The sequence below is a fragment of the Winogradskya humida genome, from assembly GCF_016862215.1.
GTDB lineage: Bacteria > Actinomycetota > Actinomycetes > Mycobacteriales > Micromonosporaceae > Actinoplanes > Actinoplanes humidus.
This window is the reverse complement of record NZ_BOMN01000040.1, coordinates 112,883-170,553: the sequence shown is the minus strand read 5'-3', so window position 1 is coordinate 170,553 and position 57,671 is coordinate 112,883. Positions and strand designations below refer to the sequence as shown.

At 66.8% G+C, this 57,671-nt stretch carries 48 protein-coding genes (2 of these 48 running past the window's edge); 32 read left to right on the top strand and 16 right to left on the bottom strand.

Annotation, left to right across the window (positions count from 1 at the left end; translation table 11 throughout):
• Both Ahu01nite_RS16975 and Ahu01nite_RS16970 read left to right on the top strand, forming a co-directional pair.
• A protein-coding gene (locus tag Ahu01nite_RS16975) for a Pvc16 family protein (RefSeq protein ID WP_203837492.1) crosses the window boundary here: on the top strand, positions 1 to 206 show its 3' portion. It extends 379 nt beyond the left edge of the window; 206 of the gene's 585 nt are visible here — the last part of the coding sequence; its start codon lies beyond the left edge, outside the window; it ends in the stop codon at positions 204 to 206.
• Positions 203 to 2,005: an ATP-binding protein gene (locus Ahu01nite_RS16970; protein WP_203837491.1), complete on the top strand. Its 1,803-nt coding sequence runs from the start codon at positions 203 to 205 to the stop codon at positions 2,003 to 2,005. The genes Ahu01nite_RS16975 and Ahu01nite_RS16970 overlap by 4 nt, the downstream gene beginning before the upstream one ends.
• 15 nt (positions 2,006 to 2,020) lie before the next feature.
• On the opposite strand, the gene Ahu01nite_RS16965 is transcribed toward Ahu01nite_RS16970, so the two are convergent.
• From Ahu01nite_RS16965 to Ahu01nite_RS16955, 3 genes are read right to left on the bottom strand one after another with little or no spacing between them, the layout of a single operon-like run.
• Positions 2,021 to 3,331 (bottom strand): TraB/GumN family protein, encoded by a 1,311-nt coding sequence (locus tag Ahu01nite_RS16965; RefSeq protein WP_203837490.1) that lies wholly within the window; start codon positions 3,329 to 3,331, stop codon positions 2,021 to 2,023.
• Positions 3,332 to 3,346: 15 nt separating this feature from the next.
• Positions 3,347 to 4,747 carry an eCIS core domain-containing protein gene (locus Ahu01nite_RS16960; protein WP_203837489.1) on the bottom strand — a complete coding sequence of 467 codons (1,401 nt, stop codon included), beginning with the start codon at positions 4,745 to 4,747 and terminating at the stop codon, positions 3,347 to 3,349.
• Between the two features lie 10 nt (positions 4,748 to 4,757).
• Positions 4,758 to 5,522 carry a COG1470 family protein gene (locus tag Ahu01nite_RS16955; RefSeq protein ID WP_203837488.1) on the bottom strand — a complete coding sequence of 255 codons (765 nt, stop codon included), beginning with the start codon at positions 5,520 to 5,522 and terminating at the stop codon, positions 4,758 to 4,760.
• Positions 5,523 to 5,700: 178 nt separating this feature from the next.
• Between Ahu01nite_RS16955 and Ahu01nite_RS16950 the strand changes: the two genes are divergently transcribed.
• The 12 genes from Ahu01nite_RS16950 to Ahu01nite_RS16895 all read left to right on the top strand — a co-directional run bounded on the left by Ahu01nite_RS16950 (position 5,701) and on the right by Ahu01nite_RS16895 (position 21,061).
• Positions 5,701 to 7,251, top strand: coding sequence for a phage tail sheath subtilisin-like domain-containing protein (locus Ahu01nite_RS16950; RefSeq protein WP_203837487.1), 1,551 nt, complete (start codon positions 5,701 to 5,703; stop codon positions 7,249 to 7,251).
• Between the two features lie 15 nt (positions 7,252 to 7,266).
• Positions 7,267 to 7,710 carry a phage tail protein gene (locus Ahu01nite_RS16945; protein ID WP_203837486.1) on the top strand — a complete coding sequence of 148 codons (444 nt, stop codon included), beginning with the start codon at positions 7,267 to 7,269 and terminating at the stop codon, positions 7,708 to 7,710.
• Positions 7,710 to 8,093, top strand: a complete 384-nt coding sequence (locus tag Ahu01nite_RS16940) for a hypothetical protein (protein ID WP_203837485.1) — start codon at positions 7,710 to 7,712, stop codon at positions 8,091 to 8,093. The genes Ahu01nite_RS16945 and Ahu01nite_RS16940 overlap by 1 nt, the downstream gene beginning before the upstream one ends.
• On the top strand, positions 8,030 to 8,242 hold the full coding sequence (locus Ahu01nite_RS51820; RefSeq protein ID WP_369076634.1) for a DUF6760 family protein: 213 nt from the start codon (positions 8,030 to 8,032) through the stop codon (positions 8,240 to 8,242). The genes Ahu01nite_RS16940 and Ahu01nite_RS51820 overlap by 64 nt, the downstream gene beginning before the upstream one ends.
• Positions 8,243 to 11,449: 3,207 nt before the next feature.
• Positions 11,450 to 11,887 carry a phage tail protein gene (locus Ahu01nite_RS16930; protein WP_203837483.1) on the top strand — a complete coding sequence of 146 codons (438 nt, stop codon included), beginning with the start codon at positions 11,450 to 11,452 and terminating at the stop codon, positions 11,885 to 11,887.
• Positions 11,887 to 12,591, top strand: a complete 705-nt coding sequence (locus Ahu01nite_RS16925) for a CIS tube protein (protein ID WP_203837482.1) — start codon at positions 11,887 to 11,889, stop codon at positions 12,589 to 12,591. Before Ahu01nite_RS16930 ends, Ahu01nite_RS16925 begins: the two co-directional genes overlap by 1 nt.
• A complete protein-coding gene (locus Ahu01nite_RS16920) occupies positions 12,588 to 14,450 on the top strand; it encodes a VgrG-related protein (RefSeq protein ID WP_203837481.1) in 1,863 nt (620 codons plus the stop codon). Before Ahu01nite_RS16925 ends, Ahu01nite_RS16920 begins: the two co-directional genes overlap by 4 nt.
• A complete protein-coding gene (locus Ahu01nite_RS16915) occupies positions 14,450 to 14,857 on the top strand; it encodes a GPW/gp25 family protein (RefSeq protein ID WP_203837480.1) in 408 nt (135 codons plus the stop codon). The genes Ahu01nite_RS16920 and Ahu01nite_RS16915 overlap by 1 nt, the downstream gene beginning before the upstream one ends.
• On the top strand, positions 14,857 to 16,809 hold the full coding sequence (locus Ahu01nite_RS16910; protein ID WP_203837479.1) for a putative baseplate assembly protein: 1,953 nt from the start codon (positions 14,857 to 14,859) through the stop codon (positions 16,807 to 16,809). Before Ahu01nite_RS16915 ends, Ahu01nite_RS16910 begins: the two co-directional genes overlap by 1 nt.
• Positions 16,809 to 17,354, top strand: coding sequence for a phage tail protein (locus Ahu01nite_RS16905; protein WP_203837478.1), 546 nt, complete (start codon positions 16,809 to 16,811; stop codon positions 17,352 to 17,354). Before Ahu01nite_RS16910 ends, Ahu01nite_RS16905 begins: the two co-directional genes overlap by 1 nt.
• Positions 17,351 to 18,205, top strand: coding sequence for a zinc ribbon domain-containing protein (locus Ahu01nite_RS16900; protein ID WP_203837477.1), 855 nt, complete (start codon positions 17,351 to 17,353; stop codon positions 18,203 to 18,205). The genes Ahu01nite_RS16905 and Ahu01nite_RS16900 overlap by 4 nt, the downstream gene beginning before the upstream one ends.
• 60 nt (positions 18,206 to 18,265) lie before the next feature.
• Positions 18,266 to 21,061 (top strand): AfsR/SARP family transcriptional regulator, encoded by a 2,796-nt coding sequence (locus Ahu01nite_RS16895; RefSeq protein ID WP_203837476.1) that lies wholly within the window; start codon positions 18,266 to 18,268, stop codon positions 21,059 to 21,061.
• Here the strand turns inward: Ahu01nite_RS16895 and Ahu01nite_RS16890 are convergent.
• The 3 genes from Ahu01nite_RS16890 to Ahu01nite_RS16880 are packed head-to-tail and all read right to left on the bottom strand — an operon-like array spanning position 20,964 to position 24,882.
• Positions 20,964 to 21,887 carry an AfsR/SARP family transcriptional regulator gene (locus tag Ahu01nite_RS16890; RefSeq protein ID WP_203837475.1) on the bottom strand — a complete coding sequence of 308 codons (924 nt, stop codon included), beginning with the start codon at positions 21,885 to 21,887 and terminating at the stop codon, positions 20,964 to 20,966. The genes Ahu01nite_RS16895 and Ahu01nite_RS16890 overlap by 98 nt on opposite strands.
• Before the next feature lie 55 nt (positions 21,888 to 21,942).
• A complete protein-coding gene (locus Ahu01nite_RS16885; RefSeq protein ID WP_203837474.1) occupies positions 21,943 to 24,657 on the bottom strand; it encodes an AfsR/SARP family transcriptional regulator in 2,715 nt (904 codons plus the stop codon).
• A gap of 42 nt (positions 24,658 to 24,699) precedes the next feature.
• Positions 24,700 to 24,882 carry a hypothetical protein gene (locus tag Ahu01nite_RS16880; protein ID WP_203837473.1) on the bottom strand — a complete coding sequence of 61 codons (183 nt, stop codon included), beginning with the start codon at positions 24,880 to 24,882 and terminating at the stop codon, positions 24,700 to 24,702.
• Positions 24,883 to 25,137: 255 nt separating this feature from the next.
• On the opposite strand from Ahu01nite_RS16880, the gene Ahu01nite_RS16875 reads away from it, so the two are divergent.
• The 4 genes from Ahu01nite_RS16875 to Ahu01nite_RS16860 all read left to right on the top strand — a co-directional run bounded on the left by Ahu01nite_RS16875 (position 25,138) and on the right by Ahu01nite_RS16860 (position 28,983).
• Positions 25,138 to 26,391: a ThuA domain-containing protein gene (locus Ahu01nite_RS16875; RefSeq protein ID WP_203837472.1), complete on the top strand. Its 1,254-nt coding sequence runs from the start codon at positions 25,138 to 25,140 to the stop codon at positions 26,389 to 26,391.
• A 130-nt stretch (positions 26,392 to 26,521) separates the two neighbouring features.
• A complete protein-coding gene (locus Ahu01nite_RS16870) occupies positions 26,522 to 26,935 on the top strand; it encodes an ester cyclase (protein ID WP_203837471.1) in 414 nt (137 codons plus the stop codon).
• Positions 26,932 to 27,954, top strand: coding sequence for a medium chain dehydrogenase/reductase family protein (locus Ahu01nite_RS16865; RefSeq protein ID WP_203837470.1), 1,023 nt, complete (start codon positions 26,932 to 26,934; stop codon positions 27,952 to 27,954). The genes Ahu01nite_RS16870 and Ahu01nite_RS16865 overlap by 4 nt, the downstream gene beginning before the upstream one ends.
• A gap of 63 nt (positions 27,955 to 28,017) precedes the next feature.
• Positions 28,018 to 28,983, top strand: coding sequence for an epimerase (locus tag Ahu01nite_RS16860; RefSeq protein ID WP_203837469.1), 966 nt, complete (start codon positions 28,018 to 28,020; stop codon positions 28,981 to 28,983).
• A 76-nt stretch (positions 28,984 to 29,059) separates the two neighbouring features.
• Here the strand turns inward: Ahu01nite_RS16860 and Ahu01nite_RS16855 are convergent, their stop codons facing one another.
• Complete coding sequence (locus Ahu01nite_RS16855; RefSeq protein ID WP_203837468.1) at positions 29,060 to 29,632, bottom strand: hypothetical protein; 573 nt, start codon at positions 29,630 to 29,632, stop codon at positions 29,060 to 29,062.
• A gap of 1,103 nt (positions 29,633 to 30,735) precedes the next feature.
• On the opposite strand from Ahu01nite_RS16855, the gene Ahu01nite_RS16850 reads away from it, so the two are divergent.
• Positions 30,736 to 31,347, top strand: a complete 612-nt coding sequence (locus tag Ahu01nite_RS16850) for a Pycsar system effector family protein (protein ID WP_203837467.1) — start codon at positions 30,736 to 30,738, stop codon at positions 31,345 to 31,347.
• A 281-nt stretch (positions 31,348 to 31,628) separates the two neighbouring features.
• Here the strand turns inward: Ahu01nite_RS16850 and Ahu01nite_RS16845 are convergent, their stop codons facing one another.
• The 3 genes from Ahu01nite_RS16845 to Ahu01nite_RS16835 form a co-directional block, all read right to left on the bottom strand.
• A complete protein-coding gene (locus tag Ahu01nite_RS16845; protein WP_203837466.1) occupies positions 31,629 to 31,775 on the bottom strand; it encodes a hypothetical protein in 147 nt (48 codons plus the stop codon).
• A 217-nt stretch (positions 31,776 to 31,992) separates the two neighbouring features.
• Entirely contained in the window at positions 31,993 to 32,421 is a 429-nt protein-coding gene (locus Ahu01nite_RS16840; RefSeq protein ID WP_203837465.1) for a helix-turn-helix domain-containing protein, read from the bottom strand.
• Entirely contained in the window at positions 32,411 to 33,214 is an 804-nt protein-coding gene (locus Ahu01nite_RS16835; protein WP_203837464.1) for an ImmA/IrrE family metallo-endopeptidase, read from the bottom strand. The genes Ahu01nite_RS16840 and Ahu01nite_RS16835 overlap by 11 nt, the downstream gene beginning before the upstream one ends.
• A gap of 204 nt (positions 33,215 to 33,418) precedes the next feature.
• Here Ahu01nite_RS16835 and mblB point away from each other — a divergent pair, with 204 nt between their 5' ends.
• Genes mblB through Ahu01nite_RS16820 form a run of 3 tightly spaced genes read left to right on the top strand, consistent with a single transcriptional unit; the run spans position 33,419 to position 38,449 of the window.
• The gene (gene mblB, locus Ahu01nite_RS16830) at positions 33,419 to 34,741 is read left to right on the top strand and encodes an anti-phage 6A-MBL system MBL-fold protein (RefSeq protein WP_203837463.1); all 1,323 of its coding nucleotides are present in this window, start codon (positions 33,419 to 33,421) and stop codon (positions 34,739 to 34,741) included.
• Positions 34,731 to 37,355, top strand: coding sequence for an anti-phage 6A-MBL system cap2_3 protein (cap2-3, locus tag Ahu01nite_RS16825; RefSeq protein ID WP_203837462.1), 2,625 nt, complete (start codon positions 34,731 to 34,733; stop codon positions 37,353 to 37,355). The genes mblB and cap2-3 overlap by 11 nt, the downstream gene beginning before the upstream one ends.
• Positions 37,352 to 38,449, top strand: a complete 1,098-nt coding sequence (locus Ahu01nite_RS16820; protein WP_203837461.1) for a patatin-like phospholipase family protein — start codon at positions 37,352 to 37,354, stop codon at positions 38,447 to 38,449. Before cap2-3 ends, Ahu01nite_RS16820 begins: the two co-directional genes overlap by 4 nt.
• A gap of 156 nt (positions 38,450 to 38,605) precedes the next feature.
• Here the strand turns inward: Ahu01nite_RS16820 and Ahu01nite_RS16815 are convergent, their stop codons facing one another.
• A complete protein-coding gene (locus Ahu01nite_RS16815; RefSeq protein ID WP_203837460.1) occupies positions 38,606 to 39,532 on the bottom strand; it encodes a hypothetical protein in 927 nt (308 codons plus the stop codon).
• 144 nt (positions 39,533 to 39,676) lie between these two features.
• On the opposite strand from Ahu01nite_RS16815, the gene Ahu01nite_RS16810 reads away from it, so the two are divergent.
• Positions 39,677 to 41,137, top strand: coding sequence for a hypothetical protein (locus Ahu01nite_RS16810; protein WP_203837459.1), 1,461 nt, complete (start codon positions 39,677 to 39,679; stop codon positions 41,135 to 41,137).
• Positions 41,138 to 41,199: 62 nt separating this feature from the next.
• On the opposite strand, the gene Ahu01nite_RS16805 is transcribed toward Ahu01nite_RS16810, so the two are convergent.
• From Ahu01nite_RS16805 to Ahu01nite_RS16795, 3 genes are all read right to left on the bottom strand, one after another.
• A complete protein-coding gene (locus Ahu01nite_RS16805; protein ID WP_203837458.1) occupies positions 41,200 to 43,386 on the bottom strand; it encodes a GmrSD restriction endonuclease domain-containing protein in 2,187 nt (728 codons plus the stop codon).
• Positions 43,387 to 43,440: 54 nt separating this feature from the next.
• On the bottom strand, positions 43,441 to 44,124 hold the full coding sequence (locus Ahu01nite_RS16800) for a hypothetical protein (RefSeq protein ID WP_203837457.1): 684 nt from the start codon (positions 44,122 to 44,124) through the stop codon (positions 43,441 to 43,443).
• A gap of 373 nt (positions 44,125 to 44,497) precedes the next feature.
• Positions 44,498 to 45,316, bottom strand: a complete 819-nt coding sequence (locus tag Ahu01nite_RS16795) for a sugar phosphate nucleotidyltransferase (protein WP_203837456.1) — start codon at positions 45,314 to 45,316, stop codon at positions 44,498 to 44,500.
• A 53-nt stretch (positions 45,317 to 45,369) separates the two neighbouring features.
• On the opposite strand from Ahu01nite_RS16795, the gene Ahu01nite_RS16790 reads away from it, so the two are divergent.
• Positions 45,370 to 45,798, top strand: coding sequence for an NUDIX domain-containing protein (locus tag Ahu01nite_RS16790; protein WP_203837561.1), 429 nt, complete (start codon positions 45,370 to 45,372; stop codon positions 45,796 to 45,798).
• On the opposite strand, the gene Ahu01nite_RS16785 is transcribed toward Ahu01nite_RS16790, so the two are convergent.
• The gene (locus Ahu01nite_RS16785; protein WP_203837455.1) at positions 45,763 to 47,505 is read right to left on the bottom strand and encodes an SUMF1/EgtB/PvdO family nonheme iron enzyme; all 1,743 of its coding nucleotides are present in this window, start codon (positions 47,503 to 47,505) and stop codon (positions 45,763 to 45,765) included. The two genes, Ahu01nite_RS16790 and Ahu01nite_RS16785, sit on opposite strands and share 36 nt — an antisense overlap.
• 179 nt (positions 47,506 to 47,684) lie before the next feature.
• Between Ahu01nite_RS16785 and Ahu01nite_RS16780 the strand changes: the two genes are divergently transcribed.
• The 5 genes from Ahu01nite_RS16780 to Ahu01nite_RS16760 all read left to right on the top strand — a co-directional run bounded on the left by Ahu01nite_RS16780 (position 47,685) and on the right by Ahu01nite_RS16760 (position 53,509).
• On the top strand, positions 47,685 to 49,064 hold the full coding sequence (locus Ahu01nite_RS16780) for an NsdA family TPR-like regulatory protein (RefSeq protein ID WP_203837454.1): 1,380 nt from the start codon (positions 47,685 to 47,687) through the stop codon (positions 49,062 to 49,064).
• Between the two features lie 9 nt (positions 49,065 to 49,073).
• Complete coding sequence (locus tag Ahu01nite_RS16775; protein WP_203837453.1) at positions 49,074 to 49,562, top strand: NUDIX domain-containing protein; 489 nt, start codon at positions 49,074 to 49,076, stop codon at positions 49,560 to 49,562.
• 1,788 nt (positions 49,563 to 51,350) lie between these two features.
• A complete protein-coding gene (locus Ahu01nite_RS16770) occupies positions 51,351 to 51,848 on the top strand; it encodes a DUF4231 domain-containing protein (protein WP_203837452.1) in 498 nt (165 codons plus the stop codon).
• Positions 51,845 to 52,456: a GTP cyclohydrolase II gene (locus Ahu01nite_RS16765; protein ID WP_203837451.1), complete on the top strand. Its 612-nt coding sequence runs from the start codon at positions 51,845 to 51,847 to the stop codon at positions 52,454 to 52,456. The genes Ahu01nite_RS16770 and Ahu01nite_RS16765 overlap by 4 nt, the downstream gene beginning before the upstream one ends.
• Before the next feature lie 372 nt (positions 52,457 to 52,828).
• Positions 52,829 to 53,509: a helix-turn-helix domain-containing protein gene (locus Ahu01nite_RS16760; protein ID WP_203837450.1), complete on the top strand. Its 681-nt coding sequence runs from the start codon at positions 52,829 to 52,831 to the stop codon at positions 53,507 to 53,509.
• Positions 53,510 to 53,851: 342 nt separating this feature from the next.
• Here Ahu01nite_RS16760 and Ahu01nite_RS16755 read toward each other — a convergent pair whose 3' ends face one another.
• Complete coding sequence (locus Ahu01nite_RS16755; protein WP_203837449.1) at positions 53,852 to 54,964, bottom strand: PDDEXK-like family protein; 1,113 nt, start codon at positions 54,962 to 54,964, stop codon at positions 53,852 to 53,854.
• 303 nt (positions 54,965 to 55,267) lie between these two features.
• Here Ahu01nite_RS16755 and Ahu01nite_RS16750 point away from each other — a divergent pair, with 303 nt between their 5' ends.
• The 3 genes from Ahu01nite_RS16750 to Ahu01nite_RS16740 form a co-directional block, all read left to right on the top strand.
• Positions 55,268 to 56,302 (top strand): CBASS cGAMP-activated phospholipase, encoded by a 1,035-nt coding sequence (locus Ahu01nite_RS16750; protein WP_203837448.1) that lies wholly within the window; start codon positions 55,268 to 55,270, stop codon positions 56,300 to 56,302.
• Positions 56,302 to 57,306, top strand: a complete 1,005-nt coding sequence (locus Ahu01nite_RS16745) for an SMODS domain-containing nucleotidyltransferase (protein ID WP_239158901.1) — start codon at positions 56,302 to 56,304, stop codon at positions 57,304 to 57,306. The genes Ahu01nite_RS16750 and Ahu01nite_RS16745 overlap by 1 nt, the downstream gene beginning before the upstream one ends.
• 173 nt (positions 57,307 to 57,479) lie before the next feature.
• On the top strand, positions 57,480 to 57,671 hold the start of the coding sequence (locus tag Ahu01nite_RS16740) for a ThiF family adenylyltransferase (RefSeq protein ID WP_239158900.1). Its footprint extends 1,434 nt past the window's final position; only the first 192 of its 1,626 coding nucleotides appear in the window; the start codon lies at positions 57,480 to 57,482; its stop codon lies beyond the right edge, outside the window.

The following is a 57,671-nucleotide window of genomic DNA, read 5'->3' as shown; positions in this document are numbered from 1 at the left end:
ATGCCACGATGCCGATCGCGGTTGCCGTCCCGCCTGCGGAGAGCCGGTCGATCGCGGACATCTGGTCGGCGCTGGGCGGTGAGCTGAAACCGTCGCTGGACGTGGTGGTCACGCTGCCGTTCCCGGTGGTTCCTGAATACCCTGCCGGTCCGCCCGTGCTCGAACCGACCGTCGCGGTCGTGCGTGACCTGTCCGAGAACCCATGACCGTCGTCGACGTACTGATCGCGCTCCGGTCGCGGGTGGCCGAGCTCGTGCGCAGCCGTAGCGCCACGGATCCGACGGCGGGAGATCCGCTGCGGGGGTTGCTGCTCTCCGCCGAGGCCGCCGGTTTCCTGGCCACCCGCACGTCGCTGACCAGCCGGTACGCCCTCCCGACGGCATCCGCAGGCGACCGGATGACCACGCTCGTCAAGGAGTTCGGGCTGGCCGAACTCGACGTCCATCTGCTCATGATCGCGCTGGCGCCCGACGTCGACCGGAGCTTCGAGCCGCTGTACGGGTATCTCAACGACGACGTCAGCCGGCGCCGCGCCACCGTCGCCCTGGCCCTGGAGCTGGCCGGGCTGGCACCGAATGACCCCGCGGCCCGGGGACGTTTCCACGTCGCGGCGCCGCTGGTCGCGGGTGCTCTGCTGGAGGTGGAGGAGCCCGAACGGCCGTTGCCGGGGCGGGCTCTGCGCGTACCGGAGAGGATTGTGGGATTTCTGCTTGGGGCTGACTCCATCGACGAGTCCCTGAACCGCGCCGCGTGGTTGGTCCCGCATGTCGCGGCGACCGCCTTCGCGGCGGAGGTCTTCCAGCAGAACCCCACAACCAGGCTTCATGTACGCGGTGAGCTCGCACCCGCAACCAATCTCGGCCGCCCGACGCTGCGGTTCGACCCGGCCATGGCACCCGCCGGCGTGGTGCCGGCGCTGATCCGCGAGGCCCGGTTACGCGGCGCGGGGCTGATCGTCGGGCCGCTACCCGAACAGCCCGCTGACTTGATCCGGGCGCTGTCCGGTGCCGAGGTTCCCCTCGTGACTTTTGGCGCGGCGTGGGACAGCCGGTGGTCGACGGCCGTACATCCTGTGCGGGTCGACGCGATGCCACTGCCGGCAGGGGACCTTTTCGCGCATGCGAGCGCGCTGGCCGCGTACGAAAAGAAGGCTCTGAGCGAGACCCACCACCTGGCCGCCGCCCGGCAACGCTCCGACTCGCAGTTGCACCGCCATGCCCGTCGCGTGGTGCCCGCCGTGGGCTGGGCCGACCTGGTGCTGCCCGAGGAACCCACCGAGCTGCTGCGCGAGCTTGCCGTACGCGCCCGGCAGCGGGAAAAGGTGCTCGGCGATTGGCAGCTGCTGCGCGGTGGCGGGCGCGGGCGCGGTGTGGTCGGGCTCTTCGCGGGTGATTCCGGCACCGGCAAAACGCTCGCGGCCGAGGTCCTCGCGGCGTCGCTGGGCGTCGAGCTGTACGTGGTGGATCTCGCAGCGATCGTCGACAAATACATCGGCGAGACCGAGAAGAACCTGGAAAGGGTCTTCACCGAAGCAGACCGGACCGACGCCGTCCTGCTATTCGACGAGGCCGACGCCATCTTCGGCAAACGCTCCGAGGTCCGTGACGCCCGCGACCGGTACGCGAACCTGGAAAGTGCCTACCTGCTGCAACGCCTCGAAACGTTCACCGGCGTGGCGATTCTGACGACGAACCTGCGCGCCAACATCGACGACGCCTTCACCCGCCGCCTCGACCTGGTCATCGACTTCCCGTTCCCCGGGCCGCCCGAGCGCGCCCTGCTCTGGCGCCGTGTCCTGGCCGGCGCACCGCAGTCCCCCGACCTGGACGCGGCCCTCGACGGCATCGCGGAACGCTTCGAACTGGGCGGCGGCTCGATCCGCGCCGCCGCGGTGACCGCCGCCTACCGGGCCACGGCCTCCTCCGCCGCGGTCATCACCGCGGCGGACGTCGAGGCGGGCGCGCGGCGCGAGTACGCCAAACGCGGCCACCTCGTCGTCGACTGAACCGTCACTGAACCATCACTGCAGCTCACGCATGGTCTGCGGACCGCCGGGTGCCGTGAAGAGCTCGACCGCGGGGATGTCGAGCAGTTCGTTGACTCCCGGGAACTGCGCCGGCAGCGTGGACCCGGCTACCTGCGGCGGCTGCTGCGGGTTCGAGGCGTGGTGCGTCCGACCGTGCGCGGCGCCGATCTCCATCAGATATTTGCCGGGATCGGTCTGCCCTGCCCGGTCATGCTCGACGACTTCCGCGGCATATGTGTTCATCAGGGTGGCCCGGGCGTGCTGAGCATCATCCCCGCGCAGCCCCTGCGGCCGGGCAGGGCGGCTGTCGATGCCTTTGACCCGGATCCCTTCCCGTTGCGCGGCGATGAGGAACCGGCGCAGCCCCGAGCCGACCTGGGCGAAGTTCGCCTGGTAGTTCGTCAGAAACGTGTCGAGCACGGGATTCATCCGGCCTGAGCGCAGGAATTCGTCCACGGCCCGCTGGGTCGAATCCTCCTTGATGCTCTCCAGGTAGACGGTCCGCACCCCTTGCGCGCGCAACGCCGCCAGGTTGTCCACCAGGAAATCCCAGACCTGGGTTGTCGCGTGCGCGCCCCCGATCGCGATGCCGTTCTCCGTGTTCAGCAACTGCGTGGCGCCGGCGAGGGCGGTATTCGTGGCGGCCAGAGTGTTCTGGGTCTGAGTTTGCTTGGCCGCCGCCGCAGCCGCGCCCCCGTTCGCCTGGAATTGCCCGGAGCGGTCAACCGAGTGAGCGGCGAGGGTCTCGACTCGTTCGTCCTGCCGCTGCCAGTACGGAAGAGTCGTGGCATCACGGCGACCGAGAAACTCGAAGTCGTCGGCGCGTGATTGGCCATAGGTCCCCTGCGGACGAGGTGCGATCCGGCTCTGGGCGCCGCCCACCGTATAGACCAGGGGCATGCCACGGGGATTCCGGTGGTTCTCCCGAAGCTCGTCCGGGGAGTCGTTGATGGCCAATCGCTGTCGCCGGTCCGGCAGTATCCGCTTGAACCAGGGCCTCTGGTAGGTATGGCGATGCGTGGCGCGCAGTTCCCGCCAGAGCTCCGGGTCCTGGACCTGGTTCTTGTCGGCACCGGTCGCCGGTATCGCGGCCCGGGGACCGTGCAGGACCAGGCTCGGGCCGTCGGGATGCCGGTGGAGCTCGTCGTGGGTGAGCACGCGCTGCACCGGGGTGCCGCGTTTCCGGCTCGCCTGCACGGCAGCGCGGTTTCCGGCCTGCTGCCGTAGGTGCGGGCTGGTGTGCTGGCCGGACCGTGCCGGACTCACCGCCGGGGCCGGGGCCGGGCGGTGCTGGTGGGCGTGCATCGCTGCTCCTCGGCTTCAGACGTCATAAATGAAGACATGTCCCGGCGCGACGAAACTGTTGCCGGACACATAGGTCACCCGGAGCCGGTGGTGGTACTTCGGCGCTTTCCCGGCGTCGAAGAGCGTCCTTCCGTCGACCGCGTCCTCCATCCTGGCGGTCAGATCAGCAGGGGTAAGCCCACCAGGGGGCACTGTCGTCGGGGTGAACGGCCAGGGATTGCCTGGATTGTCGATCTCGACGGCCACGATCCGCTGCCCGAACGCCGTGAAATAGGCCGGATCGGAAACGCGCTTGTCGCTCTGGGCGCGTGCCTCCCTGATCAGCTTGTCGGTCTCGGTCTGCACCGCGGATGCTGTCCGCTTCGACTCGACGGACGTGGCTGAGAACGGCACCAGGCCTTGGCCCGTGATCGCGGGGAACGAGTACGAGTCGGGATCGTTCTTGTCGCTGACCCCGAACTGGTAGCTCATCACACCCCCGCCCCCGAACAGAGCGACCGTCTGGCGCATCTCCGCGTAATAGCGTTCGGCCCCTTCGGTGGCGCTCTTGGTCCACTCCAGCAGGCCCTTGGCAACGCTCTTCGCACGGGTCTTCTCCGGATCGTGCCGCACCGTCGGGTGGGGGAAGACCGAGATGGGGTTTGACGGGTACAGGTAGCCGTTTGCCATCACCGGGGGCTGTTGCAGAAGTTGCGGCGCGTACCCGGGGTTCTTGCTCCGCCCGTTGCTCTTGCGGTGCTGGGCCAGCGTCGGCAGGAACTCCGTGAAGAGGCGGTTCTCCACGTTTGTGGTCGACGTCTTGAACTTCCCCCATCGGGCCTGGACGTCGTCGGTCGACGCCGTCAGCTCGCCGGGAACGTAGGCGCCGTTCACAAGCTTGCGCTGAACGTTCCCGCCCGCCGCAGGAGCATGGTCATGAACGGGGCCGGGATGTGCAGAAGCAGGGCCGGACATAGTGCGGGCGGCGTTCGCCTCGGCCGCCCGTTCGAAGCGGTCGCCGGGGTCGCTGATGCTCAGGCCGTCGCCGCTGTCGGTGCCGGCCACCGGGCCGTGGCGCTGCTGGATGACGTGGGTGAGCTCGTGAGCCAGCAGATGCTTACCGGTGGCCGACCCGCTGAACGCGCCGGCCCCGAAGACGATGTGCGACCCCGAGGTGAACGCCTGCGCCTGGACCTCGGCCGCCGCCGCGTGGGCGCTCGGCCCGGTGTGCACGCGTACGTCACCGAAGCCCGCGCCGAGGCGGCCCTCCATCTCGGTGCGCAGATCGTCCGGCAGGGGCGCGCCGCCGGACCGCAGGCTCGCCTGCACCATGGCGTGGTTGCCCGCCAACCGCTGCAGAGTCACCGGCAGGCTGCGGGCCGGACCGGGCTTCGGTGACGCCTCGGACTTCGGGGAACCATGGTCGTGAGCATGCATTGCGGCCTCCTCAGCCGTTCGTGTTCAAGCCCGCGCCGTAGTAGACGCCCGCGCCGAGCCCCACCAGCACGACCAGCAACACCAGGGCGAACAACAGGAATCGGGGCATCACCGGGCGGCGGACGAAGGTCCCGCGGGTCTCGAGGCGATCGGGCAGTCCGGTCGCGCCGGCCACGGAGGGGACGACCGTGGCCGCGTACGTGTGCCTGCTGTCGCCACGCAGCAGCCTGATGCCGCGCGGGCTGATCTTCACCTCGCTGGTCGCGGTGCCGCCCGGCGGAACCTGCAGGACCTGCGGCCACGGCCGGAAGGTGAGCACATCCTCGTCGTCACGCGCCTGCACGACCGCGGTCAGCGGGGCGTTGCTCAGGTTGCGCACGGTGAGACCCGGACGTCCGGCGAGCCTGCCCTTGACCGTGAGCGGGAACAGCTCCGCGCGCACGTCACCGAAGGCCGACACCGTCACAGACCCCTCGGCCACGTCGAACACCGCCGGGTTCTGCCTGCTCCGGACACTTATTCCGTACGCGGTGAGCCCCGCCAACGCTTCCGGGGCACGCGGGGGGCGGAAGGTCACCTCGGCCTGTCCCCGAGTGCCGGGGAAGAGCCGCACGACCGCGGGCTCGATCCGGGCCCACGCCGCCGGCGCCCCCACCACCGCGAGTTGGTACTCCTCGACGGTGTCCCCGTCGTTGCGCAGCCGCAGCGTCGCCGTGCCCGACGAGCCGGGATCCACCGCGATCGACGCGGGCTCGAGCAACGTCCACAAACTCATGAGCCGGACTCTAGGTTCGCGCGGGCGTCGGGACAGGAGTCAAGCGGGCACGCTCACGGGCGGGGGCCTGCCCTTCCGGTCACCGCGCATGCCCCCGGCGCGAGTCGGTGGTCCGTGTGCGCGGCGTTCCCGACGGGCGAGGCTGGAGTTCCAACCAGAACTTCCAGGAGGAGCCACCATGCCGACGTATCTGTCGCCCGGCGTCTACGTCGAGGAGGTCGCCGGCGGGTCCCGGCCCATCGAGGGGGTGGGCACCTCGGTCGCCGCGTTCGTGGGCCTCGCCCCCACCGGACCGCTCAACGAGCCGACGCTGGTCACCAACTGGTCGCAGTACGTCGCGGCGTTCGGCGAGTTCACCGAGGAGTACTACCTCGCGCACTCCGTCTACGGGTTCTTCAACAACGGAGGCTCTGCGGCGTACGTCGTGCGGGTCGGTGGTGGGCCGACTGCTGCGCGTACGTCCGCGCCTCGCGCGCTTCCGGACGGAGAGCCCACTCAGCTCGGGACGTTCCGGGTCGCGGCGCTCGGCAACGGCGGTGCACGCAACGGCGGCCTCACCGTCGAGGTCGGCGACCCGACCGGCGAAGGCCCCGACGACCGCTTCACCCTGATCGTCAAGGACGGCGACACCGTCGCGGAGTCGTTCGACGTGTCAGCGCGCAAGGGCGGACGCAACTACGTGGTGGCCCAGGTCCGGCAGCGTTCCAAACTCATCACCGTCGACGAGGCCGCGCCGGCTGCACAGCTCGCCCGCCCCGCCAACCAGTCGCTCTCCCTTCCGTCGCCGCCTGCGCCCGTACTGACCGCCGTAGCACCGCTTTCCAGCGGCCAGTTCCTGGGTGACTCCGCCGAGCGGACCGGCTTCGGCGGGCTCGAAGCGATCGACGAGATCAGCATGGTCGCGGTGCCGGACCTGATGGCAGCGTACGAGCGCGGCGCGATCGACCTCGACGGCGTCAAAGCCGTCCAGCTCGGCATGATCGCGCACTGCGAGCAGATGGGCGATCGGATGGCGCTGCTCGACCCGCCGCCCGGGCTCAACGTCAAGCAGGTACGCCAATGGCGGCAGGAGACGGCGGGCTACGACACCCCGTACGGCGCGGTCTACTACCCGTGGCTGAAGGTCTTCGACCCGGCCGGTGGCCAGCAGCGCATCGTGCCGCCGAGCGGCCACCTCGCCGGCATCTGGGCACGCAACGACAGCGAACGCGGCGTACACAAAGCACCCGCCAACGAGGTCGTCCGCGGCGCCGTCGACCTCGAACTTCAGCTCACCCGCAATGAGCAGGACCTGCTCAACCCGGTCGGTGTCAACTGCATCAGGGCCTTCGCCGGACGCGGCATCCGGGTGTGGGGAGCCCGCACGGTCGCCTCGGACCCGGCCTGGCGCTACCTGAACGTGCGCCGCTACTTCAACTACGTCGAGGAATCCATACTCATCGGCACCCAGTGGGTCGTCTTCGAACCCAACGACGAGGCGCTGTGGGCACGGATCCGTCGCAACATCTCGGCTTTCCTGGTCAACGAGTGGCGGGCCGGTGCGCTCTTCGGCAGCCGGCCCGAGGACGCCTTCTACGTCAAATGCGACGCCGAGACCAACACCCCCGAATCCGTCGACGCCGGCCGGGTCGTCTGCGAGGTCGGCATCGCGCCGGTCAAGCCCGCCGAGTTCGTCGTCTTCCGCCTGGCCCAGTTCTCCGGCGGCGCCGGCGAACTGACCTCCCTGTAGAAAGGTGCGTTTCCCATGACTCTCCAGCCCGGTGATGCCCTCGCCGCCCACAACTTCGGCCTGCAGATCGACGGCGTGATGGTCGAATACCTCCAGGAGGTCGGCGGCCTCTCGATGGAACAGGACGTCATCGAATACCAGCAGGTGTCCGCCGCCGGCAAGCCGATCACCAAGAAGATGCCCGGAGTGAAGAAGGCCGGCGAGTGCACGGTGACCCGCGGCATGACCGAATCCGCGGCCTTCACCCAGTGGATCAACGAGTCGGTCGCCGGCAACATGAGCAGCGCCCGCAAGAACGCCACGATCATGCTGATGGACTATCAGGGTACGGCGGTCAAGCGCTACAACCTCCGCAACGCCTGGTGCAGCAAGGTCGAGACCAGCGGCGTCAAGGCCGGCGACGCGACAGCGCTCACCGAGCAGGTGACCATCGTCTTCGAGGAACTGGTCATCGAATAATGTCCCGCACCGCTCTGCGCACGGAATTCGCGTTCGAGCTCCCCCGCGGCTACGTCGACGAAGCGGGCAAGATCCACCGCACGGGCACGATGCGCCTGGCCACAGCCCGCGACGAACTGGTGCCACTGCGAGACCTCCGCGTCCAGGAGAACCCGGCGTACCTCTCGGTGGTCCTGCTCGCCCGGGTGATCGTCACCCTCGGCACCCTCCCGCTGATCAGCGACACCGTGGTGGAAAGCCTCTTCGCCACCGACCTGGCCTTCCTGCAGGACTTCTACCGCCAGATCAACGCGGACGGCCACACCCGCGCCTCGGTCACCTGCCCGCACTGCACCGAACCGTTCGAGATCGACCTCGGCGGGAGCCGCCTGGGGGAACCCTGACGTACGCCTCCGGCGCCCTGCACGCCGAGATCGCGTACGTAGCCCACCACCTGCACTGGTCCCTCGACACCATCCTCGACCTGGAGCACCCCGACCGCCGCCGCTTCCACCGGGAGGCGGCGGCCCTGGCCGCGAACGGAGGCAGCTGACCATGGGTTTCTTCACCCGTCGCAAGCCCGCGACACCACCACCGGCCCCGGCGTGGCCTTCCGCATCCCCGGTCCAGCGCGCGGCTGCACCATCGGCACCGGCCACTCTGGACACAGGCTTCCAGAAAACCCTGGCCGCGCACCGAAGTCCCAGCTTCGTGGGCGGAACGCTGGGATCAATTCACCGGGGTACGCCCATCGGAGCCCTCCACCAGGATCTGCCCTCGATGCCGCCGGCACCGGTACCCCCTGCACCGATCACCGTCCAGCAACCGGTTCCCCCTGCACCGATCACCATCCAGCAACCGGCTCGCCCGTCCGTTCGGGCCTCGGCAGCCCCTGAGATGCCGATGCCCGTTGTCCGAAGCGGCCCACCACCCGAGATTCGGCTGCCAAAGGTAACTTCGGGCCTGGCCGCCCCCCGAGTGCGGCCAGGCCCGACGACCAACCCCGCACCAACTCGACACCTCTCGGCAGCAAACGTCTCTCGCCGTGCAGGTCTGGGCACGCCGGTGCCGGCACCATCAGCCGCGCCCCCGGTTCCTACTCCGCAGACGCGGCCTTTGCAGTCAGCGCCGGGTAATGGTCCGCGGGCTGTGGGCCTCGGCGCACCTCAGCCGGCGACACCAGGCAACCGCCGAATCCTGCGCACACCCGCCAGCCAGGTACATCCGACCGACGCCGCCGGCCAGGCGACCGCACTCCAGCGTTCCAAGAGCCACCCCGATCCATCGGAACCCGCCGCCCCTGGCCCGACCGTTCCCCCGCCGAACAACGCCGGCCCTAACCCGGCAACTCCCCTCCCTGTGACAAGCGATCCCAGCTCAATCGCCAGCCCACCCCGGCACCCCACCGACCTGGCGCCCGTCAGCACACCGCACTCGCCCGCCGCACCTCGCCCAGCTGCCACACCCCACCCGCCCGCAGCATCTCAGCCGGCTACCGCACTCCACCCGACGGCATCGACCAAGCCGATCGCAGTGTCACGATCCGCCGCTGCGTTGCGGCCGGTCGCCGGTCTTCAGGCAAGCCCAAGGCCGGACACGGGCACCGGACCGAGCGCAGGCACTGGGCAAATCGCGGGCACTGGGCCGAGTGCAGGCAGCGGGCCGAGTGCAGGTAGCGGGCCGAACGCAGGTGCCGGGCCGAGTGCAGGCAGCGGGCCAATCGCGGGTACCGGGCCGAGTGCAGGTGCCGGGCCGAGTGCAGGCAGCGGGCCGAGCGCAGGTGTCAGGCCCGTGACGGGTTCAGGGCCGCGTTCATCTTCAGGGTCAGTTCCGAGCGCGGGTTTCTCAACGAGTTCGTCCTCGACCGCTGCCCGGCCCTCGTCTGCCACTTCATTCACGCCGATCCGTCCGAGTTCACAAGACATCGCGTCATTGCCGCAAGGTGGACCTCCGAAGTCGACCGACGCAGACCCTGTGCAGCGAAACGCAGACCGGGTGCACCATGCCCCGACCTCCAGGCAACAGACCACGCGACCAATGCAACAGACCACGAGATCGGTGCAACAGAGCGCGAATCCAGCGCAACAAACCACGAACGCATCGCCACAGAACACGGACGCGACGCAACATGCCACGGGGCCGGCTGAGTACACGGCGCCGCGGCCCAGCCACGCCACCGACCGTTCACAGCAGCACAGCAAACCGGCGCAGCACGCCGCGCAGCGTGCGGGAAGCGCCTTGAAACCGGCGGGGTCTGCCACCGGACCGGCGCCACATGCCACAGGGCCAGCGCAACATGCCACTGGGCCGGCGCAACATGTCACAGGTCTAGTGCAACGGGATGTAGCCGCAGCCGCCGTGCAGCGAACCGCTCCGCCCGTGCAGCGAAGCGCGGGTCCGGTGCACCTGAGTAAGCCGGTCGCGCGGGTTGATGCAGCCGATGCTTCGTCGTCAGGAAAACCGGGATTTGCGCTGTTCGCCGGTCAGGAGGGCTCGCCAGTGCTTCGACCAGCGGTGCCCTCGACTGCCGTTCGTCCGGTTGGTGGCGCGGCCGCCCCGGTTGGTGGCGCGGCCGCTCCGGTTGCTGAGGTGCGGAGCAGCGCGCCACGACAGCCCGTTGCACAGGCGCGGGGTGGGGTAGGACGACAGCCCGTTGCACAGGCGCGGGGTGGGGCAGGACAACAGCCCATTGCGCAGGCGCGGGGTGGGGCGGGACCGCTACCTGTTGCCAGGCGTCTGAATCACGCGACGTATGTGCCGGGCAGCGGCCGACCGGGCGGGCGAACGCCTGACGCGGCAGGGCATTCACTGCGGTACAGCGTTCCTGTTTCCAGTACGCATCCAGACTCGGCGGGTCGCGGTATGGCTCTTCCCCCGGGAGCCGCCACGTCCGTCGGGCGGTTCGCCGGGATCGGTGAGGCGGTCCCGGCGATTCAACCGTCCACAGCTTCGGCTGATCCGACACCGATAGCCCGATTGGCGACGCCAACCCAGGCAACGCAAGCCCACGCGACGCGAGGCCAGGCGCCACAAGGCCAGGCGCCACGAGCCCAGGTGACACGAGGCCAGACAGGTCAAGGCCGAGCAGCGCAGCCCCAGGCAGCGCAGCCCCAGGCAGCGCAAGGCCAGGCAGCACAAGGCCTAGCGGCGCAACACCGGGCAGTACAGCGCAAAGCGGCGCAAGACCAGGCAGCACAGGGTCGGGCGTGGCCGGCCGGGGGTGCGTCACGCGGAGAACGAGTGGGTCGGGTTCCGTTGGTGCGGCCGGTGATCGGTGCTTCGGGGCCGGTTGCCGAACGATGGCCAGAGGTGGCAAGCCGACCTCGGACAACGGGTCACAGCGCCGCTGGTGGTCCGGATGTTCAACGGTCCGCCCAGGGGCTTGCGACTCGCCCCACCGCGGGTGTGATCAACCGGCCACCCACCGATCGGAACCCGGCGGACAAACCGGCCACACCATCGGCAGGGGGACCGGTCACAACATCGGCGCGCGGACCGGCCACCCCATCGGCAGGGGGGCCGGTCACAACATCGGCGCTCGGGCCGGCTCCGGCGGGGCAGGCCGGTGGCAGGTCGGTGGCCGCTGGGGTCCGGGCTGAGCCCGTAGCGACGCAGAGGGCGGAAACAGGCGGCAGCGACGCGGATGTGGATGCGTTGGCCCGTCGGCTGATTGATCCGGTTACGCGGCTTCTTCGGGCTGAGTTGCGGGCGGATCGGGAGCGGCTTGGGCTGTTGAGGGACCGAGGGTGAGGGGTTACTGATGGCCGGTGCGTTGGATCCGGGATCCACTGTGTTTTTCCGGTTGGCTGTTGATGGCCGGGACCTGGGACTTTTTCATGGCTGTGACGGTCTCTCCTCCGAGGTTGAGGTCGAGCAGCGGCAGGAGGGTGGCAACAACGGTTTCGTATGGCAGCTGCCGACCCGGGTGACCTTTTCCACGATCCGGCTGACCCGTCCACTCACCCCGGACACCACGAAGGTCGCCGCGTGGATCTCCTCGGTGACCACGGGTGTGCAGCGGCCCACCGCGCAGATCGCTGCGTTGCGGGCGGACGGTTCGACGGTGGCTCAGTGGGGGCTGGTCGAGGTTCTTCCGGTCCGGTGGCAGGGGCCGACGCTCGATCCCGGCAGCCCGGGGGTGGCGACGGAGACACTGGAGATCGCGCATCACGGGTTCACCGATGCGCGGGGTGTCTGATGCCTCCCACGAGTTCAAATCTGGCCCGGGCGACGCTCACCGTGCACAAACCACCGGCGGGGACGGGTGGGCGCAAAGGTGAGCTGCGTTTCCAATTCAATCCGAACCAGCTTCAGTTGAGCCGGTCGGCGAGCTGGAATTCACGCAAGGCCGTCGCCTTCGAGCGGGGGCCGATTCCCGAGTTCGCCGGTTCGGCGCCCGCGACGATGCAGGTCGAGGTCTTTCTCGACGCTTCCGGTACGCCGAAAGCCGGCCAGGTCCGCACCCAGGTCGAGCAGCTGCTCTCCTGCTGCGAGGTGGATCCGTCGACCGTCGCGTCGAACAAACCCGAGACGCCGTGGGTGCGGTTTTCGTGGGGGTCGTTCACAACGGTCCAGTTCGCCGCGCATGTGGAAAGTGTCAGCGCGACCTACACGCTTTTCAGCCCGGCAGGGGAGCCGTTGCGTGCCTCCTGCCAGCTGTCGTTGCGCGAGATTCCGCTACCCACGAAGGGACAGAACCCGACGTCCGGTGCGTTGAACGCGCGGCGGGTGCATCAGGTTGTCGCCGGGGATTCGCTGGCGAGCCTCGCGTGGCGGGAGTACGGCGATCCGACCGCGTGGCGCCTCATCGCCGAGGCGAACGGCATCGACGATCCGATGCGGTTGCGCCCCGGACGGGAATTGCTGCTGCCCGCGGTCGATGAGCTGAGGGCGGACAGATGAGCGCCGAGACGTACACGAGTGTTCTGCGGGTTGAGGTCGGTGGTGCGCCGTTGCCCGATCCGCTCGCGGCGCTGCTGATCGAGGGATGGGTCGATACGAGCGTGACCGTACCGTCCGCTTTCCGGTTGGCCTTCGCCGATCCCGGTGGCGACGTGGTGCGCAAGTTTCCGCAGCTGGCGGTCGGTGCAGCGGTCAAGCTGTCGCCGGTGACCGGTGGGTCCCGGGGTAAGCCGATGCTGACCGGGGAGGTCACCGGGCTGGAGCTGGATGCCGACGGCGGCGGGCGGTCGCTGGTGGTTCGCGGGTACGACCCGGGGCACCGGTTGCTGCGGAACCGGCGGGTCGAGGGGTATCCGAACATGACCGCGAGCGACATCGTGCGCCGGCTGGCCGGTCGGGCCGGGCTGCGGATCGGCCGGGTTGATGCCACGCCGACCGTGTACGACCTGGCCACGCAGCCGAACATCACGGACTGGGATTTCCTGACCGGGCTCGCGCGGGAGAACGACGTCCGGTTGTTCTTCGACGAGGACGGCAAGCTGCAGTTCACCGCGTTGCGGCCGGCCAGCGGGGCGCCTGCGGACACCACGCCCGCCGCGAAGAGCCCGTTCGTGCTGGAGGTGGGTGCGAACACGCTGTACGCGAGGGCCGGGGTCACGGCGTCCGGGCAGGTCAAGAACGTTTCGGTGCGCGGCTGGGACGTGCGGACCAAACGTGCGCTGACCGGCAGTGCCACCGCCGGTTCGACCCCGGACATCAAGACGGACGTCACCCCGGGTCAACTGACCACCGGCTTCGGGATAGCCGAGCTCGTCGAGACGGCTACGCCCTACACAGCACAAGCCCAGGTCCGCCATGCGGCAACAGCCCTCGCCCACGACGTCGCCGGCTCGTTCGCGGAGCTGGAGGTGGAGGTCACCGGCAATCCGGCGATCCGCCCCGGCACCCCCGTCGCGGTGAAGGGTGCGGGCAGGCCGTTCGAGGGTCAGTACACGGTGACCGGTGCGCGGCACATTTTCAGCTCCGGGCGCCGGTACACGACCCGGGTCACCGTCTCCGGCCGGCAGTTCCGCTCGCTGTACGGGCTCACGGCCGGCGGGGCTCCCGCGCCGAGCCTGCCCGGCGTGGTCACCGCGCTGGTCAGCAACATCAAGGACCCGATGCGCATGAGCCGGGTCAAGGTGCGTTTCCCCTGGCTGTCCGACACGTACGAGTCGGACTGGTGCCGCATCGCCCAACTCGGTGGGGTCCGCGGCGGTGGCCTGGTGCTGCCCGAGGTCGGTGACGAGGTGCTGGTCGCGTTCGACCGTGGCTCGCTGGAGCACCCGTACGTGCTGGCCGGGCTCTACAACGGCGTCGACAAGCCGACCCCGGACCCGGACGGCATCCCGAGCGTCGACCCGACCAGCGGCGCCGTGAACTGGCGCAGCACCGCGTCGCGCAGCGGCCATCAGGTGCAGCTGCTGGACGCGAAGACGCGCAGATCGAGCGGCATCCGGCTGCGCACCGGGGACGGGTCGCTCAGCGTGCACCTGGATGAGACGAGGACAACCGTGACCGTGCACAGCGACGGCACCGTGAAGATCGAGGGCACCCGCAACGTGGACATCAAGGCCGGCGGCGACCTGAACCTGACCGCGGGCCGATCGGTGAACATCTCCGGGGGCGGGCAGGTCAACGTACGCGCGGGCGGGCGCGTCGGCATCAATGCGGCCGGTGCCGTGATGCTCGACGCGGTCGGCACCGCACAGATCAAATCCGCGGGGCCGATCCTGCTGACGTCGCCGTCGAACGCCTCGGTGACCGCGGCGACCGTGACGCTGACCGGTGTCACGTTGCGCAACGGGGTGCCTTTCTGATGGGGGCGCAATTCGTCGGCGCGGGATGGGCGTTTCCGGCGCGTACCGATTCGTCGGGCGGGATCGCGCTGGTCCGCCGGGAACGGGAGGTCGAGGAGGCCATCCGGCTGATCCTCGCGACCGCGCCGGGTGAGCGACCGATGCGCCCCGATTTCGGGTGCGCCATCCACGACCTGGTCTTCGCTCCCGCGAACGAGGCGACCGCGGGCCGCATCCGGTACGAGGTCCGCGCGAGCCTGGACCGCTGGGAGCCGCGCATCGACGTGGTCGACGTACTGGTCGAACCCGCCGAGGACGACGACGCGGTCCTGGTGATCGAGATCCGCTACGTGATCAGTGGAACGAACAACCCTCGCAACCTGGTCTTCCCGTTCTATGTGATCCCAGCCGTGGAAGGGGGGTCCTGATGGCTCTGCCCACACCCAATCTCGACGACCGCCGGTTCCAGCAGTTCGTCGACGACGCGAAGCGGCACATCCAGCGACGCAGCACCGAGTGGACCGATCACAACGTCTCCGACCCGGGGATCACGCTGATCGAGGCGGTCGCGCACATGACCGATCAGCTCGTGTACCGGCTCAACCGCGTACCCGACAAGAACTATCTGGCCTTTCTCGACCTGCTGGGCGTGCGCCTCTTCCCCCCGGCTGCGGCCCGGGTCGGCGTCACGTTCTGGCTGTCGGCGCCGCAGCCGGAGCCGGTCGTGATGCCCGCCGGCACCGAGGTCGCGACCGAGCGGACCGAAGCCGAGGAGGCGGTGGTCTTCGCGACCGAGCGGGATCTTGTCGTGCCGCCGTGCGCACTCGAGCGCGTACTGATCCAAAATGCCGGCGGTCCACCGGTCGATCGGACGAACGACGTGCTCGGCGACGGGGATGTGCCGATCTTCGCCGACCCGCCGCAGCCGGGCGATGCTGTCCTTTTCGGGCTCTCGGCCGCGGTACCGGGCGGTGCCGTGGTGCTGCGGCTGGACAGCCGGGTCGACGGTGTCGGTGTCGACCCGCGCAAGCCGCCACTGCGCTGGGAGGCGTGGACCGAATCCGGGTGGGGCGACTGCGAACTGGCCGAGGACACCACCGGCGGGCTCAACCGCAACGGCGAGGTCGTGCTGCACCTTCCGGAGGGGCACGCGACGTCCCGGATCGGCGACCACAACGCAGGCTGGCTGCGGTGCCGGGCGGTCAACCCCGCCGTCGGCCAGCCGTTCTACAACACCTCACCCAGCATCCGCGAGGCCTCCGCTTTCACCATCGGTGCGACCGGGTGGGCGATTCATGCCACCGAGGTACGCGACGAGCCGCTCGGCGAATCCGCCGGGGTGCCCGGTCAGCGCGTACGGCTGACGCATGCGCCTCTGATCGCCGCCGACCCGCCGCTGCACCTGCAGGTCTCCACCGGCGAAGGCTGGCAGGACTGGCAGGTGGTCGAGAGCTTTTCCGCCTCCGGTCCCGACGACCGGCACGTGGTGGTCGACGCGACAACCGGGGAGATCGCGTTCGGGCCGGCCGTCCGGGAAAGCGACGGCACGCTGCGACAGTACGGCGTGGTGCCGCCGACGGGCGCGGTCATCCGGGCACGGCGCTACCGCTGTGGTGGTGGGCGCGGCGGGAACGTCTCGCGCGGGCTGGTGCGGGTGCTGCGCAGTTCCATCCCGTACGTCGCCCGCGTCGAGAATCGCGAGGGCGCCACGGGCGGGGTCGACGGCGAGACCGTGGACGAGGCGAAGGTCCGCGCACCGATCACGTTGCGGGCCCAGGAGCGCGCGGTGACCGTACGCGACTATGAGGAACTCGCCCGTCAAGCCGCACCCGAAGCCGCCCGGATCGCGTGTCTGGGGGTTGACCCGCGCGAGGCCGGTGAGAACGCCGTGCGGCTGCTCGTCGTGCCGCAGGCGGTGCCGGACCGCAACGGCCGGATGCGGTTCGAGCAGCTCGTGCCGACCGACGAACTACTCGGGCGGATCACTGGTTATCTGGACGAACGCCGTCCGCTCGGCACCCGGCTCTCCATCGGGCCACCGTTCTACCAGGGCGTCACGGTCGCCGCGTCGATCAACGTGCAGCGAGATCCGGGTCGCGGCGAGGACGTCCGGGCCGCCGCGCTGGACGCCGTCTACCGCTATCTCGATCCGCTGACCGGCGGCGCCGACGGGACCGGCTGGCCGTTCGGGCGCCCGCTGCGGGCCGGCGAGATCTTCGCTGCCCTGCAGCGGGTGCCGGGTGTCGACCTGGTCGACGAGGTCACGCTGAACGCTGCCGACCCGCTGACCGGACGGCGCGGCGACCCCACGGACCGCATCGAGCTGAGCGGCGCCTCGCTGTTCTTCTCGTACGAGCACACGGTGCGGGTGGTGACCTGATGCGCGGCTCGATCGAGGGGCTGACCAGCGCGTACCCGCTCGCCGACGCGATGCCCGCGGTCTACGCGGACGACCTGTTGATGCGGGGTTTCGCCGGCGGGCTCGACGCGTTGCTGGCTCCGCTGGTCGGCGTCCTCGACAACCTGGACGCGTACTTCCGGCCAGGGGTCGCACCGGCCGATTTCGTGGACTTCCTCGGGTCCTGGGTGGGCGTCGAGGCGGGGATGGTCGCCGACGAGTTCCGCCGCGAGGCAGTGGCCACCGCTGTCGCCGTGCATCAGCGTCGCGGCACCCGGGCCGGCCTCGCCGCCGCGGTCCGGTTGGCCTTCGGCGTCGAACCCGAGATCACCGAGAGCGGCGCCACGGTCTGGTCGGCGCGACCGCTCGGCCCGTTCCCCGGTTCGCCACGGGCTCAGCTCGCCGTGGCCCTGCGCGTGCCGGATCCCTCGTCCGTGGACGTCGCGCGGCTGGCGGCCGTGGTGGCCGCCAGCCGCCCCGCTCATCTGCCCTACACCGTTGCGGTACTGCGAAAGGAACCCCAGTGAGCGACCCCAGGAAACAGACCGACGCCGAGAGGGCCCGGGCCCTGCTCCTGCCCGTATCCGAGCCGCAAGGAGCACAGGATCTCGACGGGGACGGCGTACCCGCGGTGCTCCCCGGCCGTCCCGCACCGCAGCAACCTCCGACCCGCCCAGCGGCCGCAGCCGAGGAGAGCGGCATCACCTGCTGGAACTGTGGCGTCGGAAACCGCACCGACCGGACGTTCTGCCGCAACTGCGGCGCCGAGCTGCACAACCCGCCGCCCGCCGCGGCCGCACCGCCGCCGCGGCGCAACACCCGCAAGCTGCTGCTGATCATCGGGGCGATCGTGCTGACGCTCGCACTGCTCGCCGGTGCGGTCTTCGCCATCACCGCGCTGATCCGGGCGCGCGCCGACAACGAGATCAACGTGCCGCCACCGAACCTGGTCAAGGCGCCGCCGGTCGCCGCCGAGGCCAGCGTGCAGGATCCGAAGCACCCGCCGCAGAACGCGTTCGACGGTGTCTCGGACTCCTGGTGGGGCACCGGGCGCGAAGGGGACAGCCGGGGCGCCGTCATCCAGGCCGACTACTCGCAGCCGATCAACCTGCGCGCGGTCCGGATCTTCCCCGGCGTCTCGACCGACCCTGCCGACCGCGATCAGCAGGCCCGTCCACAGCAGATCCAGGTCGTCGTCACCGACGCGCAGGGCCGCCGGAGCGTGGGCAGCTACAAGCTCAGCGACGGGGAGGCGCTACTGGTCGAGATGGACGCTCCGAACACGCGACGGGTGCAGTTCGTGCTCGAATCGGCGTACGGCGCCCAGCCCGGCAAGCAGGTCGCCGTCTGCGAGATCGAGTTGTTCCGCAACGCCTGATTCATCACACAATCACCTTGCCGACATCACCCGGGCGGGTGACACGTAATTATTCACAGCGTGACCGAACCCGCGATCTGGCTCAGTTTGCTCGGCCCGGTGCGCGCCTGGCACGGGGCGTCCGAGCTCGACCTCGGTGCCCCGCAGCAGCGGGCGTTGCTGGCGGTGCTGCTGGCGCGGGCGGGTCAACCGGTCACGATGGACGAGCTGGTCGACGTGCTGTGGCCCGACCGCGCCCCGGCAACCGCCCCCAACGTGGTCCAGCGCTATGTGAGCCAGCTGCGCCGGGTCTTCGGTGATACCGGGCTGATCGTCAGCACGGCCGGCGGTTATCGGCTCGACGCCACCGCGGACACCAGCGACATCCTGCACTTCCGCCACCTGCGCGACCACGATCCCGTCGCCGCGCTCGCCCTTCGCAAGGGCGCGGTGGCCGCGGACATCAGCCCTGCCGTGCGCACCAATCCGCTCTTCGCCGCCATCGAGGCCGAGTTCGCCGTGGTCGCGATCGAGGCGGCGGAGCTCTCGCTCGAGGACGGATCCGCGGACCGCGTCCTGCCCGGCCTGCGGGAGGCGGCTTCCGGCCGGCCACTGGACGAGCACCTGCAGGCAACCCTCATGCGTACGCTCGCCGCGGCCGGACGCCCAGCGGAAGCCCTCGACATCTTCGTGGCCACGCGCGAAAGACTGGCCGACGAGTTGGGCATCGACCCCGGCCCGGCGCTGGCCGAGGCCCACCTCTCCGTCACCCGGTCCCCGGGTTCGACGCCCACGGTCATGCCGGTGATCCGGCCCGCGCAGCTCCCCGTCGACCTGCCCACCTTCGCCGGGCGCCGCGACCAGGTGGCCCACATCCGGTCGTTGCTCAGCGGCAACGCGGGCGGCATCGTCACGATGAGCGGGATGGGTGGCATCGGCAAGACCACGCTGGTTGTCCACTGTGCGCACGAGGTGGCCGGCGACTTCCCCGACGGTCAGCTCTATGTGAATCTGCGCGGCTTCGACCCGAGCGGCAAGCCGATGGACACGGCAGAAGCCATTCGCGGATTCCTCGACGCGCTCGGGGTGCCGCCCGAACGCATCCCGCACGCTGTCGAGGCGCAGGCCGCGCTCTACCGGAGCATGCTCGCCGGGCGCCGGATGCTGGTCGTGCTCGACAACGTGCTCGACTCCGAGCAGGCCCGGCCCCTGCTACCGGGCAACTCCGGGTGCCGGGCGATCGTCACGAGCCGCACGCCGCTGACCGGGCTGGTGGTGACCGACGGCGCCCAGCCCGTACCGCTGGATCTGCTGGATCCCGAGGGTGCGCGGTCGCTCCTGGAACGCCGGCTGGGCACGGCCCGGATCGCGGCGGAACCGGCAGCCCTGCCGGACCTGATAGCCCTCTGCGGTGGCCTGCCCCTGGCGCTGGCGATCGTCGCCGCGCGGGCTGCGATAAACCCGGCGTTCACCCTGGCCGACATCGCCGCTGAGCTGCGTGAGTCCGGCGACCCACTGGACGGTTTCGGCACGGTCGATCCGAGCCTCGACCTGCGGGCGGTGTTCTCCTGGTCCTACCGCCTGCTGGACGAACACGCCGCCAGGCTGTTCCGCTACCTGTCGATCCATCCGGGTCCCCGGCTGAGCACCCCGGCGGCGGCGAGCCTGCTCGGCGTGCCGGTCCGGCGGGCTCGCGCGCTGCTCGCCGAGCTGTCCCGGGCCCAGCTGCTGACCGAGTATGCGGCCGGCCGCTACCGCTTCCACGACCTGCTGCGCGCCTACGCGACCGAGCTGATGGCGGTGGCGGAAACCGAGGAGGCGTTCGCCCGGATCCGGGATCACTACGTGCGGAGCGCGACGGCAGCGGCCATCCGTCTGAACCCGCGCCGGTCCGCGTCCACCGTCGAGGCTCCCGAGCTTGCCGGGGTGACCCCGGAAACGTTCCCCGACCACGATTCGGCGCTGGCCTGGCTCACCGCCGAAAGACAGGTGGTGCTCAAGGTCCTCGACGCCGCGGAGGCGACCGGCGCGCATGCCGAGGTCTTCCAGCTCGCCTGGGCGCTCGAAAACCTGCTGCAGCGCCGTGGTTTCTGGGCCGAGTGGGAGGCGTCCCAGCGCCTTGCGATGACAGCCGCCGTCCGGCTCGGCAACCGGGCCGCCGAGGCGGAGGCCCAGCACAGCCTCGGCATGATGTTCGCTCCGCGATTCCTCAACCGGCAGGACGACAGCCGCCGTCACTACGGGGAGGCGCTGCGACTGTTCCGGGAGTCCGGCGACCTGGTCTCGGCGGCGCACCTGCACGTCCGGATCGCCGATCTGCACGCCACCGCCGGCCGGCATGACGACGAACATCGGCAGTTGCGCGAGGCACTGAACCTCTACCACCGCCTCGAGCACCCCGAGAAGGTCGCCGACTACATCTCGCATGCCTACTACCAGCTCGGCGAGTACGACCTCGCGCTCACCTACACCGAGCAGGCCATCAACTACCTGCGCGCCGCCGGTGACGTGCACCCGCAGGCCACAGCATGGGTCACGATGAGCACCATCCGGGCGGCGCTCGGAGCGCCGGCCGCAGCGCTTGCGGGTCTGCGGCACGCCATCGAGCTCTACCGGCAGTCCGGCGATCGGTTTCTGCACGCCGATGCCCTGGTCGACTCGGCGGTCCACCAGCTCGACCTCGGTGACCGGCACGCGGCCGGCGAGTCCCTGCGCGAAGCCGCCGGGATGCTCAGCGAGATCGACAGTCCCCGTGCCGTCTCGGTGCAGGCCGTGGCTTCTATCGTCGCCGCCGGGGACGGGGAGCGGTTGCGCCGGGCTGTCGCGGGTTTGTCGTCCCGATATGCGGCGCGGGCCGTCGAAGTACAACCAGCCTGACCCCCTTCACCGGCAGAGCCTGATCCGCCGTGAGAATCTGCTCGTGCACGCGGCGTAGCGCCGGCCCCGGGTCGATGCCCAGCTCGTCCGCCAGGATGCGACGCGCCGCCCGATACTGCCCCAGCGCCTCCGCCTGCCGTCCCGCCCGGTAGAGAGCGATCATCAGCAGCTCGTACAGCTGCTCGCGGAGCGGAAACTCGGCCAGCAGCGCCGTCAGCTCCGGGATCGCGTCGGTGTCGCGGCCCAGCTCCACCTCGGCGGCGAGCCGGTCGATAGCGGCGCCGGTCAGCAGCTCGGTGAGGCGGTCCCGCTGGGCCCGCGCATACGGGCCGGGCACACCCGCGAGCGGTTGCCCCTGCCGCAGTTCGACAGCGGCGGCCAGCTCGTCGACGGCCTGCCCGTGCTCACCGCTGCGCCGGGCGAGGCGCGCCCGGTCGACGTGCCGGCGGAAACGGGCGAGGTCGAGGCAATCGGCGGGTACCTGCACCGCGTAACCCCCGCCCACCGAGGTGATCGCCCCGCCCAGGATGCCCCGCAGCCGGGAGACATACGTACGGATCGTGCTCACCGCCGTACGCGGGGAATCGTCACCCCAGACGGCCCGGCTCAGCTCATCCACCGTGGCCATCGCGCCCTCGCGCAGTAGCAGCGCGGCGAGCACGGCGCGCTGCTGTGGCGACCCGAGCTCCAGCTCTGTCTCGCCCCGCCAGGCCCGGACCGGGCCGAGCACCGTGTATCTGATCCCGGCGGTCCGGCGTTCGCGGGCTGCGGAAAGGTCGATGATGTCGGCGGACCACGGTCTGTCCGCGGCGAGGCTGAGCGGCATGGCAAATCCCCCCGGATTCGGTGTTCTCGCCCTCCGCTCGGAGGGCATCCCGAGCCTAGGGAGAAGGGATGACACGTTCACTGACCAACCGCTGAACGTCGCGTTCAGCCTGGTCAAGCCGATTTCGCAGGCTCTGCGCGGCGGCGGTGTCCAGCCCGGGGAGCAGTTCCCGCGCCGACACCCAGGCATCGCGGGCACCGCTGCGACCCAGTTCGATCAAGGACTCTATCTGCCGGTACGTCTGCCGCAGTTCCCCGAACAACGACGCCGCGCTGCGGTAACAGTCGACCGCTTCGGCCGGGCGATCGTGCCGCAGATGCAGCTCACCCAGGTTGAACTGCACGATCGCCTCGCCGTGGCGGTTTCCCGCCCCCCGGTGCAACTCCCGGGCGGCCCGGTAATGGTCGATAGCCGTCTGCGGGTCCGCCTGCCGCTGGTCCAGCACGTCGGCCAGGTTGGTGTGCCCCAGGGCCTCCCCTTCGACGCTGCCCGCCACGCCGAAGAGCTCGATCGCCTCCCGGTAGTGGCCGATCGCGGCGTCGAGCGGGTCGCCGAGTTCGGCGGCGGCGACACCGAGGCCCATGACGGCGTTGGCCAGGGCGTACGGGTCGTTGAGCGTACGCAGGATGTCCGCCGCGGCCCGGTGATGCGGCTGCGCCTCCGCGTGCCGGCCCAGTTTGAAGTAGTTGCGCCCGATCCCGTAGTGCGCAGCAGCCGTCCACCAGGGATCTCCGAGACGCTGTGCGGCGGCCAGCTGCAGCTGTTTGCTGTGCAGGCAGCCGTACCAGTCGGCCCACCGGTCCTGCGGGTTGGTCAGCACCCAGGAGAGCTCGCAAACCTGCAGGTCAAGCCGGTGCCGCGCCGCGTCGTCCAGCGCCGCGAGCAGCACTTCGCGTTCGGAGTTGAACCAGGCCAGGGCGGCATCGCGGGTGCGGAACGGCGGCAGTGGCGCGCCTTGCACGGGCCGCCCCACCGCGACAGCTCTTCGATCGGGCCGCTCCAACTCGGTCGCTTTCGCACCCCACCGGACATAGTGGTCGAAGAGCGTTCTGAGCACCTCCGCCCTGTCTTCCTGGTCTTCGGCGAGCTCGCCCGCGTAGCTGCGCAGCAGGTCGTGCAACACCCACCGTCCGGGACGATGCTCCGTGATCAGATGAGCACCGACGAGCTCCGCGAGCATCTCCCGGGGGCGCTGCTCCGGCGCGAGAACCGCCACCGCGGAGAGCGCGATGTCAGGGCCGGGCGCGAGGCCGAGCCGCCGGAACAGTGTGGCCGCGGCGGGGCTCAGCGTGCGATACGACCAGGAGAAAACGTTCCGGACATCGCCGAATCCGTCCAGTCCCTCGGCGGCGCGCAGTTCGACGGCCATGTCGGCCAACCGAAACGCGGGATTCACCAGGGCCTGAGCGGCGACGATCGCCAACGCGAGAGGTAAGCCACGACATGCGGCGATCAGTTCTCCCACGGCCGCGGGCTCCGCGTCGACCCGGTGCGCACCCAGCCGCCCGCTCAGATAGTCCCGGGCCTGCGCGTCGCTGAAACCGTCGAGGCGAATCGGCCGCGCGCCCTCCGCGACCAGCCCGGCCAGACTGTTGCGGCTGGTCACAATGACAGAGCTGGATCTCTCCCCCGGCAGCAGGGGCCGCACCTGCTCGTCATCGCGAGCGTTGTCGAGCAGCACCAGCACCCGCCGCCCGGCGATCACACTGCGATACATGGCTGACAGTCCCGCCAAGGACTGTGGCAGCTGGGCCGCCGGAACCCCCAGCTCGTCCAGAAAACCGCGCAGAACATCGACCGGCCCGACCGGAGCGGCAGTCGCGTCGAATCCCCGCAGGTTCGCATAGAGGCAGCCGTCGGGGAAATCCGCGGCGATGCGATGAGCCCAATGAACGGCGAGGGTGGTCTTCCCCGTTCCGCCCATCCCCCCGATGACAATGACGGCATCGCGGGCGGCCGCCAGCTCGCGCATTTCTGCGACCCGTCCGTTGAAGGTTGCCAGGTCCGCCGGCAACCGCGCGGGCACTTTGCGCACCCGCGTCTCCTCCACCAGCACCTCCCGGTGGGCTCTGCGCAATTCGGGGCCCGGCTCGACGCCCAGTTCGCGTACCAGCCGGTCCCGGATCTCCCGGTAGGCGGTCAACGCGGCGGCCCGTTGCCCGGCCACGGCAAGAACGGTGATGAGCCGCGCATGCAACCCTTCATCCAGCCCTGCCCCGGCCGCTGCTCGAGCGATCTCCGGCAGCACGAGTTTCGCTTTCCCCGTGCTCAGCGCGGCATCAACCGCGGCTTTCAGCACGGCGATCCGCTCACGCTCCAGAGCGAGAAAAACCGGATGATTCCGTACGCCCGGCAACACGTCCGCAGCAACCGCTCCCCGCCATACCCGCAACGCCCCGAGCAACGCCTCGACGGACCCGCCGGTCACCGCAAGCCGCCGGAAAACCAGCAGATCAAGCGCTGTGGCGGGCCCGCAGAACCTGTACCCGCCCGGAGTCCGCTCGATCCACCCACTCGCCGCCCGCGCGGGCCGCTCCGGCTCCAGCACCCGCCGCAGAGCGCCGGCATAGCGATGCAGAATCCCGGCCGCGGTCGCCGGCCGATTCCCGCCCCACAATGCCTCCGACAGCGCACCGATCGAAACCGGCTCTCCGGCATGCGCCAGCAGCAACGCGAGAAACGCCCGCTGCTGAGGCGACCCCAGCTCGATCTCCCGGCCGTCCCGATGGGCGCGAACCGGCCCGAGAACCACCAGAGATGTCCCGGTCACCCTTGGAAGCGTACCGACACCGCCGTCCACAACAGATCGACCTCAGTCACCGGCCTCCAACAACCGGCGAACGCCGGCCATCATCTGGAACACCTCGACCCGGCCGTCCAGGAACCCACGCCGGTAGTCGACGCCGGTCACGGGATGCTCGGCCCGCGCCGGATCACGCTGCCCCGCAAAACCGTCCACCCGGCCATCACTGTAGGCCGACAGAGCTTCCTCCACTGACCCTCCCCAGGCCGCAAGGACCCACAGAACCGCAGGCCAGCGCCAATCTCCCACGCCACCGCAACCGTCCGGCACCCTCCTTACACCCGACCCGCACCCCACCCGATGCGGCAACTATCACTGACCGCCACCGGATCACGCCGGCCAGTATCGGAAATTGAATTAACTATTCCTTGTATCGAAGGACAGCGATGTTGCAGGATGAAGCCAGCGGCGCCGCCCCCAACCGCTCTCATCCCCGAGGTACCTGCCATGAGTCTGCTCAGACGCACCCTCATCGCGGCCGTCGCCCTGGTCACCGCTGTCGCGACAGCCGCCGTGCCCGCCCACGCCGCGACGCCTTTCAAGGTGCTCGCGTTCTACAACGGCACCTGGGACGCCGCACACATCGACTTCGACAAGGAAGCGAAGGAGTGGTTCCCGCAGGCCGCCGCGCAGAACGGCTTCACCTGGGAGGCCACCACCGACTGGAGCCGGCTCAGCGCCGCCGGACTCACCGATTACAAGGTCATCATGTTCCTGGACGACGCCCCGCCGGCCGAGCGCCGGGCCGCCTTCCAGCAGTACATGCAGAACGGCGGCGCCTGGATGGGCTTCCACGTCAGCGCGTTCACCACGAACGCCAATGACTGGAGCTGGTACTACAACACGTTCCTCGGGTCGGGGAACTTCGCCACCAACACGTGGGGCCCGACCGCCGAGACGCTCAAGATCGAGGACCGTAGCCATCCGACCACCGCGGGCCTACCGGCCACGATCCCGTCGGCGGTCAGCGAGTGGTACTCGTGGAGCCGGGACCTGCGGCAGAACCCCGACATCGACATCCTCGCCTCGATCGACGCGTCCAGCTTCCCGGTCGGCACCGACCCCAACCAGCAGTGGACGAGCGGCTTCTACCCGCTGATCTGGACCAACCGGAACTACAAGATGGTCTACACGAACTTCGGCCACAACGGCATGAACTACGACACCAATACGCGTACGTCGTCCACGTTCGCAAGCGCGCAGCAGAACCAGTGGCTGATCAACAGCATCCTGTGGCTGGCCGGCGAGTCAGGCTCTGAACAGTCCCCCATCGACCCCGCCGCCTGGTACCCGGTCGTCAACAAGAACAGCGCGAAGTGCCTCGACGCCCGGGCGGCAGGCACCACCAACGGCACAGCAATCCAGCAGTACGCCTGCAACGCCAGCAATGCGCAGCAGTACCAGTTCGCCCCGACGAGCAGCGGTTACGTTCGCATCAACAACCGCGGCAACAGCGCCCAGGCCCTCGACGTGACCAATGTGTCCACAGCGGACAACGCCCCGATCCAGACCTGGACCTACAGCGGCGGCACCAACCAGCAGTGGCTGCCCGTCAGCGAGGGCGCCGGCTACTACCACTTCGTGAACCGCAACAGCGGCAAGTGCTTGGACGTCCCAGCCGCCTCCCTCGCGGACAGCGTCCAGCTGGTCCAGTACGCCTGCAACGGCACTGCTGCGCAGAGCTTCCGCCTCACTCGCTGACCGCTCCCTTTATTCCCTGCCCGCGGACCGTACGCCAGTCCGCGGGCTTCTTCTCGTTCTATGGTTACGGTCGTAAGGTTTGCATGTATGGTTACGGCTGTAAGCGCAATTGTTCAACGAAGGGAATCCCATGTCGAACCTGGTCAACTCCTGGCTACACCTGTGGAACGGCGACTACGCGGGGGCCGAGGAGTTCATCGCTCCCGAGTTCCGGGTGCACGCGGCGATGATGGACGGCGGGGACGGCAGCGCCGTCAACAGCCCCGAGGCGCTGGTGGCCTGGATCGCACAGACCCGCGCCGCCCTTCCCGACCTCACCTTCGCCATCGAGGTCGGCCCGATCGCCGACACCGACCGGATCGCCCTGCGCTGGCGAGCCCAGGGCAGCTACGCAGGCGGCATGCCCGGAGCGAACGCCCCAGTCGGCACGAAGGTCGACTTCACCGGCACCGACATCCTGCGTACGGACAACGACCGGATCGCCGAGTACTGGGTCAACACCGACATCCACGTCCTGCTGACCCAGCTGCAGTTCGTCTCATGAGCACCGAGGTGACCGAAGTCGTCATGCCCGGCCCGGTAGAGCCCGACGGACTGGAACTGCGCCGGCGCGTTCTGCCCGCCCCGGCCCACGGCGAGGTGCTGGTGGCAGTGGACGCAACCGGCATCTCCTTCGCCGAGCACGCCATGCGACTCGGCCGCTATCCCGGACAGCCCAAGTTTCCCTTCGTACCCGGATATGACCTGGTCGGCACGGTGACCGCGACCGGCCCCGGGGTGGATGCGACCCTGGTGGGCCGGCGGTTCGCGGCCATGACCAAAACCGGCGGCTGGACCACCCACGCCATGCTCAAAGCCGTCGACCTGGTGCCCGTTCCCGCCGAGCTGGACGCCGGGGAGGTGGAGACCCTGGTGGTCAGCGGCCTGACCGCCTACCAGATGCTGCACCGCCGGGCGAAGGTCCGCGCCGGCCAGACGATCCTGATCCACGGCGTCAACGGCGGCGTGGGCACCACCCTGGCCCAACTCGCCCTGCACGCCGGCGCCCGGGTCATCGGCACCTCATCACCCCGCCACCACGCCGCCCTGCGCGACCTCGGCGTACTATCCGTCGACTACAACGACCCCGACCTGGCCACCCGGGTGCGCGACCTGGCACCGGGCGGGGTCGACGCCGTCTTCGACCACATCGGCGGCAAGAGCATCGCCCGCTCCTGGTCCCTGCTGGCCAGGGGCGGGACCCTAGTCAGCTACGCCATGCTCAAGGACTCCGGACCGATGATCCCGGCCTTCATCGCCCTGCTCGGTCAGCTCGCCTGGCTCAACGCGCTGCCGAACGGCCGCCGGGCCGGCTTCTTCGACGTCTGGGGCGGCAAGCTGCTGCGCCCCGAACGATTCCGCAGCCGGTTGCAGGAGGACATGGCGGCCGTCTTCACTCTGCTCGCCGACGGGGTCCTGCACCCGCAGATCGCTGCACGCCTGCCCCTGACCGAGATCCGGAAAGCGGTCGAGCTGGCCGAGTCACACACCATCGTCGGCAAGGTCGTGCTGATCCCGGGTTGAGCGGTCGCTCAAAAGGCCGTACGCTGAGTTTGAGCAGATGCTCAACAGTGGCGAGGGGCACTCATGAAGATCGTCATTCCCGGGGGAACCGGGCAGGTGGGCAAGATTCTGAACCGGGCGCTGACCGCGGACGGCCACGATGTCGTCGTGCTGACCCGCTCACCTGCGGGCTCACCTGTGGGCTCACCTGCGTACGAGCGGCAGGTCCGCTGGGACGGGTCGACACTTGGCGACTGGGCGGCGGAGATCGACGGCAGCGACGTCGTCATCAACCTGGCGGGTCGCAGTGTGAGCTGCAGATACACCAGGGAAAACCTCGAAGCCATGATGAGCTCACGCGTGGATTCAGCACGTGTCGTCGGCGAGGCCATCGCCGCAGCGGCCCGGCCACCCAGGGCGTGGCTACAGATGAGCACCGCAACGATCTACGCGCATCGCTTCGACGCTGCCAACAACGAGCACGACGGCGTGATCGGCGGCGACGAGCACGGCGTCCCCGACTACTGGGCCTACAGCGTCAAAATCGCCAAGAACTGGGAAGACGCCCAGGAACAGGCAGTCACACCCCAGACACGCAAGGTCGCACTGCGATCGGCCATGGTGATGAGCCCGGACCGCGGCGGCGTCTTCGACGTACTGAGCTGGCTCACCCGCCTCGGCCTCGGCGGCCCGGTCGCCGGCGGCCAGCAGTACGTCTCCTGGATCCACGACCACGACTTCGTCCGCGCCATCCGTTTTCTGATCTCGCGGGACGACCTCCCCGGCGCTGTCAATCTGGCCGCACCCGGCCCGTTGCCGCAGCGGGAGTTCATGCGGAAGCTTCGTTCGGCCTGGCGGGTGCCAGTCGGCCTACCCGCCACGCGTCACATGGCCGAGATCGGCGCACTCGCCCTCAAATCAGACACCGAACTACTCCTGAAAAGCCGACGCGTCGTTCCGGGCCGGCTCATCGACGCGGGATTCGTCTTCGACCACCCGCAGTGGCCCACCGCGGCGGCCGATCTGGCAGCACGCCGCCGCTCCGAATAGCCCGGAGTGCATGGCGAGACGATAGAAAAAGACCCCACCAACGTTTCGGGTCCAGGGACACCGGCCCCGGCCGAGGTCAGGTCCTCTCGCGCTCGTCGTGAGGCACGAGGGCCGGTTTCTTGGCGAGCTGTTCCCGTGCTCTGCCAAGGAACGCCTTACAGGCGGCTTCTGCGGCTTCCCGCGTTTGCTCGTACTGCTCGTCGTTTGCCGTCGTCCATCTCTGGCGATGCACGAAATCCATGGTCTCGGCGAGCTCGTCGAATGCCTGCACAGCGGCGCTCAGGCTCCTGATGCTCTCGAACAGGACGTCATCGGTGAGCAGTTGCGCCTTGCCCAGATCCGAGTTGAAGCCGGCATACGCGGCGAGGGCCCGCTGATGCAACGGCTCGTTGACGTCGGCGTCCCGTCGTCGGCCGTCGCGCAACGCCCACCATGCCGTCATCAGTTCGCGGAAGCTGCCTGCGACGGCGCCGTACACCGCGGTGCGGGCGTCTTGCCGCCATTGCTGGAACTGAGCATCAAGCTGCATCTTCGCCCCCTCGACTGCGGCAAGCCTCGTAGCGCGGGCCGTCAGGCAGGCGCCTATCACTCCGGACGCGGCCGCGATGACCCCGCCGATAGCTGTCGCGAGAAGGGTTGTGTCCGCCACGGCATGAGTATGAGCTGGTCGGGAGTCTCACCAGGTTCATCTGCCGATATTTGGCCGGGCCGGAACCCCCGCCGCATTCCTCGCGCCCGCAAGAACCTCAGGTCACGACCCGCGAACCCGCAACAACGGTGGCATCCACCATCTACAAGGACCGGACAGCAAAACGGGCCTGAACCGCGTTTCCGCAGCTCAGACCCTCAATAAGCTTGTGCGCCCGAAGGGACTCGAACCCCTAACCTTCTGATCCGTAGTCCCAAGCAGGTGCACAGGATTCCACGACCAGCACTCTACAGATTTCGTCCAGGATGCAACGTCTAATCCAAACGAGGGACGCCAGTCCAGCCGCAGCCGTTGCATCCAGCTCAGGTCAGGCGCGATCACGGGCGCACACGCAGGCGAAAGTCCAGAAAGCGCCGCCAATTCCAGTTAGTAAGCCGACGTTCGAGCACCATCCGAGTACCATCCAAACTGCTCGATGAAGACTGCCGACCCCCTACGATCGCCGACGAGTCGACCTCTGATGGCATGAACTGAGGCGCAGAATCCAACGAGCGTGGCTCCGTCCAGGCAACCCGACTGCGTCCAATCACCATCCGAGCACCAGCGATCGCCACCCAGAACCGGCCGGATCGAGGCTCGCGTCACCCAAATCTCCCCAAAACAGATGCGGCCCACCGTGAGAGGCAGTCACTTTCAGTAGCCAAATCTAACGGTCAGCCGTCTGAGAGACGGCGGTCATCCAGCGCATCCAGAGCAGCGAAGCGGCCAATGCCGTCCGAGACGGCCTTGCTCAGCTGCCGGCGTGGCCGACCGCTCAGGGCAACCTGGGCGTGGATCGCGCACTTTGTGCGGTGGCTCTCCTGGTGAGTGGGCGACGAGCGATCCGGTGTCACGCTGCATTGCCGCTACAGGCACCCGCGATCAGCGCGCTTTATCGGCGGCAGAAGAGTAGATCGAGTCGCGGATTCTACCCGCCAGTTCTTCCCGGAGGCGTCAAGCTGGCAAATCATCCGCCATTCCAGCGGCAACCGCTCTGGAACGGCTAGCGTGTTCTCTGAGCTGCTTTGCGAAGGCGGGCGGCCGGAGGGCCCGGGGAAGTCGGTGTGACAGACAGCGAGAAAACTAATTGCGGCGCAGCCGGCTCGGTAGAAGTGATCCGCTTAACTCATAAAGAGAGCCGCGAAAGCCTGACCCGGCTTGACGCCTACCTCCTGCGCCTCGACGCGAAGGCTACGACCCTTCTTGGATTCATCTCCGGTGTCTCATTATTTCTCGCAACGCGAGACACTAATGGATTCTGGAAATCTATTTCCTACCTTGCCCTTCTGGGCTCGGCGGTTGTAGCGTTCTTGGCCCTCGCTCCGCGGTCGTTCAAGGACTCGCCGCCACCCGGCCCTCTGGCGATCGCAGCATCGAAGCTGGATGAGCGCGCTGTCCTGCTTCTCCTCAGACAGAAGTGCATAAATGACTACACCAAAAACTTCGCAGTTCACGTCACAAAAAGGAAGCTCTGGCGAGCCGCCCTATTTTTATTTTTGACGGGGGTGGCGCTGACGATAGCAACGACCACATTAGGGGCGCGAAATGAACAGTCCGAACAGTCAAGAACCGAGCCAGCCGGAACGCGCGCAAGCGAACACGCCACCCAGTCGCCAACCAAACCAGCCGGAAGCAATCCAAGCTCAAAGCCCATCCAGTCAGGAAGTCATCGATGACTTGATTGGCGGTAACCCCACTGACCCAAACGTCATATCCCTTCTGGGGACGATAGACGGCGACGTTGGATTCACCCATCGAAACCAAAAAGGAAGTACCGAGAACGAGTAAGAAAGGATCCCGAGAGATTCGCAGAGCGTCCTTGCTCCAAGGCTCTGGTCGTTCGGCAAGCACTCACATCGGCCAGCCGGACATTCGATTGCTTAGCGGCCACCACCTGCTCCTGGGCCGAATAGGTTTGCAGCTTCGGCTACCCCTCGCAGGCGGCTTCCCGACAGGCTCACGACGCGTTCCCGGCCGACTGCGCCCCAGACCGGCCCGCGGAGGGCTGGACGGTCGAACGCTGGCTGCGGCACTGTCCCAACTCGCGCACCCGCATCCGGGCGACGACCCGGTCCATTACTTCCGCGACTTCGAAACCGCTCATCCCGCATCTCGGCCGGTCCCGCCTTGCGGACCTATACGCCGGCGTCAAGCGTCTGACATCGGAGCGGCCCGGGACCTTTCCCTATGCGGGTAGCCCCTGACGAAGACGTTCTGCGACGCTCGACGCCGACTTCACGCCAGATCGGGCGGGCCGAACAGGCCGGTACGCTGACGGTCGCTGAGTAACAACGCATGTGATGCCTAGGCGTCGTCGCAAGCTACTTGTCGATCGCTTCGCTAGTACGGATGGCGGTATAGATGTAGCGCCAGCGTTCCTTGGTGCGCGGTGGATCGCCCCGGAACTGGATCGCGCTGAGCATGCGGATGTCGGCTTCGGGAAGATCGTCTTCTTCGGCGTACTCACGAAGGCTATTGGGGACATCGGTAGCGGCTGCGGGGAGAATCTTCCTGCCGAGCAGGTCCGACATCGTCACCCCGAGCACCTTGGCGATGGCGTATAAGCTCTCCGCCGATGGCCTCCGAGCCGCCGGATCGTTTTCTAGGGTGGATAGATAGCCCTTGCTGACATCCGACTGCTCGGCGAGCTGGCTCAGACTGAGCCCTCGCTCCAGCCGATATTTGCGGATTCGACCTCCCACGCTGCCCGCGTCCGTCTGAGCTGGGCGATCAGTGGGGTCAGCGTCCATGGCCGGAGCCTACTGCGGTGATCAGGGCAAGGACTCGCATATGCCGCTCTCCTCGACTGCCGGTGTACGGATAGTGGCCGGCGGTGATTCGGACCCGTGTCGACTTGCTGGTGGCGACGTTTTGCAGGGATGTAATTTCGTCGACGGATTCGCCGCCTAACGCCCGGCCGAAGGGACTGTCGTCGGACACGGATTTGTGCTTTGGCAGGTACAGCCGCTGCCTGTCGTTTGACTTGACGGATTGCACCCGCAGCGCCGGTTCGGCGTCGGGCTGGCTGGGTTTACATGCTGGTTCGAGGATCAGCAGCATGGTGGGTTCGGCGCGCAAGGACACGAGTCGCCGAGCGGTCGCCTCTAGGCTCGCGTCGTAGCGGTCCGCAAGGTCCTCGACTAGTTGTACGGTTGCGCTGTTACCGGCAATATCGGCCTTAAAGGTGGCCCTGGGAAAGAGCAGTTCGGCGGCTCCGAGGTCGCACAGCGTCTCGATGCCGACGTCACGCTTCGGCGTTTCGTCCGGTGGCGTGGCGGGGTCACAGCGGTACTGCGCGACCGCGGTGAAACCGGGCATGTAGGTGTGCTTCACCTCGTGGAAGGCGGTGAAACGCTTCTTCCCGGCAGGGTCTCGTCGGCGCAGCGTCATTCGTAGGCCAGCCGGCCCAGGCACGAGGCACCCGGCCCAAGGAATATCTCCCTCGGCGATCTCGGCGATGTCTCGCATCGAGGCGACGATCTCATGGCTGACCGGAGGCTGCATGGCAAGTTCGTCGAGGGTCCGCTGGGCGAGTCTGATCACCAGCTGAGCATCCGGCGCTCCGGGCGCCTCTAGCCGGGCGAGCTCAAGCTCGGAGAGTGACACGCGCATCTGTTCCCCACCCAGAGTAGTCGGTTCCCGATCGAGAACGTACCATCGTTCCCGATCAGGAACACTCGGCTCCTGATAGCGAACGAGTCAGTGTCCGGCCGCACGCCGGTCGGATTGGCGGAGGTGGAGTCTGACGTGGGCGACGTTCTTCCAGATCTTGGGGCGGTCTTCTGGCCAGTCGGCACGGGCGACAGTTCGACGGTTGTAGTCACCGATGAGGTGTTGGTGCAGGTCGATCTGAACGACCGCGCGAAGGCCGATGATGACGACACGCCTGAGGTTCCAGTCGTAGATCTGCTGTTGGAGGCGTTGCCCACCGGTCCGGATGACCGACCCTTTCTGGCAGCGTTCGTGCTGACGCACGCGGACAAAGATCATTGCAGTGGCTTCGCCGACCTACTGGAAAAGGCTACGATCGGTGAGCTGTGGGCCACTCCACGTATGTGGCGTGAGTATCTCGACGACGGCGAGGATGTCGAGTTGTGCGAGGACGCAAAGGTCTTCCACGATGAGGTCAAGCGTCGCGTCGAGGCGGTGAAGAAGGCGGTCGCCGGCGGTGATGAGATCGCGCTGGGCGACCGTGTCCTCGTGGTCGGCTACGACACCGACGAGCAGAAGCATGCCTACCACGACCTCCCGAACGAGTACCTGCTGAAGCCGGGGATCAGCGTCACCAAAATCAACGGCGTTGACTACGCCGGTCGGTTCGAGGCCTTCATCCATGCGCCCTTCAAGGACGACTGCGCCGCCAAGCGCAACGAGACCTCGCTGTCGCTACAAATCACCCTCACCGAGGAAGGGGGCCAGGACGGCAAGGTCTTGCTGTTCGGGGATCTGGCGTACGAGACGATCATGAAGATCTTCCAATACAGCGAGGACCACGACAGGACGCAATACCTGGAGTGGAATCTCTTGCTGGCTCCTCATCACTGCTCCAAACACGTCATGTACGTACGTGAGGGCGGCAAGGACGTCCTGAAGACCGACATCCTTGAAGCTTTCGAGCATCATGCCCGCGACGGCTCGGTGGTCATCGCGAGTAGCCACCCACTCCCTGCCACAGATGTCGACGGCGCCAACCCACCCCACAAGAAGGCGGCCGATCGATACAAGGACTACTTCGACCGGTTCATCTGCACGATGGAGTGGCCCTCCGTCGAGGACCCATCACCAGTCGTCCTGGGCGTTGACGAGCACGGCGCCCAGATCGTCGAGGACAAGGTCGTCGAGCTCTCCGCCAAGAGCGCAGAGGCCGCAAGGGCCGCTGGCCGGAAGCTCGGGCGGTTGTCCGAGGTCGCGGCAGCCGCCACCGCCGCAGGCCGATACGCGGGAGGCGTGGTGTCGATCTCCGAGACTGCGGGCATGACCGGCGCCGAGCGGGTTCAGGCCGTCATCAAGGCCGACCGCGGCTCTGACGCCGCGCCAACCAACGCCGTCGGGTTCGGGCGTGAGCGCTGACGGCACCGACCTCGCCCGCCGTCAGCTACGCGACCTGGTCGAGGTAGCTGACGGCGCGGTCGAGGTACTCGAGGAGTGGACTAACGCCGCAGGTAACACCGCGTTCACTATCTCGCTCGACACCTCCGGGCTCGAGCATGTGCCGGCCGGAATCGCGGTACGCCACCGAGAGCGGTTCAAGGTCATCATCACGGACGGCTTCCCGTTCGCGTCTCCGATCGTCTTCTCGGTTCACAAGCGCTGGGCCGGTACGCCCCACGTCCAGTGGGGAAGCTACCTGTGCCTCTACGCCGTGCCGTCGGTTGAGTGGAACCCGACGGACGGCATGCGTGGGTTCATCGGCCGGCTGTCGAAGTGGATCGAACACGCGGCTGCCGGAACCCTCGACCCTGACGGCCAGCCGCTGCATCCACCGGCGGTCTATACGAGTGCCGACGCTGGTCGGCTGCTGATTCACCCGAATCTGGGCGACCTAGTGCCCTGGGCTGCGGACGGATCTGGCAGCGACGTAGGCAGGCTGGTGGCCTGGTGCTCGGTGAACGGCGACCGTAAGCGTGTCGACGTTCTGGAGTGGGTCGACTTGGACTTGGCAGTAGGTCGAGCCGAGGACGATGCCTTTGAGGTGTTCCACCGCGGCAGACCCCTGCTCGCTATCCCGGTAGTCCTGATGCCAGACCAGCTCGGATTCGAGTACCCGACGGACGTGAAGTCGCTCAGCGCTGGGCTCTCCGAGTCCGGCTACGACCGGACCGCCCTCCTGAACGACCTGGCGGTGTGTACACACATCAACAGAAAGTTGCGGGCTCGGCAGGTCGCGCAAGATGCGAAAGCTGCGGGAAACACTTGGGACGAGACCCCCGACGACGGGGCTCCGCTTTTCACGGCCATGCTCGTCGGCACGCCCTCCCGTCGTGTCGACGGAGACCTGCGCTTGGCCCACTTGGCCGCGTGGAAGCTAGACGCGCTGAGCGGGAGGGTCACCGACCTGTTCGCGCAGATCCGCGACCTGCGAGCGTCGAAAGAATCCGCCGAACTTCAAGACGAGGTCCGTGACCTGGCCTTCAGCCTGTTCGACTCCTCGCGCATAGCATGGATGGACATCATGGAGACCCGGCCCGAGGTCACCCGGCGGCGCGACCAGGACACCCCGTCGAGCTGGCTTGCCGGCCGGCGCGTCCTAGTACTCGGGTCGGGGGCACTCGGCGCACCAGTTTCGGAACTGTGTGTTCGGGCTGGTGTAAAGAAATTGACCGTCGCCGACTACACCGTGGTGAAACCGGGGATCCTGGTCCGGCAGCCGTACACCGACTCCGACATCGGCCGCGGGAAGGCCCGCGCGCTTGCGAGCCGCCTGTCCGCCATCCACGACAGCCTTGATATCGAGCCGTCACACGGAAACGTGCGCACCAAGTTTTTCGCCCCGGATCAGGACCTGAGCATGTACGACTTGATCATCGATGCGACGGCTGACGCGTCGGTCCGCTCCGCCATCGAGCTGGCCCGAAAAGACGCCGCCGTCCGCCCGTCGTTGGTCACGATGGTCATCGGCCACAACGCCGAACGCGGGCTGGTCACCACGAATCTGCCGGCGGCGACCGGCGCGGCAGCCGACACGTTCCGCAAGGTGTCGCTCCTGGCTGCGTCGAGGACGGCGGAGTGGGTCGACGTAGGCGACGATCTGTTCCCACCGACCCCGCGCACCAAGCTGTTCTTCCCTGAGCCCGGCTGCTCCTCACCGACCTTCGTCGGCTCGGCAGCGCAGTCGACCGCGCTCGCCGGGATGATGCTCCACGAAGCCCTAATGGTCCTCCACGCAGCTGACCAAGAGCGACGAGAGACGGAAGGCGGCGAACAGATATCGTTCGCCTCTGCCGTCAGGATGGGTGCGGCAGCCACGAGAGGCACCTCGCGCGTGAGCTGGCCGGGCGACGTCGTGCAGACCGATGAGTCGGGTGAGTTCGAGGTCAGGGTGAGCCGTACAGCGCTCGCCGAAATGCGCGCTGAAGTGCGGCGCGGGGCCCGGATCCGGACACCAAAGATCGAGACTGGCGGGATGCTTCTCGGAGCGTTCGATGACGCGACCGGCATTGTGTACATCGACAAGGTCACGGGTCCGCCGCCAGACAGCTACCTATCCGCGACGTACTTCCACCACGGAGTCGAAGGCACGCAGGAACGCGTCAGCGCCGAGGTCAGGCGTACCGCGAGCACCTGCGGGTTCGTCGGCTTCTGGCACTCCCATCCCTCCGGACGTGCCCAGCCCAGCGCGACGGATGAACAGGGCATGGCGTCGATCGTTGCTCCCGACGGGACCACCCGCCGGGCGTTGATGATGATCGTGGGCGGCGACGAGGCAACGTGGCGTGCCTGGCGCAACGATGATGTCGGAGCCCAACCTGCCATCTACCTCAGGGTCGTGCCGCGCTCAAACGGCCCGATCGTCAGCGGGCATCCCGGATACGTGGGCGGGCTCAATCTCCAACAGCTACCCGACGGTTGGTACTTCCGCGGCGGATCCGGCACGCCCGTGCAGATACGCCACGGCGTCGCTGCGGCTACAGGGCCAGTCGGCCGTCCGCCGTCCTGGTGGCCGTGGCGCAGGAGGCGCCCGTGAGTACATTAGCCGAGCGCCCACGAGTGGGACTGGCGTTCTCAGGCGGCGGATTTCGTGCCACCGCGTTCGGGCTCGGAGCGCTACGAGCGCTGCATGACCGCGGAGTCCTAGCCGACGTGCGAGTCGTCTCAGGAATCAGCGGCGGCAGCCTGCTGACAGCGATGTGGGCCTACGGACCCCAGGACTTCGGGGAATTCGATTCGACCGTCACAACCCTCCTCCGTCGTGGCCTGCAAATGGAACTCGCAAAGCGCACCTTCACGCCGCGCAGAATGATGGCCAACATCCTCAGCGCGGCGCCCGCAGCACTGCCCGGCGGAAAGAACCGCCCTCGCAGGAGCACCAGAACCGAAGCACTCGTCGACGCGCTTACCTCCCGACCCTTTGGTGCCAAGGAGATGGCTCAGGTCACCCACCCCGGGTTGAGCACCGTCATCTCGGCCACTGATCTGTCCACCGGCAACGCCGTCCGGTTCGGCAGCGACGTGTCCTCCTGCTCCCCGCACGGCTCCATTAGCGAACCGGTACCGGTCGCGGACGCAGTCGCCGCCTCGGCCGCATTCCCGGTCCTCTTACCGCAGCTGAACCGCACCTACACTTTCACCCGGACCGACGGCACTCGGCACGTCGAAACGATGCTGATGACCGACGGCGGCGTCTACGACAACCTCGGCCTCAGTCCATTGCTGCCAGGACGGTCTAGGCAACACACCAGTCACGTATACGACCTGGACTATTTGATTGCGGTCGACGCCGGCCTGGGCCGGACGGCGCCCCTGGCACCGAACTTCATGCTGGGCAGACTCAAACGGAGCTTCGAGATCGCGCACACGCGCAACCAGGACGGCTCCCGCGCCCGGGTCCACGAGCTAGCGGCTGCTGGGCACGTGAAGGGATTCGTCTACTCCTACCTCGGGATGCGCGACGCCCGCCTCCCAATCCCGATCTCAGGCCTTGTCGAGCGTCAGCAAGTGGCCGACTACCCGACGAACTTCGCCCGGATGTCATCTAGTGACCTGGAGACCATAACCACCCGTGGCGAGCAACTCACGCGCACCCTCATCGAGTTTTACTGTCCCGCGCTCGGCTCTTGAAAGTTCTGCAGTCGTCTGCGCGGGCCTCGCTTCCACCTTTGCCGACCCGACATCGGAGCGTGCCCGCCCCGGAGACCTCCGGGTTCGTCCACGAAGCGGGTTTTCTACCATCGTGCTGAGTGCGCCGGGATGGGCAACTGTGCCAGACGGCGCTATCTACCATTGGCGACGTCGGTAGACCGGGACTTCGCGTACGGGCATTTCGGACCAGTGCAGTGGGCGGTCGACGACGGGACGGGCGAGGTAGGGCGTGATCCGTTCGCGTTCGTGTTCTTCGGCGAATTGTTCCGCGTGCGCGGTTTCGCCGGCGAGGTCGAGCGCTTTGATGAGTTGCACGACGAGTAGATCGAGGCGGTGGTTCTCCGCTTCGGCGGCCGTGAGGCGTTCGTGGGCGGCGACGGCGCGGTGGCCGCACCACTGGCGAAGCAGTTCGTGCTCGGGCCGCACGTACTTGCGGTACCACTGGTACTCCCATTCCGGACTCGACTCTTCGCCCTTGCGGAAGGGGTGCGGGCCACCGTGTTTGCATTTGTGTCGGGCCTCGGCCTCCTCCTCAATCACGTGCTCCAGGATGGTGTGCGAGTGCGCTCGGCAGGCGACCTCCGCGATCAAGACGGTGCCTGCGGGCGAAACGATCGTGCCGTCGTCGCTGGTGAACGATTGGGCCCTCGCGAGGATCTCATCGACGGGCACTTGAAGGATTTCGGTTAGCGCCGTGCGGTCTTTGATGATCGTTGCGTTCTCGACCGGGCGCCAGTCCAGCTCTGCCACCTCCTCCGGTATGAGAGCGGAGTAGACGGTGCTCACTGCGCTCTGTTCGACGGAGTCGAGTTCGAAGTCGGCGATGCGCTGCCAGGCTGCTTGCTTGGCGTCATAAGTTTCGACGTCCGCCCACCGGGTTTTCAGCCGAGTTGACGGCACGGTTTGCACACGGTGGCCGTCGTCGGGGAACTCCACCTCGACGCTCGCTGTGGTCTTCTTCGGTGTGACGGCTTTGATGCGGACGCGTTCCGAAGGTGCCGTATCTCGAAGCCGGTACGCCCATTCGTCGCCGACGACGTACTGCGATGCATCGAACGCCACCTGAACCGCCCTTCGGATGCCGACGCTGCCGGGAGGCCGTGTGACCCCCGGTATGCAGGACCACTCTGACATCGACCGAGGGCCTACGCCTACCGGATGATGAGGGTCTATGCCGGGGAGGGAGGTGGTCGGTATAACTGGCCGATGGTCGACATCGCCGCGCCGCTGAAGCCTTACCAAGTCGAGGTGCTGCGGTGGGTAGAGGCTGGATGCCATGACGCGGGTATGCCGGGCGACGGCGCGAAACAAACCGCGAGGGCGTTGCAGGGCCGCCGCCTGGTCACCGTGTCACGTCGGAACGGTCGGTGGTCCGCTGCGTTGACCGAGCGCGGCCGCTACTACCTCGACAACGGCCGGTACCCAGAGTTGACCGGCACGACGAGCCGGGACCTTTCGGAGAGTTCGTCCACGCCGGTGGCCTCGGGCGGAAAGGGCCAGCAGCCGACGGCGCAACCCGCGGTGATCCAGGAAGCGACCGCGCTGATCGAGCGGCTCCAAACCAGCGGCGGCACCGTGGTCGTGTCGGATCCGGACGCCGACACCCGGGCGAGCTATCGGCGGGCCATCCACGCTGCCAAGCAGCACAGACTCGTGCCGGACGGCTACGACCTCCGCCACACCGGCCGTAACACCGGTGACCTCGTCGTTCGCCTGTATTCGGCGGCGCAGCCCTATGACACCGATTGGAATCGGCTACGCCTCGACCAGGATGACAATCGCGCTACCGCGGCCGCCGACTACGGCGCCCTTGAACAGGACCCCACCGACCTGCGCGTGGCACCGGAATCGATCCCCAGGGTGCTTGCTGCGCTCCGGGCGATTAACGACGCCGGGGTCACCCGAAAATGCCGCGTCGGCATCAACGTCACCACGAAGGAGCCGAAACCGTACGTGAAGTTCGGCAGCGCGCGGCGGTCGCTCGAGTTCTTCGAGGAATATGAGCAGGTACCCCATGTACTCACCGCCGACGAACGGCGAACAAAACGGCTCCGCCCCTGGGCACACGTCCCCGAGTTCGACAGCGTTTCCACCGGCCGGCTCCGGCTCGAAGTCAGCACGTCCCCATCCGGCCAGCGCCTCACCTGGCGTGACACCCCGACCAGGAGCCTGGAACAGCAGGCCAGTCGCATCATCGCCGACATCATCAAAGCCATCGAAGAGCAGGAACGGATCACCGCTGCCTTCCGGCAGCGAGAGAAGGAACGGCAGGCCGCAGCGAGACTCGCCGAACAGCAGGCTGCCGAGGAGCGCCGCCGCCGTGACGTCGAACGCGAGGCAAGGTGGAAGCACGCCATCGCGAAAGCCCGCCGCCGTGCCGTCGAGGAGCACCGCAGGACGACATTCAACACCGCGATGGACCAGTGGCAGAAAGCCGCAAACATGCGGGCGTTCTGCGACGCCCTCGAGCAGGCCTCCGCTGGTGGGGCGGCGGGGGAAGGCGAGCTCACCACCTGGTTGGCCTGGGCACGCGCCCGCGCCGACAAAATCGACCCCACAGTCGGTACACCGGCATTCACCGATGCGGACTTCACCATCGAACCCAGCCCAGAAGATCTACGCCCCTACTTGAACGGATGGAGCCCGGACCGTCCAGCACGGGAATAGTGTCTGCGCTCCATACAACTCCGGGTGTGGGGGATCGACGACCAACGCCTTCGAGCGCCTGCCTACCCAAGGGGGCGGAAGCGGTCCCGCACTGCGCCCAGCGTTTCTCCGGTAACCTCCATCCGCCAAAACGTCCAGCCGTTCTCCGAGCTCGACTCCGCTGCTTCCATCGCCGCCTTGGAAGGCGCGATGTACTGATCTCCAGTGGCAATCCGGATCTTGCCGTTAGCGAGAAGCGTGGCGCGATGCTGTTCGCCGCGGCGCCGGCCGAGCAGGGCCGAGTTGGGCAGTAGCAGGCCAGCTCGTACCAGTTCGAGCAAGGTGACGTCGCTGCGCCGGCGACTCCGCCTGGTCGGTTCCGGCGTACCATCGGCCGATTCTGCTTCTAAGGTCGGCAGACCGAGCTCCTTGGGAGCCCACACCCGCTCGGCGATCGCTTTATAGAGGAGTCCGCGTTCCTCGATGAGTTTCTCGATCGGCTCGCCGTCCTGGTAGGCGCGGAACATGCCGGTGAGCTTCTCTTGCTTGACGAAATCTCGGAACTTCACATTGCCGCGACGGTAGGAGGCGGGATCCAGCGAGGCGGCAAGCCAGTTCGCGGCCCGATAGGCGCCGGTCTTTTCCCTGAGCAGACTGCCTCCGAGGCTTGCGTTCTCCGCGCCGTCTAGCAGGACCAGAGCGCCTATCCGAGCCCGGATCCGCTGGAACGGTGTAGCGGCCTGGTCGGCGACGTGATAGGCGCCGCTTCGCTTGGTGAAGAGGTGCTCTACCTCGTGCGGACGTTGCTCCTCGGGCTCTTCCAGCAGTCGGGGTGTCGGGTCGCCTCGGCCAGTTCCGTTCTCCAGCCAGGCGGTGAGCCGCGCGAGCAAGTAGACGACGAACGGCCGGTTGACGCCTTCTCGGTAGCGGAGTTCAGGCAATGCTGCGAGTTGGGAGTACCAAGCCGCCGTCTCGGCGCCGAGCAGCTCGCGGAGACTGTCGACCGTACGTGACTCGCGAACAGCCGGTAGAAGCTTCTCGACGACGGAGTCGAGCTCAGATTGGGCGTATGACTCATCGTTGAGGCCGCGAGTGACCACAAAGAAGTCGACAAAGTTCGCTACGCATCGCGCCTTGCGAAGGATCGTCGGCCGCGAATCGGTGGGGCGGACGGCAGCCATGGTGAGGTCGAACTGCCGGGTGAGGCCATTCAGTGCGTTACACCAGACCGCCTCAAGCCCTGCCTTATAATCGGTGCACGCCCGTAACAGCTCGGCATAGGGCTGGTGCATCGGTTCCAACAGATCGGTGAAGAGTCGGGCGGGCGCTCCCCTCTTGGCCTCCGGCCAGATCATGGCCTTATGCGTCTCGAGCCATTCATGCGGAGTTTCGTGCCGCGCCCAGGCGGAATCCTCGCTCGGATCGACGTCGAAGTATTGGGAGCGCAGAAAAGTCCTGACGTAGTCCAGCGGAGCGTCCTTGTCGATCGCCTCGAGCGTGGCGATCATAGACTGCCATTGGGCGTCGAGTTTGTCCTGGTCGTCGGTTGCCTCGTCCAGCATGAATCTCTTGAGAAGGTCCAGCGGGGCAAGTCGCAGTCCTCTGTCATTCATCGCGACGAACATCGCTCTGCCTCGCTTTGACCCGCCGGCGTCCAATTCCACCAGCGAGACCCGGTCGAGGATCCAGCGGATGAAGGGCAGCATCGCCTCACCCCGTAGATCAGCAGGCAAGACCGCCAGGATGTGTTGCGACGCGTGCCAGGCTCTTTGTACGTCCGGTCTCACGCCGTCGATGCTGAACGGTTGGCCGTGTAGCAGGGCATCGAAGCAGCTGCGGTAGGTGTCGATCCGTACGGCATACGCCGGACTGAAACGGCGGTCACCGCGAATCATTGTACGCAGTTCGGCTACCTGATCGCGTGCGTCCTCGCGCTCCTCGACCAACTTATAGAGCTGCAGGAGTAGGAGAAGCAACGTGATTACTCGCTGCTGACCGTCAGCGAGATAGATCTTTCCGTCCTTGCGGTAAATAATGATGGTGCCTAGGAAATAGGGGTCGTAGCAGTCGACTTCGTTGTCGCTATCACGGGGATCCCACTGGGTCCGGAACGTCTCGGTCAGGTCCTCAATCAAACGCTCGACCTGCGGTCGTTCCCAAGCGTATGCCCGCTGGAAGGACTCTAGGTGGTACGACTTTTGGTCGAACAGGTCATGGATCGTGATCCCGCCGGCTTCGACGATCGGCTCACCGGCTGACGACCTAAGCATGACCGCTCCTCATCTGCAAGGGACCGCTGAACGGATACGGATTCACGCGGGTCCTCACTCGACGAGAGCCTTGGCCACCACCACCGAATGCCCGCCGCCAACCCAGACAAAGCCCGGGCGCAGGACTCGAAGCTCCTGATCCGCACGTGGCTGCCGGCCCGCATCCGGTTCGTGCCGTTCCCTATCGAATTTGACAACCTCCCCGACTCGGCCGATTGACATCAGATGACGTGACTGGGCCTCATCGCGCAGCCAGTCCACAATCGCCTGCCCGGAATACCCTTCGGCGCCCATCACCTCGGCCTTCGCCACGATTTCGGCCAACAGGGAGGCCTTCTCGCGCTCACGTTGTTCCGACCATCCGGCCTGCGCCCGCGATCCGGAGGTCTCGACCTTCGCCAAACTATCCATAACATTGTCCGCGTAGGCCTGCGTCAGCCAGGCCTGACCACGTTTGTTGACTTTCGCCAAAAGCTTCTGAAAAGACTCCTTCGAGGGCTGAGCGGCCGGCGACCACTCGTACCGTGCCGGCTCCGGCTTCGAGATATGCGGATGATCTTTGATCGACTTCCGTAGCCGGTCCCACTCCCTGTTGACCTCCGCGACCGGTACGCCAGCCTCGGCCAAAGACTGCCTGAGGTCGCCGAGGCTAACGGGTTGGTCAGCTTCCCGGATGAGCACCACGAAGGTCGCGCCTGGATCATTACGGAAGTTCTTGACGAGCACTTTCCCGTCCATCGACACCCCATCGCGAGCCGTCACCGAAATACTGCCACGGTGACGATAAACGTCGATCTCTTCCAGGGTGCCGTCCGAGATGCGATAGCTCGTTACTCTTCCCTCCGAACATGGTGCCTTGTACTAGCTGCTCAAAGTCGCTGCTCACGGCGTCGGCTAACTCTCCGAACCAAAGCCTGGCAACCAGGGTGGGACGCGTCTTTGAGCGCAGAGTGCAAATACAGCCCGGTCGGTTGCAGCGCTCGGCGTTCGCCCCTGGTCGCGAGCAGTCACAAAGCTAAAGGCTAAGGACTGGTGGCCATACTGTCTGGCGTAGACGTATGTGCTGCGGCCGACGTCGGTGATCACAAGCCGGGGCCCACTGTTCTGACGTTCACCGAGTGGTGAACGCCTCCGAGCCGCCCAGGTCCGTCACGGTGGAGTGCGTGACGACCAGGCGTACTGGTTCGCGGTCGGCATACCTACGAATCGCCAGCGACAGCTTGGGCTCGGCACCTGTCGTCATCCATGCGCCGCGTAGCTGGTCGACGAACTCGCCGCTCAGTCGGGCGCGGCCTTCCAGCAGCCAAAGGCTTGACGCGCCGTACTCGTTCTCCAGGCCACGGGCCCGGTCGCGCGAGGGCTTCTCCACAAGCCCGGCGACTACTAACTCGCTACCAAGGCGGCGAGATATGACAACGCCGTGGTGGCCGGCCTCGGCCGGGCGGTAGGGCCGTACCAGCACTGCGGTGCGGCCCGTCGGAACGGCGGCGAGGGCGAGGCTGGTGTTGTCGTGCGGGTAGAGGTTGTCTGCAAAGGCGACAAAAAGGTCATCAACGGTGCGGAGGTGGTCGGCGCCGTTGACGACCGACGTGACGTCGGCGTACCAGCCCTGTTGCGGAATGAATCGCAGGTCAACCTGGTCGTGTAGGGGCAGGTCGGTGCGCGGCAGGCCGGCGGCGCGTTGGTAGGCGGCCTGCCCGCCCGAGCCAAGCGTGAGCTTGGCCCAGGCGATGAACGGCTCGTAGAACGGGTGGTAGACGACAACGACCCGGGCGGGGGCGAGTGCGGTCAGTTCGTCGAGCAGGTGCAGGATGCCCGGCCGTCCGGCGACGGGGCGGAACTCCTTGGGGATGTGCCGGGCCCAGGGTGCCACCCGGGTACCGAGGCCGCCGGCGCAGACGACCACCTGGGTGATCGGCCGGGCGGTCATGGCCGCGCCGCCGCGTGGTGATCGTTGGGGATTGTTACGGTTTGCGGGTGCCGATGAATGTGCGCGTCACTGCGATGGTGATTGAGGACGACCAGATCCTGCTGCTGGATCAGGACACCGAAGGCGACCGGACGTGGTCGCTGCCCGGCGGCAAGGTCGAGCCCGATGAGACCATCGAGGAAGCTCTGGTACGCGAGGTGCGGGAGGAGACCGGTCTGGAGATCCAGGTCGGGGATCTCTTGTACGTGTGCGATGTGTTGAAGGCGCACGTCGTTCACCTGTCCTTCAAGTGCAGTCGGGTGGGTGGCACGCTCGGGGCGGTCAAGGCGGGGGCGGACACTCGGCCGATCCGGGCCGTGGAGTTCGTTAAGTTGGCGGATCTGCCGTCGCGGGGGTTCAGCGAGCGGTTCGTGGAGCTTGCCCGGGCCGGTTGGCCCGACGCCGGGTCATACATGGGTCTGAAGAGCAACATCGGTCTGTAGCGCCCGCACGACGTCCAAGTCCAGGTCGGCCAAGGTTCGGCTGCGGTCTGTGAGACTGTCGATCCAGGCGTGCAAAACCATGGCGACCTGCGCGATGGTCCGCTCGGCGAGCGGGGTTGTGACGTCGCGCAGAAGCCTGATGCCGACGCCCCGGGAGGCGCCCAGCAGGTGCCGTGATCGCAACCGGTTGACCTCTTCGGCGGTGGCCGGGGTGTTCCAGGCGGCGCCGTGGATCCAGCGCTCGGCCGGTTGCCCGAATCGTGCGAGTGGTCCGTCGTCGCACCACACCTGCAGGTTGCCGACGGAGTGGTGGATGCCCCGCGGGGCGGGCATTTGGACGACCGGGGCGACATCGCCGATCGTGTAGTCGTGGTTGGACGGCTCGGTGTCGGCCGCGAGTACGCGCAGCTCGCCGTGCGTAGGTAGCCGCGCGGAGTTGACGGCAGCGAATACGGCCGCGCCGAGCCACGTCACCCAGTACACGGGATGATGGTCGAAGCTAGGGCTGACCGTCCAGCTCTCACGTTCGGGTGACCAATGAACCCGCCCACCACGTTCGTGCGGCATCGGCACCAGCAACAGATGGGTCCCGCGCTGGGTGTTCGTCACCCCGGCGGCATGCAGGACATTGAGTAGGCCGCAGAATTCGGCGTTGCTGACCAGCAGGTTCCGCCACGCCAGCCCTCGCAGGTCGGCGTACGCGATTTCCGGTGGTGGCGGGCTCTCGGCGTGGCCGTGCCCGGTGCGGGGTGGCTTGGAAGGTGCCTCGATCTGGTACTGCCCAGCCCCGGTCATCCAGGTCTGCGCCCGGTCGAGGACGCTGGCCGGCACCAGGTCGGAGGCCGCAGCCAGGGTCTCGGCGGTGCACATCTCTACCTCGGCAGCCTCTGTCCGGGTGAGCTGTGCGACGAGGTTGGTCTTCTGGTTGGTGGTGGCGAACAGGTCGTCCCGGGTCAGCCGTGCGGGGCCCGGCGTACGGGAAAGGCGGCTCCGGGGCATTAGACCCGCCAGGGCCTGCCAGGCGGCTGACCGGTCGAGCACGGCTTTCTCGTACCGGATGTGGGTGTGCTCCCGGGCATCGACCGCACGGGAGAGCAGCACCGTGTTGAGCACGATCATCCGGACCAGCCCCGTCAGCTCGTCCGGATCGTCATCGGGCACCAGAGCGCTGAACCCGGCATGCGGTCCGGCACCGGTCATGGTGATCATCTGCCGATACCGGTCGGCGTACCCCCACCGGCGATAGAGGTTCGAGCGGACGAATGAACTCGCGACACCGATGGGGCTTCGAGTGAGCACGACCACCGGGGCATCGGCGAACAGCCGCAGCAGGGACCTGGTGGTGAAGAACAGGTTGGTCTCCTTCACCAGGTGCCGCACTGGCGCATACTTGGCTACCACAGACTCAACCAAGGCGTGCCAGCCCAACCGGCCGAGCAGCGCCCGGGGCACACGGTCGACCTCGATCCCGTACGGGTTGACCGGCGACAGTGGATGCGGCGCACCCAGCTGCTGCCGAAACGGCTCGTTGTGCTGCGGCATCACCGGTCGCAGCGTGTCCGACAGCCAGTTGGAGCCGACTCGCTCGCTGGTGCCCAACGCCAGCAGCGGCGGCAGCACGGTCACGCCCACGGCGCGAGCCCGGATTCTCAGTTGGGTAAGTCGCTGGTCAATCTCGTCCAGTACGCAGGGCAAGGCGTCACTCATACGGACTTCACCTCCGCATCCAGGCTCACGGGCACACGACCGATGACGGAAGGTTCCGGAATGCCGCTGCGGTTGCGCCCGATTGTGGGTCTTGCGCGGAGTTGCGTACGCCAAGACACACGCTGATGTCGCTCTATGATGAGGACCCGTGACAGAAAGTTAAGGTGGTGACCGGGTCTGTGGCGAAGCCAGTGTCGAATCACCACCTGCAGGCGCTTCTCGACCAAGCGGGATACGGGCAGGCGCGCGCGGCATTCACCCGGCAGGTCAACCTGCGCGGCCGAGACCACCATCTGGATCTGCACTACGACGCGGCCTCGGTGTATTGGTGGCTACGGGGCCGGAAACCTGACGACCCGGTACCCCAGGTGATCACCGAGGTGCTGGCGCGGCGTATCGGCCGGGCGGTCACGGTCGACGAGCTCGGCTTCACCGGCGAGGTAGCTTTGGCGGACCTCGGCCTGACGTTCGCCGCTGACCTTGAGGAAGTCCGTACCACCGTGGCTACTCTGTGGCGACAACAGGTGACCCGGCGAGACGCACTCAGCGCAGCGCCGTTCGTCGCATCCGCCACCTCCGAAGCTGGGTGGCGCTGGCACTTCGACCCACGCGATCCCGACGCCTCCCATCGCGGACGCCGCCAGGTCACGCTGGCCGACGTCGACGCGCTGCGCGCCTGTCAGCAGCAGTTCCTCGACCTCGACCGACGTCATGGCGGCGGCCAATTCCGCACGTCGCTGGCCGAATGGCTGCACCGGGAAGTCGAGCCGATGCTGCGCGGCACCTACACCGACAGGGTGGGACGACAGTTGTTCGCCGCGGTCGCCGAGCTGACCGGGCAGGTCGCGTTCATGAGCTACGACATCGGCGATCAAGGGCTGGCCCAGAGACATTTCATCCAAGCCCTACGACTGGCCAAGGCTGCCAACCACGCAGGGTTCGGCGCGCACATCCTGGCCAACATGTCGACCCAGGCCGTCTATCTCCGCCAGCCAACGCACGCAGTGCGGCTTGCCCGAGCCGCCGTCGCCGGCGGAAGCGGCCGCGCCCACGTCTTGGTGATGGCCCGACTGCACACCGCGGAAGCATGCGCCCACGCCATCGCCGGCGACACGCGCAGCTGCATTGCTGCGCTCCGGCTGGCCGAAGAAGCCACCGCGAAGATCGGCAAATCCGACCAACCCGCCTGGGCCGGTTACTTCACCCCGGCGCATTTGGCCGGCACCACGATCCGCTGTCTGCGCGACCTCGGCCGCACCAAGGAAGCGCTCGGCCACACCGAGCAGGCCTTGCATCTGGCAGAAGGCAGCGTGCGTACGCGGGCTCTGCATACCGCGCTGATCGCGAGCGTCTACGCCGCTGGGGCATCTGCCGAGCCGGAGCATGCCGGCAAGCTCGGTCACGACGCGCTCGACCTCGCGGGTCGAGTGCGCTCCCGTCGGGTCACCGACCGGATTACCGACCTGGCCAACCGGCTTTCCCCACATCGCGGCGCTCCCGCCGTCGACGGGTTCCTGGATAGGGCTCACGTCTATGTCTCCACCACCAGCCGTGGATAGAGTCGCTGAATGACGTGGGTTGAGCCAGACAAGTGGTACGCGCAGCTGGCGTCCTTCCACGCCGCCGCCGCCCTGTTCATCACGGACGACACCGGCCGGGTGCTGCTGGTCAAGCCGAATTATCGTGATCACTGGGCCATCCCCGGCGGCTACGTGGACCAACACGAGAACCCTCACGCCGCCGCCGGCCGCGAATTGCGAGAAGAACTCGGCCTTGCCCTGCACGTGGGCGACCTGCTCGTCGTCGACTGGGCCTCGCCAGCCGGGCCTCGCCCCCGGGCATTGGTCAACTTCATTTTCGACGGCGGCCGGTTCACCAGTAACCACAGCATCCGCGTCGATTCCGACGAACTGGAAACCTTCGGATTCCACGACCCCGAGCAGTGTCGGCATCTGCTCCCGCCACGCGTCGCACCACGCATTGAGGCCGCGCTTGCCGCACGAACCAAGAGCACGACGATCTACCTCACTGACGGGGCATCACCGGCTCTCTCCTGACAACGCCAGGCGCTCCGAGTCGTCGGTGGCCTTGGCCGTCGACGCCTCGTCCGAGGAAGTTTGCGACTACACAGAGGCGACTCAGGACACAGCCCGACCAACCTGGGCGGCTCCCGCCGAAAGCCAACCGCGATCGGAGCGGCCCCACACAGACTGGAGAACGCGCGACCTCGGGTCATAGCCGCTCAGGGGTCGTCGCAGGCAACGGCGCTTTAGCAGGTGGAACAGACGTCAAGGTTGTCGATCTTCAGTTCCTCAGCTCATTGAGCTTGATCGTCCGTCAGAGCGGCGACGTATGTGCCCCGGGCCGCCCAAGACGAGGCAGGGTTGCGCCTGCACGACCTACGTCACGGCGCAGCCAGCCTCGCGCACAGCGCCGGCGTCGACATCAAGACGATCCAGGACCAACTTGGGGCACTCGACCATCGCGCACACCGCAGACGTCTACACAAGCGTGCTTCCCGCGATCCAACGCAAAGCCGCCGAAGACACCGTTCAACTCATCCTCGACATAGGTTGCCGAAACCAGAAAGCTCCGATTACCAAACGCACCAGCCGCCGGCCACAAGTCCCCCGAGCCGGCTTGCCCGGACCCGTTCAGCTCGGCCCAGTTCAGATGCCAGCAGACGAACCGCGGCCTCCCGTCTCACGCAGCGTCGCCAGGTCACATCGGAAGACCCGCAACACCTGGTCTCGCTGAAGTGCGTGGGAGGCGCACCGGCGACAGGTCCAGCCCGGATCACTGGCTCGCGGCCTATTGCAGCGTCTCGGTACTACAGTCGCTGGCAGGCTTTCGGGCATCTGACCCAGAATCAGATGCCGCAGAGCCATGACGTGTTCACTCAGGCGAGCGCCAAAAGGCCGTGACCTGCAAGGAGATGGTCAACGCGGCCGTTTCGAACCCCACACCTGCGCCCTAGAGATCACATTTTGCAGGACCATGGTGCTCGGATGGTGCTCGTCTGTCGAAGCCGGTTTTGTGCGGGAGATCGCAGTCGCACACAGCCGCTGAGCTGGGAAAACACCGCAAAAATGTGGGCCGCAACCGTGACCCACATGTGCCCCACATGAAAGCAGGGAATATAGCCTAATGGCTATATTCCCTGCTCAAGTGGTGCGCCCGAAGGGACTCGAACCCCTAACCTTCTGTTACCGACAGTCACGAGACTTTGCTTGTCGTTGGTCGTCAAATGTTGCCATTGAGCTGCCCAAACGCCACAGCGCGCTGATCAACGCTTACCGCCGTTAGTCAACGCTTCGCAGTGGTTTTCGGGGGGTAAACGGGGGCGCCATCCCGGCGTACGGCGGCGCCGTGCCATTTGGACGCAGCGATGTCAGTGTCGGCTGATGCCATGCCGGGCACCTCACTACACGGGCCGCACCGGTCATCGAAGCGATCAACCCGGTTCCACTCCTACGGCAACCCTCAACGACTACGTCGGGTACCAAGCTTGACAACCGTGGGCAGGGCACCCGCCCAGCAACGATGGGCATCCACGGTCGTACAGGCACCTTCGTTCCTGACGAGCTCCCAGCCGTACGCCCCCATCACACGAGGCCACCGCGTTGACCACGGATGCGTCGGCAGGCGTCGGTACGCGGGCCCAGCAGCACGGCTTTCTGCCAGGACGCCTTGATCAGCTGCACGCTCATGCCGATGACAAAGCACGTGGTGCCATTGCCCTATTGGTAGGCACGAAAGTCGACGGTGCAGTCCGAGCGTCAGCCTCGGCGTCACATCCGCCCAAATTGTGCCGCGTAATTGCGCTTACGGACTAGACTCTCGGCGTGACCACCGACCCGCAGAGCGTCCAGAAACCTGCTTTGGCAAGCCAGGACGACGCAGCCTTGGAAGAGTGCGCGGCCGTCAAGAACTCCATAAAAGCCAAAGCTGATAAGTACAAAAAATATTCGCGCGCAGCCGTCATATTCCTGACGACAACCACGGCTGCAATACCAGTCTTCATCGGACTCTCCGGCGACAATTTCGCCTTCGGTAAGTTGGTTCCTTCGATCCTGGCTGCAAGCGCAGCCGTGGTTTCAGCCCTCGTGGAACTCGAAAAGCCGCACGGTCGATGGGCGCTTTACAGGCGCTACCAAAGAGCATTAGAGGGATTAATTGTGAAGTATCGCTTCCGCGTCGACCCGTACGATGGCAGCGATCGAGGTGTCAGATTGGCGGGCTCTGTCGCTCAATTGCAGATTGATCTGCATGATGAATGGACCGGCTTGCAACCTTCGGCGTCGGAGATTTCGTCCACATCGAGCGATCGGGGCGAAAAGTGACTGACCAGGACCGCGTCTTTGAACACGCAGAGTGCGACTTCGAGTCTCACTACGGAAAGGCTAAATTGCACGTTTTTTCTTTCGGTCCACATGAAGAAGACAACATCCTATGCATTTCTGTGGGGAGCCAGCAGGACACTCTCCTGGTTCGAGTCCAAAGCGCATGCTACACAGCGGAGATTTTTCGCGCTACAGATTGCGACTGCCATGAGCAGCTCCACTCAAGTCTCAAGATGGTATATAAGGAGGGAGGGCTGCTTGTCTACATGATCTGCGATGGACGCGGAGCCGGATTGCTGACGAAGATCCGAGGTCTCGCACTAGGGGATAGTGAAGGGCTCGACACCTTCGACGCATACCACAGACTACAAGTCGATCCCGATCCCCGCGATTACACGCGCGTCGTATCGGTGTTGAAGTGGTTTGAACCTAAACGGCTCGCCCTACTGACCAACAATCCTAGAAAGCTTGCTGGAATTGCCGAATTGGGAGTCCCGGTCGAGCATCGTTCTTTGCAGATCGAACCTACCGATGGATCACGTTCCTATCTGAATACCAAAAGACTTAAATTCGGGCATCTTTTGGACAGTGAAATGTTTGACATGTAGGAACATCGTCAACATGTTGCATGCCCATCTGCCGCCGATAACGCGCGGTGGGCACGTCGGCGGAAATACTCGTCCTGACCCGCCGTCCGTCTCGTCTTCGGCGGGAGCATTCGCAAGTCGGCCTACCGCACCGAGGTCGACGCATCGTTCCCGTCTTCCCGACGGATGCGCTCGTACTGGCGATCCGCGGCGTCCATGAAGGCTCTTCCGACTGCATGGAGGACGCCGGGAACGATGCGACGGGTGATGTCACGGAAGATCGGGTTTTCCGGTCGGAGGAGGCCCGGGGCGCTAGAGGAAGACATCGTCATGTCTCGTAGACTGGCACGGTCGCCTATCGTGACGCAAGAGGAGTCCTGTATTCTTCTCTCCATGGTTGATTACGATGGTCCGCTCCAAGTTGCGGCGGGGACGCCGGGCAACCACCGCTTCGGCGAGGTACTCAAGAGCCTGCGTGAGCGCAGCGGCCTTAGCCCTCAGCAGATGGCGGATCAGGCGGGCGTGCACGTTTCGTTCGTCCGGGGGATCGAACGGGGCGCTCAGGCTCCGTCGATGGCGACGGCTCAGCCGCTGCTCGCGTACCTGCGGGAGCAAGACCGGATCCGGTGGCTGGACGGAGGTCCCTGCGACCTGCTGGTCCGCGACCCGGAGACCGGGCGGAATGTCGGCTTCACATTCCAGGCAAAGGTGAAGGGCCAGAACCGGCGAGCCTCCGAGGTCGTAGCCCTCACTGCATCGACCGTCGCGGGAAACCCCGGGCTCCTGGCTCTCGCCGGAGCGGTGGCCGCGGTTCTGGCACGAAAACCGGCCCTCGGGAGTGCCCTGGCGTCGATAGGAATGGAGGCCGTGAGGTCGCGGACCACGTCGACGAATCCCGAAGCCACGGAGTCAACCTCACCCCCGATGGTCGAAGCGGACGACAGTGTCTCGGATCAGTCCGCACCTGCTGACAACGACAGGTGGCGCAGGGTGATGGTGCTGCTCGCCGCGGCAGACGACGACCTGCTGGCGAAAGTGGAAAGACTACTCACTGACCAACTCGCAGATTCCTAGTCCCTTGTCATTCGGTGCCGACGCTTTCGCGAGCGCTCATTTCGTCGTCATGTCGTCGCTACGGCAGAGAGTGCGTGTCGGCCGCCACGTCGCGCGGCCAGGTCAAAACCGCGGCATGCTGTCGCCCGGCAGCGAGGGTTTACTTCTCTGCCGCCGATGATGCGTGCTCCTGCCGACGATCAGTGCGATGGGTCCAGGACGTCACCAGCACGAACCGGCGGGCGGCTGCGAGGCAGCGCCCGCCAGCAGTACCAACGGGGCAAGGCCGGATCATCACGGCTCACCGGGCCTTGGCCGCGGAGCTCCCGGACTGCCGATGAGTTCGATCGGCCTCGTCGGCGCCTACGATCGACGTGCGTGTTCAACCAGGTGATCGAGCACAATCATCATAAGATCGGCCAGATCCGTCCGGTTGATGCGGGTGACCTGGAGTTCGAGTTGGGTTGCAAGGCGCCGTCCGCGATCCTGGCGGAAGACCGGATGGTTCCCTGACGGCGAAGCATCCGATTCGAGCTGGGCCCGCCATTGCGCCAGTGTCGTGGACTCGGCACGACTTCGGAGACCGTCATGGCGCCCGGCCCTGAGCGCGTCGGCCAGGTCGCAACGACCGGACCGGTCCAGCGCGTCCCGAACCGAGGGCAGCACCATCGCCGGCCACAGCCCAACGGCCAGATCGTGCGCCTCGAGCAGTGCCTCCCCCTCGGACCGGTCCGACAAGTACACATCGACACACGGCCGTATGAGCCAGGGCCGGGCCGGCTCACCGCGCCCTTGGCTACGAACGTCCACAGCAATCCACGCTTGGTGCGAACCACGGGGATGCCGTCGCCACGCCATCAGCATCGGGTTGCCGACACTGGTGCGTAAGGCTTCGGCCACGCCGTCGTCCTGATGGGCACGACCCAGCGCGTCACTGACAGCGCGCGCTGTCCGGCGACTGATCAGGTCCGGCACGTACCAGCCGGTGGCCGCGCCGATAACCCCGTCCGCCTCTTCATCCCAGCCACGCAGGACCTTCACGATCTCGTGCGAAAGCCACGCGGCGTTCAGATCACCCGCACCGCTCCAAGCATCGAACAACTCGGCCAGCCCGATTCGCCGCCACGGAGCCCGTAAGATGTCATCGTCGCCGTCGAGCGTGCAGTAGAACAGCAGCGGCACCGGGTCGAACCTTGCCGCCCAGACCTGGTACCGGTCGAGCTGATCACCGTGCTCGCTCGACGCCCCCTTCAACTCCAACACCGCCACAGGCAGGTCGTCTGACACGCGATACACCACGACATCGAGACGCCCAGCCGGCGTCCTACCCTCACGTCGACACCGGTAGACATCAACATCAAGGCCCAGCAGCGTAATCAACGGGTCCGCGTCCCGCTCGAACAGAAAGGCCAGCAGATCGCTGGCACTGTTCTCATGGGCAACCAGACGCCCGAGGGCCGCACTCGATTCCGGCATCTAGCGATTGTCCCCGGAGGCACCCCACCTCCGTCGTTCAGGCGAACGATTTGCCTCCGCGTGCTGCAGTTCCCGCCACTGATCACGCCCTGAGTGGCCGGCGGCGTACGGGACTTGAACCCCTTTCTGTGTGTGCCGCTGCGTGACTGCACGCGGGCTTCGGTCTCGAAGGATTGTCGTACCCGGCGGCTACGCTCAGTTGCGCTCGGCGACATGAACCGCTGTGCGTTGCGCTGGCCAGATCTCCGCTACAAGGAGGGAACGGCCGCCAAGTGACGGTGCATCGAGATTTGGGGAAATTAGGTGACCGGAGACGTCAGCGACTCTGGCCCGCCGGCCATCCAGCCGCCGGGTTCGAAGCGGTTCCAGTTGCTCGCACTCGACGGGGGTGGCGCCAAGGCGCTCTTCACCGCCCATGTTCTTGCCCGACTGGAAGCCGATCTTGGCGTCAAGATCGTCGAGTCGTTCGACCTGATCGCCGGGACGTCCGCGGGCGGAATTATCGCCCTCGGGCTCGGTGCAGGAATGCGACCGGCGGAGATCGTCGATCACTACGCCGACCTGACCGAACGCGTGTTCCCGCGCGCCCGCCAAGCGAGATGGCGCTGGGTGCCGCGTGCCTGGAGCCCGGCGTATTCCGGTGTGGTCCTACGCAAGGTGCTCGGCGAAGTTCTCGGTTCTCGCCTGCTCGGGGGTAGCGCCAAGCGGTTGATCATTCCTTCCTGGGATGTGCAGCGAGGCGAGGTACACATCTTCAAGACGCCGCATCACTCGCGGCTACGCCGCGACGGCCGGATCCCCATGGTCGACGTCGCCATGGCCACAACGGCCGCACCGACGTACTTCCCAGCGGCCAAGGTGGACGGGCAGCGGCTTATCGATGGTGGAGTTTGGGCCAACAATCCATCGGTGGTGGCGATCGGCGAGGCCGTCAGCATGCTCGGCGTTTCGTTGGAGGCGATCCGTGTCCTGAACATCGGGACCATCGATCAGAGGACGAACCACCCTGAGCGCCTCGACACGGGTGGATGGGCGACGTGGGCAACGTCCGCCGCACCATTAATGATCACTGCATCGAGCCGCGGCACGCAGGGGACAGCGACCCACCTGCTAGGACAAGAAAAATTCACGCGCTTCGACGCCAACGTGCCGGGCGACATTTTCACCCTGGATCGCGCCAGTCCGGGCGCACTCGCCGGGTTGGCGGCTGGTCAGAGCCGCGTTCTCGGCCCTATCTACACCGACAAGTTCGCCGACCACATCGCAAGCCCCTACACACCTAGTTTTGGGCCGGGCGACTCAGCCACCACACCGACACCGCCCGGAGGCACATCGTGATGCACGCGGACTACTTCAAGCACTTCCTCGACAACACCGTCAACCTGTCCAAGTTCAAGCTGGAGCTGCTGGACGAGCGGGTGAACACGATCTACGGCGTCCTGAAGGGCGACGACAATCTCGGTCCTCTTATCAAGAAGAAGATCCCGCAGGGTTCGTGGCCCCAGAAGACCATCATCAGCCCGCAGAACGGGAAGGCGTTCGACGCCGACTTCATGCTGCAGATGGTCGAGGACCCCGACTGGGCATTCGACCTGAGGAGATATAGCGACGCAATCTACAACGTTCTCCACAACACGTCGCCCTACAAGGACATGCCGCATGGGCGTAAGTGCCGGTGCGTCTACATCACATACGCGAATAGCATGCACGTCGACATCGTCCCCTTCGTGGTCCGCGCTGACGGGACTCAGTGGATCATCAATCGTGACAAGAACGTGTGGGAGCGCACCGACACGGACGGCTTCACCAACTGGATGAGGACGAAGGACGCTATCGCGGGCAGGAACCTTCGTAAAGTCATCCGCATCATGAAGTTCCTGCGGGACCACAAGAACTCGTTCACCGGGACAAAGTCGATCCTGCTCACGACCCTGTTGGGCGAGCAGGTTGAAGACTGGCGCAAAACAGTCGATGCCGGGTACTACGCGGACCTACCGACTGCGCTGCTGCACATCGTTTCCGACCTCGACACGTGGCTTCAGGCTAGGTCGACCAAGCCAGTAGTCATGGACCCGTCTGGTTCTGGCACCTCGTTCGACCACCGATGGACGCAGGAGACCTACGCGTACTTCCGTGACCGCATTCATGTCCACGCCGCCGAGATCCAGGCCGCTTACTACGAGACCGACCCTGACGAGAGCGTGAAGAAGTGGCAGGGCTTATTCGGTGACGGCTTCGCGGCCCCGACATCCTCCGCATCGAGCGGGAAGTACAGCACCGTCGGAACGGGTGCCGGCACGGCGGGGGCCGCGACAGTCAACCTTTCTGGTCGAGCGGGGTGAGTAGGCGACGCCTCAGCGGCTGGCAGCGTCAGGTCCTGACGGACCTGAATGCCATAGCTGCGGCGTATCCGGGAGACGTCGAGGTGATGGGCCGCCATCGGCTCGATCGGTCCGGTGATATGCGCCTTCGCTTGCGGCTCCGGACTTCTGACATACCTAGCGCCGGCCGGGGAATGGTGCTGGACAAGCATCATGAGGAGTTCACCGTCACCATCGGCGGCTCCGACCTGACACCCCCGCGTGTGGAGGTAGATCATCTTCGGTTCCTTCATCAGGCGCACGTACTCCAGGGGCGTCGGCTGTGCGTCTACCTCGACCCATCGAGGGAGTGGGACCCGATCCATGGCTTCGGCGGTTTCCTCGAC

Bases quoted from the DNA above. Each gene is read 5' to 3' on its own strand.
- Ahu01nite_RS16945 (WP_203837486.1), top strand. From the start codon at position 7,267: ATGACTCTCCAGCCCGGTGATGCCCTCGCCGCCCACAACTTCGGCCTG.
- Ahu01nite_RS16760 (WP_203837450.1), top strand. From the start codon at position 52,829: ATGGTTGATTACGATGGTCCGCTCCAAGTTGCGGCGGGGACGCCGGGC.
- Ahu01nite_RS16970 (WP_203837491.1), top strand. From the start codon at position 203: ATGACCGTCGTCGACGTACTGATCGCGCTCCGGTCGCGGGTGGCCGAG.
- Ahu01nite_RS16800 (WP_203837457.1), bottom strand. From the start codon at position 44,124: ATGGACGGGAAAGTGCTCGTCAAGAACTTCCGTAATGATCCAGGCGCG.
- Ahu01nite_RS16915 (WP_203837480.1), top strand. From the start codon at position 14,450: ATGGGGGCGCAATTCGTCGGCGCGGGATGGGCGTTTCCGGCGCGTACC.
- Ahu01nite_RS16805 (WP_203837458.1), bottom strand. From the start codon at position 43,386: ATGCTTAGGTCGTCAGCCGGTGAGCCGATCGTCGAAGCCGGCGGGATC.
- Ahu01nite_RS16960 (WP_203837489.1), bottom strand. From the start codon at position 4,747: ATGCATGCTCACGACCATGGTTCCCCGAAGTCCGAGGCGTCACCGAAG.
- Ahu01nite_RS16860 (WP_203837469.1), top strand. From the start codon at position 28,018: ATGAAGATCGTCATTCCCGGGGGAACCGGGCAGGTGGGCAAGATTCTG.
- Ahu01nite_RS16875 (WP_203837472.1), top strand. From the start codon at position 25,138: ATGAGTCTGCTCAGACGCACCCTCATCGCGGCCGTCGCCCTGGTCACC.
- Ahu01nite_RS16950 (WP_203837487.1), top strand. From the start codon at position 5,701: ATGCCGACGTATCTGTCGCCCGGCGTCTACGTCGAGGAGGTCGCCGGC.
- Ahu01nite_RS16955 (WP_203837488.1), bottom strand. From the start codon at position 5,522: ATGAGTTTGTGGACGTTGCTCGAGCCCGCGTCGATCGCGGTGGATCCC.
- Ahu01nite_RS16785 (WP_203837455.1), bottom strand. From the start codon at position 47,505: ATGAGTGACGCCTTGCCCTGCGTACTGGACGAGATTGACCAGCGACTT.
- Ahu01nite_RS16810 (WP_203837459.1), top strand. From the start codon at position 39,677: ATGGTCGACATCGCCGCGCCGCTGAAGCCTTACCAAGTCGAGGTGCTG.
- Ahu01nite_RS16890 (WP_203837475.1), bottom strand. From the start codon at position 21,887: ATGCCGCTCAGCCTCGCCGCGGACAGACCGTGGTCCGCCGACATCATC.
- Ahu01nite_RS16790 (WP_203837561.1), top strand. From the start codon at position 45,370: ATGAATGTGCGCGTCACTGCGATGGTGATTGAGGACGACCAGATCCTG.
- Ahu01nite_RS16755 (WP_203837449.1), bottom strand. From the start codon at position 54,964: ATGCCGGAATCGAGTGCGGCCCTCGGGCGTCTGGTTGCCCATGAGAAC.
- Ahu01nite_RS16930 (WP_203837483.1), top strand. From the start codon at position 11,450: ATGGCCGGTGCGTTGGATCCGGGATCCACTGTGTTTTTCCGGTTGGCT.
- Ahu01nite_RS16905 (WP_203837478.1), top strand. From the start codon at position 16,809: ATGCGCGGCTCGATCGAGGGGCTGACCAGCGCGTACCCGCTCGCCGAC.
- Ahu01nite_RS16870 (WP_203837471.1), top strand. From the start codon at position 26,522: ATGTCGAACCTGGTCAACTCCTGGCTACACCTGTGGAACGGCGACTAC.
- Ahu01nite_RS16775 (WP_203837453.1), top strand. From the start codon at position 49,074: ATGACGTGGGTTGAGCCAGACAAGTGGTACGCGCAGCTGGCGTCCTTC.
- Ahu01nite_RS16965 (WP_203837490.1), bottom strand. From the start codon at position 3,331: ATGCACGCCCACCAGCACCGCCCGGCCCCGGCCCCGGCGGTGAGTCCG.
- Ahu01nite_RS16745 (WP_239158901.1), top strand. From the start codon at position 56,302: ATGCACGCGGACTACTTCAAGCACTTCCTCGACAACACCGTCAACCTG.
- Ahu01nite_RS16795 (WP_203837456.1), bottom strand. From the start codon at position 45,316: ATGACCGCCCGGCCGATCACCCAGGTGGTCGTCTGCGCCGGCGGCCTC.
- Ahu01nite_RS16940 (WP_203837485.1), top strand. From the start codon at position 7,710: ATGTCCCGCACCGCTCTGCGCACGGAATTCGCGTTCGAGCTCCCCCGC.
- Ahu01nite_RS16845 (WP_203837466.1), bottom strand. From the start codon at position 31,775: ATGAGCGGTTTCGAAGTCGCGGAAGTAATGGACCGGGTCGTCGCCCGG.
- Ahu01nite_RS16865 (WP_203837470.1), top strand. From the start codon at position 26,932: ATGAGCACCGAGGTGACCGAAGTCGTCATGCCCGGCCCGGTAGAGCCC.
- Ahu01nite_RS16840 (WP_203837465.1), bottom strand. From the start codon at position 32,421: ATGGACGCTGACCCCACTGATCGCCCAGCTCAGACGGACGCGGGCAGC.
- Ahu01nite_RS16910 (WP_203837479.1), top strand. From the start codon at position 14,857: ATGGCTCTGCCCACACCCAATCTCGACGACCGCCGGTTCCAGCAGTTC.
- Ahu01nite_RS16925 (WP_203837482.1), top strand. From the start codon at position 11,887: ATGCCTCCCACGAGTTCAAATCTGGCCCGGGCGACGCTCACCGTGCAC.
- Ahu01nite_RS16920 (WP_203837481.1), top strand. From the start codon at position 12,588: ATGAGCGCCGAGACGTACACGAGTGTTCTGCGGGTTGAGGTCGGTGGT.